The following is a 57,260-nucleotide window of genomic DNA, read 5'->3' as shown; positions in this document are numbered from 1 at the left end:
CCCAGCGCCGATCGCTGGCGACAATAACCTGATCGGCACCGGCTTTTCGCAGCCGATAGCTGTCCTTACCTGGCGTATCAACATCCATCTGATGATGCGTATGTTTGATCAGTCCTGCTCGTATTCCCTGCGCTTTCAACAGCGGTATAACCTGCTCAAGCAGCGTGGTTTTACCGGTTCCGCTCCAGGCGACAATCGCTAATAACGGGACGGGCATGATGATTTCTCCCGATTAACCAGATCGTCAGGCGTATTAATATTGCGGAAAGCTGATTCCGCATCACTGAACAGTACGGGATGCCCACCCTGTTCACGCATAAATTGCATAAGCCTGCGTTCACCACGTAACAGGCCCGCTTCAAGATCGCCGATCAGCGCCCGATTCATCAGCGCCAGAGTCGGATGATCACGTTCGGATGACTGCACCCAGACAACAGGTGCGCTGTTACGCTGCTGCCAAAGACGCGCAACAAAATCGCCGGGAATATCAGGTGTATCGCACGCGCAAAACGCAACCCACTCAGTAGGACTGTTTCGCAAACCGCTCAGCATACCTGCCAGTGGTCCGGGATAGTCCTGCATGGTGTCAGCCACGACCTGACAACCACTTATCTGATAACGATCAATGTTACGGTTGGCGCTTATTAACACAATGTCTACCTGCGGCTTTAACCGCTGAAGAACATGCTGATAAAGTGGTTTACCTTGCAGCATTATTAACCCTTTATCCTGTCCTCCCATACGGCGACCTTGTCCACCTGCAAGGATTACCCCGGTAATTGCTGTCATTTTCGTCTCCTGACTCAAATCTGGACGATACTCACATTGCGGCAGCGGACCACCTGCATAAAGGAATCATCATGAAAACGCATCGGCTGAGTGAACTGCTCGAACTCCTGCAACCAGCCTGGGAAAAAGAACCTGATCTTAACCTGCTGGCATTTTTACAAAAACTGGCTCAGGCGTCCGGTTTCGTTGGCCCATTAAGTGAATTAAGCGATGACATATTGATTTATCATCTAAAAATGCGTGATTCTGCCAGCCATGATCAGATTCCCGGACTGAAAAAAGATTATGAAGTTGATTTTAAAACGGCGCTGCTGCGTGCACGTGGAGTCATTAAAAATGATGAGTAGTGTTATCCTTAGCCGTTCACAGTAAAGATAAGCACAGGGATAACCATGAGTGATGCCGCCTTTAATTTTCAAACGCTCAATCCAGATGTCCTGCTTGATGCGCTTTGGGAAACAGGTATTCGGGTAGACTCCGGTCTTACTGCCCTGAACAGCTACGAAAACCGCGTTTATCAGTTTAGCGATGATAACAGGCAGCGCTATGTGGCCAAGTTTTACCGACCACAGCGTTGGTCTGCTGAGCAGATTACTGAGGAGCATCAGTTCTCTCACGATTTACTCGGCGATGAAGTGCCCATTGCTGCGCCCCTGGTTCTTAAGGGTAATACGTTGCAACAGCATGCGGGTTTTTACTTTGCGGTTTTCCCCAGCCTCGGGGGCCGACAATATGAAACCGATAACGACGATCAGATGGAATGGGTTGGGCGCTTCCTGGGCCGCATGCATCAAACTGGCCGAAAAAATCTGTTCCGGCATCGCCCCTCAATGGGACTTGATGAATATCTGGATCAGCCCCGGGATGTGCTGGCAAACGCTGAACTTGTGCCCGCGTCGCTGCGCAGTGCATTGTCAGAGGCCGTCGATAAGCTGGGTATGACACTCCGTCAATGCTGGCACGACAACTGGCAGCCGTTACGATTACATGGTGATTGCCACCCAGGCAATATCCTGTGGCGGGATGGCCCCCTGTTTGTCGATCTCGACGATGCCCGCAATGGCCCGGCCGTTCAGGATCTGTGGATGTTGATCAGCGGCGATAAGCAGGAGCAGCGGATCCAGTGGGATATTCTGCTGGAAGCCTATAGTGAATTCAGTGATTTCGATATTAACGAATTGTCACTGATTGAACCTTTACGTGCGATGCGCATGATTTATTATCTGGCCTGGGTTGTTCGCCGCTGGCAGGACCCCGCCTTTCCGCGCGCGTTTCCCTGGATGACCGATGAGGATTTTTGGCGCAGGCAAATTTTGCAGTTTATCGAGCAGGAAAAGGTGTTGCGGGAACCCCCGTTGCAGCTGACCCCGCAATTTTAATGACAAGTCAGGAGAGTTTTCCCCAATGAAGAAAATATTTTTTGCACTGATGGGTTTGGTGCTGGCCTTCAGCGCATCTGCTGCACAATTCTCTGAAGGTAAACAATATGTCAGCCTGCCTAAGCCGGTTGCCGGTGAACCGCAGGTCATGGAGTTTTTCTCATTTTTCTGTCCTCACTGCTACCAGTTTGAAGAAATCTATCATGTCAGTGATGCGGTGAAAAAGAACCTGCCAGCGGATACCAAAATGGTTAAATACCATGTTGATTTCCTGGGCGGCGAGCTGGGGCCGGTTGTCACGCACGCATGGGCTGTGGCCATGGCGCTGGGGGTTGAAGATAAAGTCACGGCACCTATTTTCGACGGTATTCAGAAAACCCAGACCATTACCGATCCCGCCAGTCTGAAAGACGTTTTCATCAAAGCCGCAGGCATTACCTCTGAGCAATATGATTCGGCCTGGAACAGCTTTGCAGTAAAAGCGCTGGTTGCCCAGCAGCAAAAAGCGGCCGCTGATGTGGATCTGCGCGGTGTTCCCGCTATCTTTATTAACGGCAAATACATGGTTAATAATGGTGGACTGGATACGAGCTCAATGGAAAACTTCGTGGCGGATTATGCCAACGTTGTTAAATTCCTGGTCGAAAAGAAATAAGCGTTTTTTGCTATCATCTTCCGCAAAACGCCAGCATTCGCTGGCGTTTTCTTTTGCCATCACTCACCTTATCTCTGCTGGACTGGAGAAGCACAGTTTTTCTATCCACACAAGCAGACATGCCGTCAAAAATCACGATCACATCACGGTTTTGTTTTAAGTTACTAATTTTAAACAAGTATCATTGCTGGCTGGGATCGCTATGATATAAATAAATGATTGATATGATTTTTACGCACAAAGTTATCCACAGGAAGATCGTTACGATCCAAAAGGCTGCAGCACCAAAAAAACAACTTCCCGTTTGTCTTGATTAACCCTTTTCGCCAAGGTGTGGCATCCTTATAGACCAATCCATGGCAACGAAGAATACACAGACATATGGCGCAAATAGCAGAAAACCCCCTGATTTTGGTTGATGGCTCATCCTATCTTTATCGCGCGTACCACGCTTTCCCGCCGCTGACGAACAGTGCAGGAGAGCCTACCGGTGCTATGTATGGCGTGCTGAACATGCTTAAAAGCCTGTTGGTTCAATACAGCCCTACACATGTTGCTGTGGTGTTTGATGCTAAAGGCAAAACCTTCAGGGATGAGCTGTTTGAACATTACAAATCTCATCGCCCGCCCATGCCCGACGATCTGCGGTCACAGATTGAGCCGTTACACGAAATGGTGCGTGCGATGGGATTGCCTCTGCTGGCCGTCAGCGGTGTCGAAGCGGATGATGTGATTGGTACGCTGGCGCTAGAAGCCGAAAAAAAGGGTTACTCTGTCCTTATCAGTACGGGCGACAAAGATATGGCGCAGCTGGTGACGCCAGCGATAACGTTAATCAATACGATGACTAACACCATTCTTGGGCCGGAAGAAGTTGAGCAAAAGTATGGTGTGCCACCCACCTTGATCATCGATTTTCTGGCGATGATGGGCGACAGCTCAGATAACATTCCAGGCGTACCAGGCGTGGGTGAAAAAACGGCTCAGGCCCTGCTACAGGGACTGGGAGGGATGCAGTCGATCTACGATAATCTCGATAAAGTTGCCGATCTTTCATTCCGTGGTGCCAAAACTATGGCCACAAAGCTGGAACAAAACCGCGAGGTGGCGTTTCTCTCCTATCAACTTGCGACCATTAAAACGGATGTAGCGCTGGATCAGCCTTGTGAGGCGCTCACCGTCGGTGAACCGGATATTCAGGCCTTGCAGGCGCTGTTTAGCCGTTACGAGTTCAGGCGCTGGTTGACCGACCTGCAAGAGGGAAAATGGCTGCAGGGTAAGAAAAGCAACCGACAGGCCCAACAGGTTCTTGTCGATGAGCCTGTAAAGGCGGAAGCCACAAGCGTCTTGTCTGCCGAGGGTTATGTCACCATCCTGGATCAGCAAACGCTGGACAACTGGGTTGAGAAGCTGAAAAAAAGCGACGTTTTCGCGTTTGACCTTGAAACCGATGCGCTGGACACGTTAACAGCCAACATTGTGGGTCTCAGTTTCGCCATCGCGCCAGGCGAAGCGGCTTATCTTCCTGTCGCGCATGATTATCTTGATGCGCCCGAGCAGCTTGATCGCGATGCGGTGCTCGCACAGCTCAAACCGCTGCTGGAAGATCCTGATGTCAGCAAAGTGGGGCAAAACCTCAAGTACGATCGCGGTGTCCTTAAGAACTACGATATTGAGTTAGCAGGCATTAAATATGACACCATGCTTGAGTCGTACATCCTGAACAGCGTGGTGGGCAAACATGATATGGACAGCCTGTCGGCACGCTGGTTGAATCATAAAACGGTCACCTTCGAAGAGATCGCCGGTAAGGGTAAAAATCAGCTTACGTTTAATCAGATTGCCCTTGAGCAGGCTGCGCATTATGCGGCAGAAGATGCTGACGTCACGTTGCAGTTGCACCTGAAGATGTGGCCTGAGCTTGAAAAAGAAGCCGGCCCGAAAAAGGTGTTCGAACAGATCGAGATGCCGTTGCTCAGGGTCATTTCGCGCATTGAGCGTAATGGTGTGTTGATCGATCAGGCCATCTTAGCGCAGCACTCAAAAGAGCTGACAGCGCGCCTGGCTGAACTGGAACGTGAAGCGCATGAACTGGCGGGCGAGCCGTTTAATCTCTCTTCCACGAAGCAGCTGCAGGTCATCCTGTTTGAAAAGCAGGGCATCAAGCCCACCAAGAAAACGCCGGGTGGTGCGCCGTCGACCAGCGAAGAAGTGCTGGCAGAGCTGGCGCTGGACTATCCATTACCGAAAGTCATTCTGGAGCACCGTGGGCTGTCAAAACTGAAGTCCACGTACACCGATAAGCTGCCGTTGATGATCAATCCTGTAACCGGCCGCGTGCATACGTCTTACCATCAGGCCGTCACCGCGACCGGACGTTTATCGTCTACCGATCCTAATCTGCAAAACATCCCGGTGCGGAATGACGAAGGACGGCGCATTCGCCAGGCCTTCGTAGCAGGCAAGGGCAACCGCATCGTCGCGGCGGACTACTCGCAGATTGAACTGCGTATCATGGCCCATCTGTCGCAGGATAAAGGCCTGCTGGACGCGTTCTCGCAGGGAGAAGATATCCACCGGGCTACCGCAGCGGAAGTGTTTGGCGTACCGCTCAGTAAGGTGACGGGTGAACAACGTCGCAGCGCGAAGGCCATCAACTTTGGTCTCATCTACGGTATGAGTGCATTTGGCTTATCCCGCCAGCTGAATATCGGTGCAGGTGAGGCGAAGAAATATATGGATCTGTACTTCGAGCGCTATCCAGGCGTCCTGCGCTACATGGAAAATACGCGTCAGCTCGCCGCGAGTAACGGTTATGTCGAAACGCTGGACGGGCGTCGCCTGTGGTTGCCTGACATCAAGTCCAGCAATGCGATACGACGTAAAGCGGCAGAACGCGCCGCAATCAATGCCCCCATGCAAGGAACGGCGGCCGATATCATTAAACGCGCGATGATCGCGGTTGATAACTGGTTACAGGAACAGCGAAGCGACGCAGTGAAGATGATTATGCAGGTGCACGATGAACTGGTGTTCGAAATCAAAGAGGAGGCCGTTGAAGCGGCCAGTAAGCAGATTCGTACGCTAATGGAAGGCAGTATGGCGCTGGATGTGCCCTTACTGGTTGAAGTTGGGGTAGGGGATAACTGGGAGCAGGCACACTAGGTAAGCAACCGGCGCTGACGTGATGCGTTAGCGCCCGGTGAGAAACGTGGCCCGTTCAACCATTCAGGTTTTCTCAGCATCATGAAGGAATGACTGACTCTGCCTCCACCATTTTTTTGATAATTTAACTACATGTCATCTTCATTTTTGTGACGAGCATAGTAAAAAAAGTGGCGGAAAATGAATGGGAGTAACAAAAAAACCTTTGTTGCTCACAAAAAATCAGGTAAAGTTCGAGGCGTAGGGTACAGAGGTAAGATGTTCTATCTTTCAGACCTTTTACTTCACGTAATCGGATTTGGCTGAATTTAGCCGCCCCAGTCATTCTGTGACTGGGGCGTTTTTTATTGAGCTTTTTGCCCGGCCTTATGCGTCACTGTCCTGATCGTCCACTGCGGGTTCCAGTTCACTAAACCAGCTATTCAGCTTGTGGCGCACTTTATCAACGCCAATCTTTTTCAGCGATGAGAAAACTTCCACCTGCACATCTCCCATGAAAGCCAGCGAGGCTTCCTTCACCATATTAAGCTGGGCCTTACGTGCGCCAGATGCGAGCTTGTCGGCTTTCGTCAGCAGCAGCAAAACAGGAATACCGCTGTCAACGGCCCACTGAATCATTTGCTGATCCAAATCTTTAAGAGGGTGACGAATATCCATCAGTACCACCAGGCCTTTTAATGCCTGGCGTTTTTGCAGATATTCTCCCAGTGCCCGCTGCCACTTGAGTTTCATCTCTTCCGGCACTTCGGCATAGCCATAACCGGGTAGATCGACGAGGCGCTTACCTTCGGCCACCTCAAACAGGTTAATCAACTGCGTACGACCGGGCGTTTTACTGGTACGCGCCAGGCTTTTTTGGTTGGTTAACGTGTTTAAAGCGCTGGATTTCCCCGCATTAGAACGGCCAGCGAACGCCACTTCAATGCCGGTATCAGAAGGTAAATGGCGGATATCAGGCGCGCTAAGGATGAAGCGGGTGACATGGTAATTCAGTTCAGACAAGGTAGTACTCCAGAAACGCATTAGGGCAATGGCGCTGATTATACGCATTATGGCGGGAAAGTGCTCAATACCATTGTTCAGGGCTCCCTGTAAGACATTTGCCATAAATCTTGCAAGTTATGTCGCTTTTTAATTAAAAAATTAAAAAAATAAATGATTAAAATTCAGTGCATTATACTAAAGTACAGGTTTTTCGCTCAAACACCATACAAGTATTACTTGAGCCTTTTACCAATTGGTCTACATTATTCAGCAGTGCAGGACAGCATTCATCAGGATGATGCGCTCAGGAACGTTGGGATAACGAAGAGCGACAGGAAAGGAAATGGTCAGGGATTGCGGACCAGAAAAGGAAAAGGATGAGCTCCGGAGTTGAGCAGGCGCAGGATTAACCGGGATGTTGTGAGCCGAAACGGATTTGAAACATGATTCCTTCTGCCGAAGGTATGAAATAAGGCGACAGCTTGAGCTGTCGCCTTTTTTCTTTGTCTGGTTTCTGCTAGATTTCGCCGCAATTCTATACTGAATAAAAAACACCGGAACCCAAGATTATGAAGCAACCTGCAAGCGCGGCGAAGGGCAAGCCTGTCGCCAAAGCAAAACGTAAATCACGTGAAGAGATCAATAACGAAGCGCGCGATCGTAAACGCGATAAAAAGCATCGTGGCCATGCGTCAGGCAGCCGTGCTAACCCGCAAGCGCAGAGCAGCAACGGTAAGCAAGCGGCCCCGGCAAAAGATCCGCGTATCGGCAGTAAAAAGCCGGTGTCGTTAATCGTTGACGACAACGCTGCACCCGCAAAAACCAAAAAAGTGACGGCAAAACCGGCGAAGCAGAAAGTGGTGCTGACACCGGAAGAAGAGCTGGCGCAGTTAGAGAACAGCGAGCGTCTTGATGCGCTACTGGACCGCCTTGAGAAAGGCGAAACGCTGTCATCTGAGGATCAGGGCTGGCTTGATGTCACGCTGGATCGCATTGATGAACTGATGGAACAGCTCGGCATCGCGATGGACGAGGAAGACGATCCGGAGGCGGAAGAAGATATGTACCGCCTGCTTAAAGGGCATTAAGCCGTCTTTGATCGGCATGCGTAAATGCGCATGCCTGGATTAACAGGTTAACGACAATGTTTTGGCCTGGATCAATTTTCGTGCTTTTGATGACATGTTATCTCCTGTGGTTATTGTTTAAACTACAACGACTGTCGCGTCTGAAGCAGCGTTTACGGCGGGTTTCCTCCCGCACTCCTCTCTTTCCTTCTGCATCGCGGCCTTTCCCACAGCGAGGTAAACGGAAGGAGTCAGCATGTCAGCGTCACAAATCGACTGGGACCAGGCATTAATTGAAAAATACAATGCGGCGGGTCCGCGCTATACCTCTTATCCCACCGCGCTAGCGTTCAGCGAGACCTTTACAGACGCTGATTTTCACCGTGCCACTGAACGTTATCCGCAACGCGCGCTGTCGCTCTATGTTCATATCCCGTTCTGTCATCGCCTGTGCTATTTCTGTGGCTGCAATAAGGTTGTCACGCGTCACTTACATAAAGCCGACCGCTATCTGAACGCGCTGGAACAGGAGATTGTCGCCCGCGCGCCACTGTTTCGTGATCGTCGCGTCACTCAACTGCACTGGGGCGGCGGCACGCCGACATTTTTGAATAAGCAGCAGGTTAGCCGGCTGGTGGCGCTGCTGAAAAAGCATTTCACCTTCGAGGATGACGCGGAGATGTCGATCGAGGTCGATCCGCGTGAAATTGAACTGGAGATGATCGATCATCTCCGGACGTGCGGTTTTAATCGCCTGAGCATGGGCGTACAGGACTTTAACAAGGCGGTGCAGGAACGAGTTAACCGGGTGCAGGATGAGGACGTGATTTTTGCCCTGATGGCACGGGCACGTGAGCAGGGGTTTCGTTCAACCAGCATCGACCTGATTTACGGTCTGCCGCTGCAAACGCCGGAAAGCTTTGCCTTTACGCTGCAGCGGGTTATCGCGCTGGATCCCGATCGACTGAGCGTTTTTAACTATGCGCATCTTCCGTCACTCTTTGCCGCACAGCGAAAAATTAAAGAAAATGAACTGCCCTCGGCGCAACAGAAGCTGGCTATCCTGCAGCAGAGCATTACAACGCTGACCCGGCATGGCTACCAGTTCATCGGTATGGACCACTTTGCTAAACCGCAGGACGAGCTGGCGGTGGCTCAGCGCGAGGGGAACCTGCACCGCAATTTTCAGGGTTATACCACCCAGGGCGACTGCGATTTACTCGGTCTGGGCGTCTCCGCCATTAGCATGATCGGCGATCGCTACGCGCAAAACCAGAAAAGCCTGAATGACTGGTACAGCCAGGTTGAAAAACAGGGCCATGCCTTATGGCGGGGATTCACGCTCAGTCAGGACGATTGCCTGCGCCGCGATGTGATCAAAACGCTTATCTGCAACTTTGCGCTCGATTTCAGCGCGACAGAAACGCAGTGGAATATCACCTTCGACAGCTATTTTGCCGAAGAGCTGGCGCGGTTAAAACCGCTGATTGCGGATGGGCTAGTGGTGCAAAACGCGACAGGCCTGAAAGTGACAGGAACAGGACGACTGCTGATTCGCCATATTTGTATGTGTTTTGATGCTTACCTGCGACAAAAGACGCAACCGCAGCCCTATTCGCGTGTGATTTAACCGCCGGAACAGCACAGGCTGTTCCGGCGGAATGGCTTATTCCATGCCCAGTTCTTTCAGCTTACGCGTCAGCGTATTCCTTCCCCAACCCAGCAAACGCGCGGCTTCCTGTTTGTGACCCTGCGTGTGGCGCAGTGCAGTCGTCAGAAGCGTGCGTTCCATTTCCGGCTGTGCTTCTGACAGCAGGTTTTGATGACCGGAACGCAAGGCACGATCGGCCCATTGTGCCAGCAGGGTTGCCCAGCTGTCGGGAAGCGACTGCGTGGGGCTTTCCGGCGTACTGGATTCGAATAACTCCGGTGGTAAATCCTGAATCAGCACTTCCTGACCGGCGGCCATCACCGTTAACCAACGGCAGGTATTCTCCAGCTGACGCACGTTACCCGACCAGTGCAAACGGGTCAGCGCGGTCTCGGTCTCCGCATGCAGGATCTTGGCTTCCACACCAAGCTCGCGTGCGGCCACCTGCAGGAAATAACGGGCCAGACGGGGAATATCTTCACGACGCTCACGCAGCGGCGGCAAATGCACGCGGATGACATTCAGGCGGTGAAACAAGTCTTCACGGAACTTGCCTTCCTGTACCCGCAGTTCAAGGTTCTGGTGCGTAGCGGCAATGATGCGCACGTCCACTTTGACCGGTGCATAGCCACCGACGCGGTAAAACTGCCCGTCTGCCAGTACGCGCAGCAGGCGCGTCTGAACATCCAGCGGCATATCACCAATTTCATCTAAAAACAGCGTCCCGCCGTCGGCCTGTTCAAAGCGTCCCTGACGAATCTGATTCGCACCGGTAAAGGCCCCTTTTTCATGGCCAAACAGTTCCGACTCAATTAAATCCTTAGGGATCGCCGCCATGTTGAGGGCAATAAACGGCGCTTTACTGCGAGGACTGTGGCGGTGCAGTGCGTGCGCTACCAGCTCTTTACCTGTACCCGATTCCCCGTTGATCAGCACGCTAATCGACGAACGGGAGAGACGGCCGATAATACGGAATACGTCCTGCATGGCGGGCGCTTCACCGATAATATCGGTGGTGGGGCCGCTTACCGGTTGATTACGTGGCTGCTGTTGCTCCTGATAGTGACTGATGGCACGTTCAACCAGCGCGACCGCTTCGTCGATATCGAACGGTTTGGGCAGGTAATCGAACGCGCCTTGCTGATAGGCGCTTACCGCGGCATCCAGGTCGGAATGCGCTGTCATGATGATAACCGGAAGCATGGGATGGCGCTGTTTGATTTGTTTTAGCAGAGCCAGCCCGTCCATACCCGGCATACGGATATCAGACAATAAAACGTCCGGGGTTTTTGTTGCGAGTGCATTGAGCACGTCGTTCGCGCTGTCAAAAGTGGCACAGCTTAAACCGGCTCCAGTGAGCGCGCGTTCAAGCACCCAGCGGATGGAGCTATCGTCATCGACGATCCAGACTATCCCTCGTTGCATAGAAACCTCACTGGCGAATAGGCAGGTAAACCGAAAACTCGGTATGACCCGGCCAACTGTTGAACTCAATTTTTCCCGAATGCTGATCAATCAGGCTACGGGCAATAGAAAGGCCTAAGCCGGTACCGCCTTCCCGTCCGCTTACCATTGGATAGAACAGCGTATCCTGCAGCTGGGCTGGAATACCGGGGCCGTCATCTTCGATATCAATGCGGGCAACCAGACGATAACGTGTGCCATGCAGTGTTAACTGGAAGGCTGTACGGGTTCGAATCACGATTGTGCCGCCGTCTTCGCCTAACGCCTGCAGCGCATTGCGCACGACGTTCAGCAATACCTGCTCAATCTGATCGGGATCGTGCGGTAATTCCGGCAGGCTGGGATCGTAATCGCGAACCAGCGATACATTTTCTGGCAACTCCATCGAAACCAGGTTAACGACACGTTCCGCTACCTGATGAATACTCTGGGTAATATGCATACCGGGCTGTTGCGGCCCCAGTAAGCGATCAACCAGATTTCGCAGGCGATCTGCCTGTTCAATAATGACTTTGGTATATTCATTCAGGGCAGGGTCCGGCAGGGCGCGTGACAAAAGCTGCGCCGCGCCGCGCAATCCACCTAGCGGATTTTTAATCTCATGGGCCAGCCCGCGGACCAGATCGCGTGCGGCCACCTGCTGAGCATGCTGCAGCTGTTCCTGACTCAGGCGACGCTGATTATCCATCGGTGCCATTTCCAGCAGAATCAACCCATCAGGCAGGCGCTGTGCCGTGAGCGACATAATGTGCGCCCGGCCATCCACGACCAGAGTAACTTCGCTGTCAGTAAAGCCCTGGCCCGCCTCAAGACTCTCGCGCATGACCTCGACATTCAGCGAAAAGTAGCCGGTTAATTCAGGTAACGGCGTGCCGAACAATTTACGTGAGCTTTGCGCCAGTAATTGCTGTGCCGCCGGGTTGGCATAATGGATCGCCAAATCGGTATCCACCAACAAAATACTGTTGATTAAGGTATTGAGAATCTGCCCGGCGTCGGGCAGGGAGGCAGTTGCCATACAGCGTTCCTCTGCACTAATTTAGTGCATTGTAGTCTTTAAGCCGGAATTAAAGCGAATGAACGATGAATTCGCGGAGAAAAAAGCCCATCCGAAGATGGGCTAAAGTTTCCACGGCAACAAAAAAACGTTTCAGGTTAAGCGTGCCGCAATTGCAATCTTTCAATGCGGCACCCATTTTGCTGACTCTGAAATTAGACGCTGTAGTACAGTTCGAACTCAACCGGATGTGGCGTCATGCGCACACGGTCGTTCTCTGATTTACGCAGCTCGATGTAAGCATCGATCGCGTCGTCAGTGAAGACGCCGCCACGGGTCAGGAACTCGCGGTCTTCGTTCAGTGCATTCAGCGCTTCTTCCAGTGAACCTGCAACTTTTGGAATCTCAGCTTCTTCTTCCGGTGGCAGGTCATACAGGTTTTTATCCATCGCATCACCAGGATGGATTTTATTGATGATGCCATCCAGGCCAGCCATCAGCAGTGCAGTAAACGCCAGGTACGGGTTAGCCGCTGGGTCCGGGAAGCGCGCTTCAATACGACGTGCTTTCGGGCTGGCAACAACCGGGATACGGATTGATGCAGAACGGTTACGGGCAGAGTAAGCCAGCATAACCGGTGCTTCATAACCCGGAACCAGACGCTTGTAAGAGTTGGTGGTTGGGTTGGCCAGGGCGTTGATTGCTTTTGCGTGCTTGATGATACCGCCGATGTAGAACAGCGCGGTTTCAGACAGGCCGCCGTATTTGTCACCAGAGAACAGGTTTTGTCCGCCTTTAGACAGAGACATGTGGCAGTGCATACCTGAACCGTTGTCACCAAACATTGGCTTCGGCATAAAGGTTGCCGTTTTGCCGTAAGCATGCGCCACGTTGTGCACAACATATTTGTAGATCTGAATTTCGTCAGCTTTTTTGGTCATGGTATTGAAGCGGGTTGCCACTTCGTTCTGACCCGCTGTCGCAACTTCGTGGTGATGAGCTTCAACAACCAGACCCATTTGCTCCATTGTCAGACACATAGCAGAACGGATGTCCTGTGATGAATCGACCGGTGGAACCGGGAAGTAGCCGCCTTTCAGACCTGGACGGTGACCTTTGTTACCGCCTTCGTATTCTTTGCCGGTGTTCCAGGCCGCTTCGATATCATCGATAGCGACGTGTGAACCAGAGGTTGACGAACCGAAACGGATATCGTCGAACAGGAAGAATTCTGGCTCGGGTCCAAACAGAACGGTATCAGCGATGCCTGAAGAACGCAGATAGTCTTCAGCGCGCTTTGCGATAGAGCGTGGATCGCGGTCATAGCCTTGCATGGTGCCAGGCTCAAGGATGTCACAGCGAATGATCAGTGTTGAATCTTCAAAGAACGGATCCATAACTGCCGTGGTTGCATCCGGCATCAGTACCATGTCTGATTCGTTAATGCCTTTCCAGCCGCCGATGGAAGAGCCATCGAACATTTTGCCTTCTTCGAAGAAGTCAGCGTTAACCTGGTGAGCCGGAATAGTAACGTGCTGTTCTTTACCTTTGGTATCGGTAAAACGCAGGTCAACAAACTTAACTTCGTGCTCGTTCATCATCGAGAGAACGTGTTCAGCGGACATACTCAACTCTCCTGGAAATGGTCATTGTCTACATGGTGAGAACCGGGTGAGGAAATGTGCGACATGTGTCAGCCATACCTCAGTCTGATCCCGACCAGCTCTGCAACCGTTGTCTTACGTCGTTTTCATCTGGATAATACAAAGCGAATTCTGTGCCAACTTTATTTCTTTGCACAAAATCGCGCTGTCATGCACCTTTTTGTCATAAAAGACGTGCACCATGATAGTTGCACTGCACTTTTTATGTGCATTGGCGTTGAAAATGAGCACCACTGTGGTGCAAAACATCATTGCAGTGCAATTTTTGCACGGCTATTAGTGCGATTTTGCGACAATGCAATAAACTTTCAGTGAAAAGTGTGATCGTGTTCAGTCTCCCGCTTAATCCGTGTACAATACCGCGTTATTTCTAATGCCTGAGGCAAAAAAGCTGTGATCGAAAATTTGCGTAACATCGCCATCATCGCGCACGTTGACCATGGAAAGACCACCCTGGTTGATAAACTGCTGCAACAGTCTGGTACTTTTGATGCCCGTACTGAAGCCACCGAGCGCGTGATGGACTCCAATGATTTGGAGAAAGAGCGTGGGATTACCATCCTCGCAAAAAATACCGCCATTAAATGGAACGACTACCGTATCAACATCGTTGATACCCCAGGACACGCCGACTTCGGTGGTGAAGTTGAACGCGTAATGTCTATGGTGGATTCGGTACTGTTGGTTGTAGATGCGATGGATGGCCCTATGCCGCAAACCCGCTTCGTTACCAAAAAAGCGTTCGCGCATGGTTTGAAGCCGATTGTGGTTATCAACAAAGTTGACCGCCCTGGCGCACGTCCTGACTGGGTTGTTGATCAGGTGTTTGACCTGTTCGTTAACCTGGATGCAACGGACGAGCAGCTCGATTTCCCTATCATTTTCGCCTCTGCGCTGAATGGTATTGCCGGTCTGGATCACACCGACATGGCTGACGATATGACCCCGCTGTATCAGGCAATCGTTGACCACGTTTCACCTCCACAGGTTGAAGTCGAAGCGCCGCTGCAGATGCAAATCTCTCAGCTGGACTACAACAACTATCTGGGCGTGATCGGTATCGGCCGCATCAAGCGCGGTAAAGTGAAGCCTAACCAGCAAGTCACCATCGTAGACAGCGAAGGCAAAACCCGTAACGGTAAAGTGGGTAAAGTGCTGACTCACCTGGGGCTGGAGCGTATTGACAGCGACCTGGCAGAAGCGGGCGACATCATTGCGATCACCGGTCTGGGTGAACTGAACATTTCTGACACCATTTGCGATCCGCAGAATGTGCAGGCGCTGCCAGCCCTGAGCGTGGATGAGCCAACGGTAACCATGTTCTTCAACGTCAACACCTCACCGTTCTGCGGTAAAGAAGGTAAGTACGTGACCTCACGTCAGATCCTTGAGCGTCTGAACAAAGAACTGGTTCACAACGTGGCACTGCGTGTGGAAGAGACCGAAGATGCTGACGCGTTCCGCGTATCGGGCCGTGGTGAGCTGCATCTGTCTGTACTGATCGAGAACATGCGTCGTGAAGGTTTCGAACTGGCGGTATCCCGTCCGAAAGTTATCTTCCGCGAATTCGAAGGCCGTAAACAAGAGCCATTCGAGAACGTGACGCTGGATATCGAAGAAACGCATCAGGGTTCCGTTATGCAGGCCATGGGCGAGCGTAAAGGCGACCTGAAAAATATGGATCCAGATGGCAAAGGCCGCGTACGTCTTGACTACGTCATCCCAAGCCGTGGTCTGATCGGTTTCCGTAACGAATTTATGACCATGACATCAGGTACAGGTCTGCTGTACTCCACCTTCAGCCACTACGACGATATTCGTCCGGGCGAAGTGGGTCAGCGTCAGAACGGCGTTCTGATCTCTAACGGCCAGGGTAAAGCGGTAGCGTTCGCCCTGTTCGGTCTGCAGGATCGCGGTAAGCTGTTCCTGGGCCATGGCGCGGAAGTTTATGAAGGCCAGATCATCGGTATTCACAGCCGTTCTAACGACCTGACCGTGAACTGCCTGACCGGTAAGAAGCTGACTAACATGCGTGCTTCCGGTACAGACGAAGCCACTACACTGGTTCCACCGCAGAAAATGACGCTGGAACAGGCGATCGAGTTCATTGATGATGACGAACTGGTCGAAGTTACGCCTCTGTCAGTGCGTATCCGTAAACGTCACCTGACTGAGAACGACCGTAAGCGTGCTTCACGCGGCGGTAAAGACGCCTAATCGCGTAATAATAACGCCCCGTTTTAACGGGGCTTTTTTTTGTCCGGGGTTTTGCCAGCTCAGTTAAATCCAGTCTAAACCAGCCTGTAACTTCTTCTTTGTCCCCTTCCCACTTTGTCCTGTCGTACCTTAATTTAAAGTGTGTAATTTTCTCGTCCGGGCCGCCTGTTCAGGCCGCACTTTTACCGCTAGAGTGAATGATCCAGGGAACCAAAGGAGGCACCATGCTGTATATCTTTGATTTGGGCAATGTGATTATCGATATCGACTTTAACCGCGTGTTGGGCGTCTGGAGTGACCTCAGCCGCGTACCGCTGGCATCGCTTCAAAGTCATTTTCAAATGGATGCGGCTTTTGAGCAGCATGAGCGCGGTGAAATCAGCGATGAAGCCTTTGCAGAAGCCTTATGTGAAAAACTGGAGATTGCGCTGAGCTATGAACAGTTTGCTGCGGGCTGGCAGGCTATCTTTGTGGGGGTGCGTCCGGATACGCTGGCGCTGATGAATCAGCTACGCCAGGCGGGACATCGGGTGGTGATATTGTCGAATACCAATGCACTGCATTGCACCTTCTGGCCGACCCAGTATCCTGATGTGCAGCAGGCGGCTGACAAGATTTATCTGTCCCAGGAACTGGGCATGCGTAAACCTGAAGCCCGCATTTATCAGCACGTACTGGATGCGGAAGGATTCAGTGCCGATCAGGCCGTCTTCTTCGACGACAATGCCGCCAATATTGAAGGTGCGCGCGCATTAGGCATTACCAGCGTGCTGGTGACCGACAGTAAAACCGTGCCCGACTGGTTCGCGGGTCAGCCTTAAGCCATGAAGTTACATCGTTTTCGCCCCAGGTTTCATGCCTTCTGGCTGTGGCTTAAGCTGCTCTGGAAGCGCATTGATAATGATGCCATGACGACACAGGCGGGCAACCTGGCCTTTGTGTCGCTACTGGCGCTGGTGCCGCTGATCGCCGTAGTTTTTGCGCTGTTTGCCGCGTTTCCTGTGTTTTCTGATATCAGCGTCCAGCTTAAAAACTTTATTTTTGCCAACTTTATGCCTGCTGCGGGGAACACGTTGCAGCGTTACCTTGAGCAGTTTGTGGCTAACGTGCACCGCATGACCGCCGTGGGCGCCGTGGGGCTGATTGTCACGGCGCTGCTGTTGATGCATTCTGTCGATTCGGCTCTGAATGCTATCTGGCGCAGTCATAAAAAGCGCCCGCTGGTCTATTCCTTTGCCGTCTACTGGATGATATTGACGCTTGGGCCGTTGCTGGCTGGTGCCAGTTTAGCCATCAGCTCTTACCTGCTGTCGCTGAAATGGATAAACGTGACGGGGGTGACCAGCCTGGTCGATCAGACGCTGCGTTTCTTTCCCTTGCTTCTGTCGTGGCTGTCATTTTGGTTGCTGTACAGTATTGTCCCGACGCAGCGGGTGCCTTCTCGCGATGCGCTGACGGGGGCGCTGGTCGCCGGGTTGCTGTTTGAACTGGGGAAAAAGGGGTTTGCGCTGTATGTTACGATGTTCCCGACGTATCAGTTAATCTATGGCGTGCTGGCGGTGATCCCCATTCTTTTCCTGTGGGTGTACTGGACCTGGTGCATCGTTTTGCTCGGTGCCGAAATTACGGTTACCTTAGATGACTATCGCCAGTTCAAACGGCAGGAAAGAGAAAAAGAACGAGAGGACGGATGATTGCTTTAATTCAACGCGTTCAGCGTGCCAGCGTCAGCATTGATCATGCGGTCGTGGGTGAGATCGGGCAGGGATTATTGATTCTGTTAGGCGTTGAAAAAGGTGATGACGAAAAGCGCGCTGAACGACTGGCGGAGCGCGTACTGGGCTACCGTATTTTTAGCGATGAACAGGGCAAAATGAACCTGAACGTCAAACAGGCTGGCGGAAGCGTGCTGGTGGTATCACAGTTCACCCTGGCTGCCGATACGCAAAAGGGCATGCGGCCCTCTTTTTCCGGTGGCGCCGCGCCGCAGGAAGCGGAGCGGTTATATGAGTATTTCAGCGCGTGTTGTCGCCGTCATGATGTCACGACCGCCAATGGCCGTTTTGCTGCCGATATGCAGGTTGCTCTGGTCAACGACGGTCCGGTGACGTTCTGGTTACAGGTATGACGCCTCATTTCGCACGGCTTAGCCTCGGCAACCCCGCATCAGAACGAGAGAACCATTTTATGTATCATCTTCGTGTGCCACAAACGGCGGAAGAGCTGGATATGTATTATCAGTTCCGCTGGGAAATGTTACGAAAGCCGCTGCATCAGCCTCAGGGTTCTGAACGCGATGCCTGGGATGCATTAGCGCATCATCAAATGGTGGTGGATGAACAGGGCAAGCCGGTTGCAGTAGGACGGCTCTATATCAATGCTGATAACGAAGCGGCTATCCGTTTTTTGGCCGTTCATCCCACCGTACAGGGCAAAGGCCTCGGCACGCTGGTGGCGATGACGCTGGAGTCCGTTGCGCGTCAGGAAGGTGTGAAGCGCGTGACCTGTAGCGCACGAGAAGATGCGGTGGCGTTCTTCGCTAAACTTGGCTACCTGAATCAGGGCGAGATTACCGCACCGCAGACGACGCCGGTGCGCCACTTTCTGATGATCAAGCCGGTCGTCACACTGGACGATATTCTGCACCGTGCGGACTGGTGCGGGCAGTTACAACAGGCCTGGTATGAGCACATTCCTCTGAGTGAAAAAATGGGCGTGCGCATCCTGCAATATACCGGGCAGAAGTTTATTACCACCATGCCGGAAACCGGCAACCAAAATCCGCACCATACGTTGTTTGCCGGAAGCCTGTTTTCACTGGCTACGCTCACCGGCTGGGGGCTGATCTGGCTGTTACTGCGGGAGCGCCATCTGGGCGGCACCATTATTCTGGCCGACGCGCACATACGCTACAGTCGTCCGATTACCGGTAAACCCGGTGCTATTGCCGATCTTGGCTCACTGAGTGGCGATCTTGATCGCCTGGCGCGCGGACGCAAAGCCCGTGTTCAGCTTGAAGTGCAGCTGTTTGGCGATGATGAGTGTGGCGCGGTATTTGAAGCGGTTTACATCGTGTTGCCGGTGGATCCCGACGGACCACTGGAAGAGGGCGGCTCCGGCGCGCGTATCAATTAAATCACAGGGCCGCTATTGCGGCCCTGTGTGCGTTAGCGGACCTGTCCGGCCTGCATGCTCTGCTGTAGCTGCTGGCTGTCTGTGGTTACGGACAGTGTCGCGTTAACCGACGGGGCCAGCGGCTGATTCGCTTTCAGTGAGGCGTTCAGGCGCAGCTGCAAATTGCTGTCACCCTGCAAGGGAAGCGCCGGCCAGCCCCAGTTTTGCAGAACATTAACGGGCACGCCGCGTCCCGTCAGGTTCAGGCTGACAGGTCGATCAGCCTGCTGCCCTATGGTCGCCGTGCCTTCCAGCAACCCTTTACCACTAAACGCACTGAGCTCTGTCACCTTAATTTGTTGTTCATCAGCCTCCAGTGCGACAGAAGGATGACGTAAATCGGTACGATTGAAGGTCGACTCCGCCGCGTTCAGACTCAGCTTACCTGACCAGATTCCCCATTGATGCTGACGGGCCAACTGCAGATTTTCGCCGCTGCCATCCAGTGAAGTGAGCTGGAAAGGGAAGGCCGGATTAATATCGATCAGTAAATTGCGGTTCGAGGTAAAGCGCGTCACGGTTACGGCATCCAGCCAGTCAGGCAGGGCATCCTGCCATAACGCCCGCCAGTTCTGAGGTAAGGTATATTCCAGCCCGGCCACCGCCAGATTATTCAGCGTTAACCGTTTATCCTGACGTGACCAGTTGCCGTCAGCCCGGATAACGCCATTGGCCCAGCGCGAGCTGAACTGCGTCAGGGCAATCCCCTGAGGCGAGAAATCCATGTTGATGATGGGATCGTTAAGTTCGAAGCGCCCGTTAATAAAGTTACCGGCATTCATGGCCAGCGATCCGTCCTGGCTCTGCCAGTCCCGGCCCTTCCAGCTCAGATTTTTCAGCGTCAGATCGAGATCGGTCACCGCCCAGTCAGGGCCCTGGAGCCGGGCATCGGTAATATCAACCCGGTTGAGCGTAACTGAGGGTACTTCTTCAAACGGTTTCAGGAAATCGACAAGCGTATGCGCCGTTTGCAGACGGATATCGTTCAGACGCAGTTGATTAATCTTCCAGTTACCCTGCGCGTCGCGCTCACCGTTACCGGTCATTGAACCGCGTGCTAAGTCCGCCCCAATGTTGCTAAATACCATGCGGCCCTGGGACACATTACCCTGAATCAGCACGTTTTCACCGTCAACGCTGTTGAGCGTCATCCTGGCCGCGCTCATCTGGAACTGCGCATCACGACCCAGCAAATCACCGGCCTGCGGATGCCAGGGCACAATGCCGCCATTCACCTGCTGTGCCGCCAGCGGTAGCGCTGAGGCAGGGCTGTCGATGCGCATGTTGTTTAACTGCAGGCGGTTTGCCTGCATGGGCAGTGCGCTTTTGTTCGCCAGGTTAGCAAGGTTTACCTCGCCGTCGCGTAATTCTATGCTGGCAAAATGAAACGGATCGCTGAACTGTAACAGGGCGATGCCAAGGTCGACGCGTTTGGCCACCAGTACGGCAGGCTGGCCGTCATGACCAAAGCTGAAGTCATCCAGAATAATGTGCGTAGGTGAAGAAAAATTGTGCTCAATTTTGCTCAGCGACAGATGCCATTCTGTTTTATCACTCACCCAACGGCTAAACCAGCCCGCGCCCCACTGAGTTTGCAGCAGAACATAGACGACGATCAGCGCAAACAGCAGCAGTAACAATAAGGTGAGGAAAAACTTTCCTATAAATTTCATCGTATCCTTCCCGGGTTCAGTCCGCTGAAAGGTTGTTATGCCTGAATTATCGTTATAGCTCAACCGCCTGGATGTAAATCAGCCGAAATAGCAGGCGGGTTGCCGCCTGCCTTGAACGTTACTTTTCGGGTGGGAAGATAAGATTCAGCACAATCGCGGTAATCCCACCCGCAGCGATACCGGAAGAGAGTAACGTTTTCAGCCAGTCGGGTGCAAATTGCAGAATCAGGGGCTGCTGGGAAACACCGAGTCCTGCTGCCAGCGACAGCGCGATAATCATGATAGCCCGGCGATTCAGCGGCTCCCGGGAAACGATACGGACACCGGATGCGGCGATTGTGCCAAACATCACAATCGTAGCGCCGCCCAGCACGGGCTCAGGAATGTGCTGTACCAGTCCGCTCACTGCCGGGAACAGTCCCAGCAGGATCAGCATCAGCGCGACAACAAATCCCACGTAGCGGCTGGCAACGCCTGTCAGCTGAATCACGCCATTATTCTGGCCAAAGCAGGAGTTAGGAAAGGTATTAAACAGGGCAGATACAAAAGAGTTCAGGCCGTTTGCCAGCACACCGCCTTTCAGGCGCTTCATGTATAACGGGCCGCTGACCGGCTGTTCAGAGACATCCGAAGTGGCGGTGATGTCCCCAATGGTTTCCAGCGAAGTCACCATAAAGACCAGCATCAGCGGGATCAGCAGATTCCAGTCAAATCCCAGGCCGTAATAGAGCGGAGTGGGGAACGCCACGATCGGCTGCCCGGCAGGCGTGCTGATGGTGGGTAGCATGCCCATTGCCCAGGCCAGCAGGTAGCCTACCGCCATCGCAATCACCAGCGACGCAACGCGCAGATAGGGGTTTTTCTGGCGATTCAGCAGGATAATCACCACCAGCACGGCACCGGCTAACAGCAGATTTTTCGGCGCGCCGAAGCTGTGATCGTTCATCGCAGCAAACCCGCCGCCGATAGAGGTAAGGCCGACCTGAATCAGGGATAAGCCGATAATCATCACCACAATACCTGAGACTAACGGCGTGATGATGCGGCGTGCCAGATGCAGCACGTGCGACAGCACCATTTCCGTACAGGAGGCTACCATCAATGTACCAAACAGCGCCGCCATCATTGTGGGTACGTCCGCGCCGCCATTTTTCAGCGCCATTCCCCCCATAATCAGCGGCGTGACAAAGTTAAAGCTGGTGCCCTGAATGGAGAGTAACCCTGAACCGATCGGTCCCCAGGTTTTGATTTGCAGTACCGATGCCACACCGGACGCGAACAGGGACATGCTGATAATGTGCTGTGTATCCTGCGCCGGTAAACCGAGCGCCTGGCAGATGAGCAGCGCGGGCGTGATCACCGCAACAAACATCGCCAGAAGGTGTTGTCCGGCTGCAAACAAGGTTTGCGTTAGCGGCGGACGATCTTCCAGGCGATAGATCAGTTCACTTTTACTGGCGGTGGTGGGGGCTGGTTGCTGTGTGGTCGACATCGTCATGGTTCCCAAAAAAAGTGAGGCGATTGTAATCGTCCCCGGATCAAAAGCAAACGTTTGCTCACGGTTGCAAAAAAAGGTCAGGCGTTGCTGTAGCGGCCGGTTTCGGGCAGCCAACGCTCAATCAGCGCCTGCGCCTGCTCAGGATAATGTTCGTGAATATGACGAGCGACGCGCTGGACTTCAGGGATCATGGCCTGATCGCGCAGCAGATCGGCAACTTTAAACTCCGCATTACCGGTCTGGCGTGTTCCCAGTAGCTCCCCCGGACCACGAATCTCTAAATCATGCTGAGCAATCACGAAACCGTCATTGCTGTCACGCAACACCTGCAAACGCTTCTGGGCCGTCTTGCTCAGCGGCGCTTTGTACAGCAGAACACAATGAGAGGCGACCGCGCCGCGTCCTACGCGACCACGTAGCTGGTGCAGTTGCGCCAGGCCAAGTCGTTCCGGATTTTCAATAATCATCAGGCTGGCGTTCGGCACGTCCACACCGACTTCGATGACGGTTGTAGCAACTAACAGCTGGATTTCGTTGGCTTTGAAAGCCTGCATGACCGCCAGCTTCTCCGCTGGCTTCATACGGCCATGAACCAGCCCGACCTGCAAATCAGGCAGCGCCACTTTGAGTTCTTCCCATGTGGCTTCCGCAGCCTGAGCTTCCAGCAGGTCTGACTCTTCAATTAACGTACAGACCCAGTAAGCCTGACGGCCCTCGTGACAGGCCTTTTGCGCACGCTCAATGATCTCATTACGACGACTGTCAGGGATCGCTACGGTGGTCACCGGTGTTCTGCCTGGCGGCAGCTCATCAATGGTTGAGGTATCAAGATCGGCGTAGGCGGTCATGGCCAGCGTGCGCGGGATCGGCGTCGCTGTCATGATGAGCTGGTGGGGATGAAAACCCTGCTCTTCTCCTTTTTCCCATAACGCCAGTCGCTGATGCACGCCAAAGCGGTGTTGCTCATCAATGATGACCAGCGCCAGCCCGTTAAACTTCACCTGCTCCTGGAACAGGGCATGCGTGCCGACCACCATCGCAACCTGCCCGCTGGCAATCGCCTCTTGCTGAGCCTGTCGCGCTTTGCCCTTTTGTTTGCCCGCCAGCCAGCCGACATCAAGGCCAAGCGGTGCCAGCCACTGGCGAAAATTATTGGCATGTTGCTCAGCCAGTAACTCTGTAGGTGCCATCAGGGCCACCTGCTTACCGTGGGCGATAACGTTCAGCGCGGCGAGCGCGGCAACCAAGGTTTTACCTGAACCGACGTCTCCCTGTACCAGGCGCAGCATGGGGAAGTCATTCGCTAAGTCTTTTTCGATCTCTGCGACAACGCGTTTTTGGGCTGCCGTGGGGGAAAACGGCAGGGCGGCCAGTAACCGGTCACTTAATGTATGCCGGGCAGGCATCGGCAGGGCGTAATGGCGCTGTGCGCCAGCCCTGACGGCCAGCATACTGAGGTTATGCGCCAGCAGTTCTTCCAGAATCAGCCTGCGCTGTGCGGGATGCTGTCCACTCTCGAGCTCGCTGAGTTTGAGGTCCGGCGGCGGGCGGTGCAGCGTGCGAAGGGCTTCAGGCAGGCTTAACAGCCCGCCGCTTAACGCCTGCGGCAAAAGTTCTGTGATGGCACAGCTATCCAGCAGGGTTAAAGCCTGATCGGTCAGGCTGCGCAGGGTCGCCTGACGAATGCCCTCGGTCGTGGAATACACGGGCGTCAGCGTTTCTTCCAGCGTGACATGGCTGTGCTCGCCCTGTACGCGGTATTCCGGATGGATGATTTCTGCGCCGCGCTGACCGCGTTTGATTTCGCCGTAAGCGGTGACGCGTCGGCCCGGTGCGAGGCTGTTTTTCATGCCGGCATTGAAGTTGAAAAAGCGCAGCGTTAAAACGCCACTGCCATCCCCGATCTGACAGACCATCATGCGCCGACGGCCAAAGGTGATATCGGTATGCAGGACTTCGCCTTCCACTGTCGCCCAAATGCCGGGCAACAGGTCGTTAATGGCATATAACTGCGTACGATCTTCATAACGCAGAGGAAGGTGAAGCAGTAAATCCTGAATGGTGTGCAGGCCGATTTTAGCCAGCTTTGCTGCCTGACTGGCGCCGACGCCGGTCAGGGTACTGAGCGGGATGGCATCCAGCAGACGGCCTTTCATTTCTGACGTCTGCCCGTTGACTGCATGGCGGCCCACCAACTCTCATCGGCTTCAATGTCACCCTGCGCGTTAATATGGGGATAAGGCATCCGCTTATGTTTTGCCACGCGCGCCAGAACGGGATAGCCGCCCTCAAACAGCAGACGCTGTTGCTCTTTCTCTGCCAGGAGGCTGGACTGACGACGGTACATGCCAGCATTCTGCCGCTGGCGCTGGGCTTCATACAGAATCAGGGCAGAGGCAACGGAAACGTTAAGCGACTGGACCATACCCACCATCGGGATAATGATATGGTGGTCGGCCAGCGCCAGGGCTTCATCGGTAATGCCCGTTTTTTCCTGACCCATCAAAATGCAGGTAGGTTTGGTGTAGTCAATCTCACGAAAATCCACAGCATCCGCCGACAGGTTCGTCGCCAGTATCTGCATGTCTTGCGTTTTGAGGTGGCTAATCGCGTCGCTGATTGAGCGGTGCGTTACTACGTTTACCCAACTGTTGCTGCCAGCCGAGGCTGAGGCCTGCGTTCGCATGCGTTGGCCTGGCCATACGGCATGGACTTCATGGATACCGACAGCATCCGCGGTGCGAATGACAGCAGAAACATTGTGCGGCTTATGTACCTGCTCCATGCAGACGGTAAGGTCGTGCTGGCGCAAGGCCAGCATTTCCTGAATTCGGGCAAAACGTTGAGGATTCATGCACTAGTTACGGTTGCGGTGAACTTTAATCACATCCGGCATCACACGGATTTTACGCATGATATTGGCCAGGTGGACGCGATCGCGTGCGGTCAGACGAATAAAAGCACTGTAAACACGGCCATCGCGTTCTTCCGTATTCAGGCTCTGAATATTGGAGCCCGCCGTATTGATGGCGGCCGTCAGGTTGGCCAGTGCGCCCTGGTGGTTAAACATATCCACCTTTATCTCTGCGACAAACTCCTGCTCTGTAACTTTATCCCACTCCACAGGCATGAATTTTTCGGGCTCTTTTTGGTAGCCACGAATATTGCGACAGGACTCATGGTGAACGACCAGGCCCTTGCCCGGGCTGACGTGGGCAACGATAGGATCGCCTGGAATGGGGCGGCAGCATTTTGCAAAGGTAATGAGGACGCCGTCTGCCCCTTTAATCGGCAGCTTGCCTTGTTTTTTGTTGTTGAGCGCGCTGGTGTCGGTCTGCAACAGGTTCTTGGCGACGACCACGCTCATGGCATTACCCAGGCCGATTTCGGCTAACAGATCGTCCAGTGAGGTCAGCTTCATCCGATCAAGCTCCTGCTTGATGTTTTCGGCTGGCACCTCCGCCAGTTTACGACTGCCACCCAACGCATGGCTGAGCAGGCGACGCCCCAGATTTACCGAGTCTTCGCGCTTCAGGTTTTTCAGCAACTGACGAATCTTCGCGCGGGCTTTGGAACTGACGACAAAGTTGAGCCAGGCCGCGTTAGGACGCGCACCAGGCGCTGTGATGATCTCGATGGTCTGGCCGCTGGTAAGCGGCTGTGACAGCGGATAAGGCTGGCGATCAACGCGCGCGCCAACGCAGGCATGACCGATATCGGTATGGACCGCGTAGGCAAAATCGACAGGCGTTGCCCCGGTAGGCAGCTCGACGATGCGGCCTTCCGGTGTAAAGACATAGATTTCATCCGGGAAGAGATCGGATTTGACGCTTTCGATGAATTCAAATGAGCTACCGGCACTTTGTTGCAGCTCCAGCAGGCTTTGCAGCCAGCGTTGCGCACGCACCTGTGCGGTTGTGCCGCTTTCACCGGCCTGTTTATAGGCCCAGTGTGCCGCCACCCCCATTTCGGCCATCTGATCCATATCTTCGGTACGGATTTGCACCTCAACCGGCACGCCATGCGGCCCGATCATAGAGGTATGCAGCGATTGATAGCCGTTAGCCTTGGGGATAGCAATGTAATCTTTGACCCGGCCCGGACGCGGCTTATATAAGCTGTGCATCTGGCCCAGTACGCGATAACAGGTATCCAGATCTTTCACGATGACGCGAAAGGCATAGATATCCATTATCGAGTGAAAACGCTGCTCTTTCAGCGTCATTTTGCGGTAAATCGAGTAAAGGTGCTTTTCGCGACCACTTACCCGGCAGGGAATACCGGCTTCCTGCAAACGACCGTCGATTTCAGAGAGGATTTTTTGAATCATCTCTTTACGGTTGCCGCGGGCCGCTTTCACGACCTCTTTAATTACCCGAAAACGGTTCGGATAGAGCGCTTCAAAACCCAGCTCTTCCAGTTCCGTTTTAAGGTGATGAATACCCAGGCGGTGCGCCAGTGGGCTGTATATTTCCAGCGTTTCCAGCGCGATGCGACGACGTTTATCAGGGCGTAAGGACCCGAGCGTACGCATGTTGTGGGTGCGGTCAGCCAGCTTGATGAGAATAACGCGGATGTCCTGCACCATCGCCATAATCATCTTGCGGAAGTTTTCTGCCTGCGCCTCTTTCTTATCACGGAATTTCAGCTTATCCAGCTTCGAAACGCCTTCAACCAGTTCAGCTACGCTTTTGCCAAACAGTTGTTCCATGTCCTGATAGGTCGCGGGCGTATCTTCAATAACGTCGTGCAAAAGCGCGGCCATGAGGGTTTCATGGTCGAGCTTCATTTCCGCCAGAATGCACGCCACCGCAACAGGATGGGTAATGTAAGGCTCACCGCTGGAGCGTGTCTGTCCCTCGTGGGCATCACGTGATACGAGATAGGCTTGCTTGAGGCGCTTGATCTGGTCCTCAGGCAAGTATTGTTCAATCAGTTGATTGAGACTTTCAAACAGATACAAGGTTGACCTGCAGTTCGCGGTTAACGACGACCTTCAGCGATAGCGGTAACGGCCTGTAACTCAGCGGCTTCCTGCTCTTGCTGCTCCTGACGATCACGCACATCTAAAATCTGATTGGTGACCAGACCTTCTTCGATTTCGCGCAATGCGATAACGGTCGGTTTATCGTTCTCTTCCGGAACCAGCGGATCTTTGCCGCCTACCTGCATCTGACGTGCACGACGTGCAGCGACCAACACCAGGTCAAAACGATTACCAACTTTTTCTACTGCGTCCTGAACGGTTACGCGTGCCATAGGTGTGCTACTCCACAGATGAAGAAATGACTCGGCATCATACTGAAACTGGGTTCAGACTGCCAACAGTTTGCTGATTAAAGCATCATGGCGCGCTTTCTGGCGGGCCATGCGCAGACGTTCTGCACGAATAATGGTCTTCAGATCGGATAACGCCAGATCAAAATCATCATTCACAATTAAATAATCGTATTCGCCATAGTGGCTCATTTCGGCCACGGCTTGCGCCATACGACGGGCAATCACCTCTTCGCTGTCCTGACCGCGGCCGCGCAGGCGACGATCCAGCTCTTCTTTAGAAGGAGGCAGGACAAATATACTGCGCGCGTCGGGCATTTTAGCGCGAATTTGCTGTGCGCCCTGCCAGTCTATATCAAGGAAAACATCGACGCCGGTTGCCAGCACCTGTTCGATCGCCTTGCGCGACGTGCCGTAGTAGTTATCGAAAACTTTCGCGTGTTCAAGGAAAGCATCTTCCGCAATCATTTTTTCAAACTCATGCTTTTGCACAAAGAAGTAATGCTCACCGTGCGCTTCACCGGGGCGCATGCCGCGAGTGGTGTGCGAAACAGACACTTGCGTATCGTACAGCGGCTGCGTTTTTAACAGTGCCTGAATAAGGCTGGATTTTCCTGCGCCGCTAGGAGCAGAAACAATATAGAGCGTACCTTGGGCCATGATGTTCTTGAATTGATTAATTGCGGAGTCGATTTCCTGCACAGTATACACGGCTTCCCCGCGCCACGCAGCGTTTGCACCGCCCTCATCACGAAAAGTTTATACGGGGTGCGCCGCAACCACTGTTTCGCAGGCTGTAAATAGGTATTCATTTTCCAGGAGGCGTTCCAGAACCGGGAAGCGGGGCTGGCTGAACCGGCTGTTTTGGCGGTTGAATATCCTAAACATCAGGAGGTCAGGGATGAAAGGATGCTTAGTCGCCGGGCTGCTCATAACAGCCAGCACATTTTCCGCGTTTGGGGCGCTGTGCCCGGCCTGGACGCCGGGTCGCGCGGCAAAGGAGATTGACCATTTAAAACAACAGCTCCGGCAGTGGGACGCGGCGTATTATCAGCAAGGTCATTCGTCCGTTACCGATGCCGACTACGATAGCCTGCAGACGCGGCTCAATCACTGGCAACGTTGCTTCAGTACGGGTGAGAAAGAGGATGTACCGGTATTGCCCAACGATGGCACGCGCTGGCATCCCGTTGCGCATACTGGTGTTAAAAAGGTTCGGGATAAGCATGCTTTAGGCTATTGGATGCAGCCACGCCGGGATCTCTGGGTGCAGCCCAAAGTCGATGGCGTGGCCGTTTCGCTGGTCTATCGGCACGGGAAACTGGTGTCATTCATCAGTCGTGGCGACGGTTTACACGGTGAGGAGTGGGTCGAAAAAGCCAGGCTGATCCCTGCTATTCCGCTGGAGATTGACAGCGATGAAGAGAGCGTGGTTTTACAGGGCGAACTCTTTTTGCAGATGACCGGTCATCACCAGGCGGTTGACGGCGGGAAGAATGCCAGGGCTCTGGTCGCAGGCGCAATGTTGCGTAATGACGCCACAACGCTTTTGACACAACTGGGCATTTTTATCTGGGGATGGCCTGACGGACCAGATGCCATGCGGGAAAGACTGACGCGTTTATCGGATTGGGGGTTTAGCCTTGCCCGTCAATGGAGTCAGCCTGTTCAGGATGAAGAGGACGCGGCTGAATGGCGCGAGCGCTGGTTTCACGCGCCACTGCCTTTTGTAACCGATGGCATTGTTGTGCATCAGACGGCCCGGCCTGCAGGCAAATACTGGCGGCCCGGTGAAGGCGAGTGGGCTGTCGCCTGGAAATACCCGCCTCCTGAGGTCAGCACTGAGGTCCGTTCCGTTGATTTCTCAATCGGGCGAACGGGAAAAATCGCGGTCGTACTCAACCTGCAACCCGTTCAACTGGATGACAAAATCGTCCGGCGAGTCAGCATCGGCTCACTAAAACGCTGGCGAGAGCGGGACATTATTGCGGGCGACCAGGTGACGGTCAGCCTTGCCGGACAAGGCATTCCACGTCTGGATCGCGTTATCTGGCGCGTTGCGCAACGTGACTATCCTGAGCCGCCTCAGACGGATCGTTTCACGTCGCTGAGTTGTTATATTTTGGCACCGCAGTGCCATCGTCAGTTACTGGCGCGCCTCAGTTGGTTGAGTCAAAAATCGGTGCTGAATATTGCGGGTGTGCAACGCAGCACCTGGCAACGGTTACTGGAAACGGGTTTGATTACACATCTGTTTGCGTGGCTGGCCTTAACCCCCGAACAGATCGCGACAGCAGCGAGTATTTCACCCGAAAGAGCGCAGCAAATCTGGCATCAATTCAGTTTGACCCGTCAACAGCCTTTGCGCCGCTGGGTTAGCGCGTTAGGGGTGGCGTTGCCGCAAAAGGCGCTACTGTCATTGGCCGACGGCGACTGGGAGAGTGTTCTTGCCCGGGATAAACAGGCCTGGCAATCTCTGCCGGGCGTTGGCGCACGCCGGGCAGAGCAGATTACGGCGCAGTTTCAGGATGCCGGGCTCAGAGCGTTAATCCACTTTTTGCAGCAGCAGGGCATTCCTTCTTCATCAATGCTCAGGATGAGGGTAATTGAAGATGGGCAGCCCGAGACGGAATCTCAGCGCCAGCAGACGCGCAAAGAAGCCGAAGAGTAAGGTGATAATCACCACTGCTTCATGCGGCAGCGGCGTTTTCAGGAGCAGGATATACATCCAGCCTGCTGCAAAAGCGATGCCGGCATACAGCTCTTTTTGGAATACCAGTGGGATGCGGTTACAAAACATATCGCGTAAAACGCCGCCAAAGACGCCTGTGATCACGGCGCTGATTGCGGCGATGATCATGGCGTGGCCTGAGTCCAGCGCCACCTGCGCGCCAATAATCGAAAATACCACCAGGCCCAGCGCATCCAATACCAGAAACACCTTGCGCAGGTGCGTCATTAGCGGTGCCAAAAAAGTCGTTACTACAGCAGCAGCGGCCACGATCATGATGTACTCAGGATGTTTGACCCAGCCAAGCGGATAGTGCCCCAGCAATATATCGCGCACGGAGCCTCCGCCTATCGCGGTAACGGAAGCAATGATAATGACGCCGAACAGATCCATTTTACGGCGACCTGCGGCAAGCGCACCCGTCATCGCCTCGGCGGTGATCCCAATAATATAAAGAACAGTAAGTAACATAGCAGGCTCCAGGAAGACGGCGGCAAGGCTACGCCACTGACAAAAACGGCGCGACTGAGTTTTTCTGTTATTAAGAGTTAAAGTATTAGTAAAAATTATGCGGGCAAGAGTAATGCCTTTATTATCAAAAGGCTGTATCGGTTTTTACACGGAGACGAATTAAAAAACGTCGTGATGCGAATTTTTCGCCGATATGACGCCAGCCTGTTTACAACGTTGAACCCTTGCCCGTCGGCGACATTATGTGGTGACAGACAGAGAAAGCAAACCACGCAAAGCAGAGCATGGGGACCTGTACGTGGGCTAAATGCGGGGGGAAGTAAGGTGAGAATAAGGATAAAGAGGACAACAACGCACACAGAAGGTGTCTGAAATGAAAAGTGGTGGGTTTGATTGAGGAAAACGTACCGGTTAACAGCACGTTTTCCTGTTTTACCGTCGGGCTGCTTCCAGCCAATAGCGGTTTGTCAGTGCTTCATATGAAGCTGAAAGAACGCTTTCAGGTTGAAGTCATAGTCGGGTCGAAACCATTTACGACCATAAAAGCAATACGTCAGCATTCTCACTGATGCCATTGCCAGATAGCCCCATAAAGCACATAAAACGGAAGGCGCCAGCCATAGGGTCAATAGTGTAATGATCAGGCCGACAAATACAGAGGCGATCTCGCAAAAAGCGATATCAGAGAATTGCTTTTCACGCTGCATCAGGGCGCGATAAGACTGGCCCTGAGGAATAATAATAAAGATGACCGATGCGATTTCAACAACCCTGGCCACCTCGGGTAGCCCAAACATATGTTCAAGCATAAGACCGCAAGTAAAAAGGGCAGAAAAAATGACCAGACCAATGAATATATTGCCCCAGTAAAGCACGGACAGCGTTTTTACTGGCAGCGGTGCATATCGAATCAACGTATTGGAAAAACCACGATCGGCCAGTGTGTCAATAACCATTAAGCCTGTAATGACGACCGCCAGCAGATTATAGGTATCGGCCTGCAGGACTTTTCCCAATACTGAAAGTTGTAACACACCCATACTCAGCATTTTGACCGATGAAAGAAAAGGCCACTTGACGTTTTCCAGATTTATTTTTCGTGTTGTCATTTTTTTCTCGCCGGGCAGAGTAGTAGGGCGCTGCGCCGATGAGTATTCATCAGGACCGCGCTGGCATTACTATAATTTAATAAAGTAAATTTTTATCTTTATAATGAGCTGTGTGTTAAAGCATACTGCTAATAATAAACGTTCCCCTGGTGATGAATTTCCCCTGTTGTCATTATTATTATCCGTTCATTTTAAATTGCTTAAATAAATAATGTTCGACGGAAATGTCATGCTGTTATGTTTTGAATAGCTTTGCTGTGTGCAGATGATTTATAGCGCGTTTTATGAAAGTTAACATCATAAGGAAAATCTGATATGTGATTTGACTAAGGAAATAATATTCATCATTTACAGCATTATTTGCACAGGCCTTATCACAGCGTTCTGTTTTTTTGTTTTTTCGTTAAGTCTGGAAACTGAAGCAATACATGAAAAAAATAAAAAAACGTTAAATAAGCCGTACATACAAGGGCTCGCCCGTCACTCTCCAGGATTTTTCCCATACAGCATGCTTAAGCAAGGGCAAATAATAACCGAGGGGTAAGCATTCAGACCCGATATACTGCTAATGCATGTTGACTGCGAAAATATTTGTAATGCGTACGATTTATGGCTCAGTCTGGATCTGAGTTCGGGCTAAGAAGGCGAACAGAGCCCGTGGCAGGGAGACAGGATTATCGCGGTAATAGTGAAAACAGGCCGTCAGAAGGAAGCCTCCAAATTAACAGAGAGGTCTGTCACACGAAAAAGCAGGCCGAAACCTGCTTTATGTCTGTCTATACGTAAAGAGAGGCTTCGCCAGGCGGACGCGTTTTGAAGCGGCGATGTAGCCAGAGGTATTGCTCAGGCGCTCGCATGATTTGGTTCTCAATCACTTTATTCATATAAGCTGCGGCTGCGGCTTCATCCGCATGCGGGTAATTTTCCAGAATCGGTTCAATAATCAGCTTATAGCCATCATTGCCAGGATTACGAATCAGCATAATTGGAACCATAGCGGGCTTAGCCAACCGGGACAACACATAGGTACCGTTGGTCGTCGCGGCTTTTTCTACAGCAAACAAGGGGGCAAACGTACTGCCTTTGGGACCGTAATCCTGGTCTGGCGCAAACCAGACGGATTCACCTTGTTTCAGCGCCTGCACCATCCCTCTCAGATCGCGACGGTCAATCATCGCTTTATTCGAACGCATACGGCCTCTGGTCTGTACGTACTCCATCGCGTGGTTATTATGGGGACGGTACATTGCCATCATCGGCTGACACAACCCGCTGATGCGACCACCCAGCTCCAGCGACATGAAATGGATGCCGATGAGCATTACACCACGACGCTCATTCTGGGCTGAGTAGAGGTTTGACAGGCCCGAGACGTTGAACAGTCGTTTAACGGCATGGTCTGGCCAGAACCAGGCGATACCCGTTTCCATCAGTGCCATGCCGAGAGAGGCAAAATTTCCCGCAATCATGATTTCTTTATCTTCGTCACTGATATCCGGAAAGCAGAGTTCAATATTACGGCGCGTAATGCGCTCTCTGCGCTGAAGAAAATGGCGGGAAAGCCGGCCGGCACCTGCGCCAAGTCGCATCAGCACAGGATAGGGGAGTTGAACCAACAGCCAAAGAATGCCAAGACCAAACCACGTAAACCAATAGCGGGGATGTAAAAGGGAACGACTAAACTGCCTGGTGTTTTTCATTATGAACCTTAAGGAAGTAATGGATGTAGCGCAAAAAGACCCATTCCTTAAGTTCTCAAGCGGTACAGCTGTACTGACTACGACCCACACTTTATCAAAAAGTGCCTTAAAGCACAGGAAGCGTCAGTTACAGCGAGGAATAAAATGAGGGATTGACAGCGTCATAATCAGAAGAAAGATAGCGCTTTTTTTATTTAAATTATTTATAAAACAATAGATTGTATTTTTATGCTTTTAACAGGCGATGCAAAGAGAGCAATAAAAATTAGGACGGTTCTGCAATAAAAAATGTACTCTTTTCGAAAAACTTACATTCCATTATGGCGAAAGTTGAAAAATTGAACAGGAATTTGGCTGTCACTGGTAAAAGGTAAAATAACGGAGATGACAATCGCTTCTGCGCCAGTCATCTCACCTTATGAGAGGCATCCTGTCCTAATCATGTTATTTGACCTTATCCAGAGGCGGGTTTAGCCGATAAGCCGTACCCATTAAAATAACGATAAAGCAGCGTTAATTGTAGCTGACCGTCATCATTTTAACGTTACCAGTTTGCCTGACCTGCACCGTGCCAAGTTTATAAGGCATGGGTTGCTGGGCATTGTTCAGACTGACCTTATTAATAACGGTCTTTCCTCCTCGTGTGCAGCTTTGCTGTATCTGGTTGGGCGCAATCAGCGTGTCGCAAGGACTTTCGACAATCGCGCCCCTGAAGTTAATTTGTCCACTTGTGGCAAATGAAAGGGGTGATAGCATGAGTAATGCGAGTAAAACGGCTGATTTTTTCATAATGGCGATCTCAGGTGGGGGTTACTTAAATAACGGCAATCCTTATTAAAACTTTAGTCGAACAGATGTATTTGTTTCCTTTCTGTTGTTATTTTATTCACAATTGTGATCACGCCGCGATTTGAGAAAGACGTCCACGCATCGCCTGAAATAGTGGCACGGTTATTTTTTTAACGGACTGGATCTTTTCTTTGCCTGAGCAGGCTGTGACGGAGAGGGGGAAAACGGGTAGATATATAGCCTGCTATTTTTTTCAAAGTGAAATATTTAAACCAGCTATAGAAAAACCAACGCCTCGGTAGTTTTGTTAAAAAATGCCTGGCATCATCTGACTGGAAATTTTTCCATCCTTATAAAGCGGGCTAATTTCAATAAAGACTGACAACGTTAACCGAATCAATCGATTATTGTTATACACCTGTTTAATGGCTGAAAAAATAAAAGAAGTCCGCATCTACGCGGACTTTTTCTGGTAAGGTTGCCAAATGACGACAGATAGCCTGATTACTCAATATTTTGAATCTGCTCTCGCATCTGTTCAATCAACACTTTTAGCTCAATCGCTGAATTCGTAATTTCTGCATTAATGGATTTTGAAGCCAGTGTGTTTGACTCGCGGTTGAACTCCTGCATCATAAAGTCAAGACGACGGCCTACCGCCTCTTTTTTCTTCAGAATGTTATAGGTCTCTTTAACGTGCGCATCCAGACGATCCAGCTCTTCTGCGACATCGACACGTTGTGCCATCATCACCAATTCCTGCTCAAGGCGATTATTTTCAAGCTGCACCTCAGCATCTTCCAGTTTGGCGATCAGGCGCTCCCGCTGCCACTTAATCACATCGGGCAGTTGAGCGCGGACTTTGCTGACCTCATGCGTTACCGCTTCCAGCCGCTGCTCGATCAGTGCCTTCAGAGCGCTGCCTTCGCTTTCACGTGCGGCGATGAAATCATCCAGCGCGCCATCCAGCGCCTGAATCAGCTGAGTATTAATTGCATCCAAATCCTGTTCAGGTGCTGCCATGACGCCCGGCCAGCGCAGAATATCCAGCGGATTGATAACGCCCTCATCGGTCTGCAGTTTGACCCAGTTAGCCGCCTGAACCAGTTGTTTGGCCAGTGACTCATTGAGCATCAGTTCGCCCTGCGCGCCAGGATCGGCCTCGAAGCGCAGATTACATTCGATTTTTCCACGCGTCAGTCGCTGGCGAATGCGCTCCCTGATCATCGGTTCCAGTCCGCGAAACTGTTCAGGCAGACGAATATAGGTTTCAAGATAACGTTGATTGACAGAACGCAACTCCCAGGCGGCGCTGCCCCAGTCGCCCTTAATTTCACGGCGGGCATAGGCGGTCATACTGCGGATCATAAGCGTTACTCTTTTTTTAAATAAGGTTGAGGCCAGTATAACGAGGCAAGGCTGACCAGAACAGGTGTAAGCGTGTACAGGATGCGATAACAAAATGTTTCCGCTTTTCTCAACAGCCACTTATGCTAATTACTGGTTTACTCGTTGAGGCCCTCTTTTTATGTCGCGCGTACCGTCTCTTCCACTCATACTCAGCCTGCTGCTTGTGGGCTGTCAGTCGCCTTCTCCATCATTACCATCATATCCGCCTTCTACCCGACCCGTTCCGGTGTGCGCCGGCGGTGAGGTCATGATGCAAACCACATTGTGGTTTGGTCTCAGCAAGCCGCAGGGCGGCAATGTGAGCGCACTGGACTGGATGAATTTTGTCGATAAAGAGGTAACACCGCGCTTCAGGTCTGGCTTGTCTGTTTATGATGCGCAGGGCCAATGGCTGGGCGAAAACGGTCAGTTAGCACGTGAGAAAAGCAAGGCGTTAGTGCTTATCTATCAGTTCGACAGTGACAGCAATAGTCGTGTCGAAGCGCTGCGTGCTCGCTATAAAAAACAGTTTGGTCAGGAATCGGTTATGCGCGTGGATACGCCAGCCTGCATTAGTTTTTAGGGACAAACGGCGGCCTGTGCCGCCGTTGAGTCCATCAGATAAACAGTCCGGCAAATGCAGCGGAAAGCAGGCTGACCAGGGTGGAACCATAGACCAGTTTCCAGCCAAACCTTGAGACGACATTGCCTTGTTGTTCGTTCAGGCCTTTTATCGCGCCCGCAACAATTCCAATAGAAGCAAAGTTCGCGAAGGAAACCAGGAAAACAGACAGGATGCCCAATCCGCGTGGCGTCATGCCTGCCGCTATCTTTTTCAGTTCAATCATGGCGACGAATTCATTCGCCACCAGCTTCGTGGCCATAATACTGCCAGCCTGTAATGCATCAGTAGCGGGAATGCCAATCAGCCAGGCAAAAGGATAAAAAACATAGCCAAGAAGCTGCTGGAAACTGTACCCAAACAGGGTGGCAAACAGGGCGTTGATGGCCGCGATTAAGGCAATAAAACCAATCAGCATGGCCAGAATAATCATCGCGACTTTGAAACCAGCGAGGATGTATTCCCCCAGCATTTCAAAGAAACTCTGATCTTCGTGTAATTTATCCAGCGGAATAGCCTGCTCATTGCTGCCTTTGCCGGGGTTAATAATCGACAGGATGATAAACGTGCTGAACATGTTAAGCAGGAGAGCCGCAACGACATATTTGGCCTCGATCATCGACATATACGCACCAACAATCGACAGCGAAACGGTAGACATCGCGGTGGCCGCCATTGTGTAAAGTCGGCGTGGTGGGATATCGGCCAAAATACCTTTATAGGCAATGAAGTTCTCTGACTGGCCCAGTACCAGCGTGCTTACCGCATTAAAGGACTCCAGTTTTCCCATGCCGTTAACTTTTGATAACAGCGTGCCAACAACCCGAATCAGTAACGGCAGAATGCGCCAGTGTTGCAAAATACCAATCAGTGCGGAAATAAAAATAATAGGGCAGAGCACGCCAAGGAAGATAAAGGCCAGTCCCTGCTGACTCATGCCACCAAACACAAATTCCGTGCCCTGTGCAGCAAAACGCAGCAGCGTTTCAAAGAAATGCCCCACCGTGCCTACCAGCGCCAGTCCACTGGCTGAGTGAAGAAAGAACCAGCCCAGTGCGGCTTCTACAACAATCAGTTGAATGATAAAGCGCAGGCGAATGCGTTTTCGGTCATGACTGACCAGTAGCGCAAGGGCAAAAATTACCACCAGCGCCAGAAGGAAATGAAGAAGAGCGGTCATAGTTTAGTCAGTTAGCGGATATGCAGGAAAAGGTAAGGCATTTAGCCATACTCCGGCATGAATTTCATCCCAGGCTGCACTGACCACTGCAAGAGACAGCAGGCCAGGAAGTCCGTATAATACGCAGCCAATCATTAGCAAGCCGGAGATAACCATGCGTCCAGCAGGCCGTAGCGCACATCAGGTGCGTCCAGTCACATTGACCCGCAATTACACTAAACACGCAGAGGGCTCCGTTCTGGTGGAATTCGGTGAAACCAAAGTGCTCTGCACTGCAACGGTGGATGAAGGAGTTCCGCGCTTTCTCAAAGGGCAGGGCCAGGGCTGGGTCACTGCCGAATATGGCATGTTGCCGCGTTCCACTCACAGCCGTATGGCACGTGAAGCCGCGAAAGGCAAACAGGGTGGTCGCACGCTTGAAATTCAGCGCCTGATCGCCCGTTCACTGCGTGCTGCGGTCGATCTCACCATGCTCGGTGAATACACGATTACGCTCGATTGTGACGTCATTCAGGCCGATGGCGGTACACGTACGGCTTCCATTACTGGCGCCTGTGTAGCCCTGGCAGATGCGCTTAATTCCCTGGTCGCGAGTGGTAAGCTGAAAGCGAATCCGATGAAAGGCATGCTTGCCGCCGTGTCAGTGGGGATTGTCAATGGTGAAGCGTTGTGTGACCTTGAATACGTTGAGGACTCTGCCGCTGAAACGGATATGAATGTCGTCATGATGGAAGATGGCCGCATGATTGAGGTGCAGGGCACCGCTGAAGGTGAACCCTTTAGCCACGAAGAACTGCTGGCATTGCTGGCGTTAGCGCGTGGCGGTATTGAAGAATTGATTCAGGCGCAGAAAGCGGCGCTGGAAAATTAAGGTAACAGGCGACCACAGAGTCGCCTTTTTTTTATCTGAGGAGTAAGACATGAAAGCCTGGCAGCGGCAGTTTATTGAATTTGCACTGAATAAGCAGGTGCTCAAATTTGGTGAGTTCACATTAAAGTCGGGTCGTAAAAGCCCCTATTTTTTTAATGCCGGTTTATTTAACACGGGCCGGGATTTAGCGCTGCTGGGACGGTTTTATGCGCAGGCGTTAGTCGACAGCGGAATCGATTTTGATTTGTTATTTGGTCCGGCCTACAAAGGCATCCCTATCGCCACCACCACAGCCGTTGCGTTAGCCGATCATCACGATCGTGACGTACCTTACTGCTTCAATCGTAAAGAAGCGAAAGATCATGGTGAGGGCGGTTTGCTGGTGGGAAGCCCGCTGCAGGGTAAAGTGATGCTGGTCGATGATGTCATCACGGCCGGCACGGCGATTCGCGAATCCATGGATATTATCAATGCACATGATGCCAGCCTGGCGGGCGTGCTGATTTCACTGGACCGTCAGGAACGCGGCCGGGGTGAACTCTCCGCTATTCAGGAAGTGGAACGGGATTATTCCTGCAAAGTTACCGCGATAATTACGCTTAACGACCTGATTGATTACCTGGCTGAAAAAACGCATATGGCCGATCATTTAGCGCAGGTTCGGGCGTACCAAAAGGCGTACGGCGTCTGATAACTGGCGGGCATTGCGCCCGCCTTTGTATTACACCAGTTGTGCCGCAATCAGCGGCCAGCGGGTGTCAAAGTCGGCCGTTGGGCTAAACCGGAACTCGGAACGGACGTACCGCGATAACAGCCCTTCACACAGGGCCAGCAGCTGGCTGGCCAGTAAGGTTTCATCCGTTTGAAAGCCTTCACCTTCGCGCATTTTGCGTTCGCGCATCACCTGGCGTAGCTGCACTTCAATGCGCTCAAACAGCTGATTAATGCGCCCCTGCAGACGGTCCTGTTCAAACATTAACGCGTGGCCTGTCAAAATCCGCGTCAGCCCCGGATTACGCTCACCAAATCCCAGAATCAGTTGCACAATAAGACGCAGGCGCGCCATTGTTTCTTTTTCATCTTTCAGGATCAGATTGATGCGGGTAATCAGACTGTCTTCAATAAATTCGATCAGGCTGTCAAACATCCGCGTTTTACTGGGAAAGTGACGATAAAGCGCCGCCTCCGATACACCGACGTTAGCCGCCAGTTTTGCAGTAGTAATGCGTTGGCTGCCATCACTTGACTCAAGCATCTGCGCCAGCGCCTGCAAAATCTCCTCGCGGCGATTCCGCTTTACGACTTTTTTCTCTGCCATGCCCTTAAAAACCCCTGAATTTCACCATATACAGGCAACACCTACGCATCTGCCACAAGAGAAAGCCTTGGGGCGATGAGAAATAATAAGATTGGCGTAAGTGAAAATCGGTCGTGCTGGTTACTGACGGCCTGAGTGACCGAAGCCACCTTCACCGCGCAAGCTGGCGTCAAACTCGTCTACCAGATTGAATTCGGCCTGGACGACAGGGACAAAAACCAGCTGGGCCATGCGGTCGCCCGGCTGAAGCGTAAAGCTTTCCTGCCCGCGATTCCATACCGATACCATAAGTTGTCCCTGATAGTCGGCATCAATCAGACCAACCAGATTGCCCAGGACAATACCATGTTTGTGGCCCAGGCCAGAGCGCGGAAGAATCACGGCGGCAAGGTTCGGATCGGCGATGTGAATAGCCAGACCGGTAGGAATTAATGTGGTTGTGCCGGGTGCGATTTCCATCACATCATCAATACAGGCACGAAGGTCTAACCCAGCGGAACCCGGTGTCGCATAGGTCGGCAAGGGAAACGCTTTGCCGACGCGCGCATCAAGAATTTTAACGTCTATTTTTTTCATCATAACGGCTGACAATCTCGTCTATTAAAAGTTGACCAAGGAGTGACTTATCGCTGAGCGGTAAGGTTTTTTCTCCTTCCTGCCAAAAAAGGTGAAGAGCATTGGTGTCGCTATTGAACCCGTGGCCTGCTTTTGACACATCGTTAGCACAAATCAGGTCCAGGTTTTTACGCGCGCGTTTTTTTCGGGCGTATTCTTCCACATTCTGGGTTTCAGCCGCAAATCCGACCACAAATGGCCGGCTCTGCGTTAAGGCCGCCACCCCCGCGACAATATCGGGATTTTTAATGAGCTGCAGGCTGACTTTCTCATCGTCATCCTGTTTCTTTATTTTTTCATCCGCGATCTCAATTGCCCGGTAGTCTGCCACGGCTGCGCTTGCAATGAAAATATGTTGTGCGTTTATCTCCCCCATTACCGCCGCCTGCATTTCCAGGGCCGATGTCACATCCACTCGTTTAACGCCGGCGGGCGTTGGCAGGGCAACCGGACCGCTTACCAGCGTAACGCGGGCGCCGCGCTTTGCCGCCGCCGCCGCAATCGCAAACCCCATTTTTCCCGAACTGTGGTTGCTGATATAACGCACGGGGTCGATCGCTTCACGGGTAGGGCCCGCGGTAATCATAATATTGAGATGTTGCAGGTCGTTGACGGGCGCGGCCCACTGAACGGCGTGGTCAACGATAGCTAAAGGGTCAAGCATGCGACCGGGGCCAATATCCCCGCAGGCCTGGCTGCCGCTGTCTGGCCCCCAAATTAACAGGCCGCGCGCCTGAAGCCTGACCAGGTTTTCCTGCGTTACGGCAGCGCGATACATCTGCTGATTCATCGCCGGCACAATCGCGACAGGCGCTGCTGTTGCCAGCACGGCAGTGGTGACTAAATCATTGGCCATCCCTGCCGTAATGCGCGCAATCAGGTCGGCCGTGGCCGGGGCCAGCACGATCAGGTCAGCCCATTTGGCCAGCTCAATGTGTCCCATTGCGGCTTCGGCTGCCGGGTCAAGCAGATCATCAAAAACAGGATAACCGGAGACGGCCTGCAGGCTGAGTGGTGTGATAAAAGCCTTTGCGCCCTCGGTCATCATCACGCGGACATCGGCACCGCGATCGCGCAGACGACGGACCAGCTCGGGGGTTTTATAGGCAGCAATTCCACCACTGACGCCCAGAAGAACTTTTTTACCGGCTAATCCCATCATGCTGTTGACCTCATTTTCGATTGCCGTCGCAGGGACGGTGTAATGGCCGAATTTTATCACAAAACGTGGCATGCACCTTTTCAATGGCTGCGTTTGCGAGACATGCCGGAGAATCACAATCACGCGCTGGTGGCGGATAGGTTCGCACGCGATGATACAGGGGGCGACAGGGAGAGCAGCAATGAAAAATTTGCCACCACGAGAAAAACTTCAGCAATGGGGTGCGGATGCGTTAAGTGACGTAGAGCTGTTAGCGATTTTCTTACGAACAGGTTCAAAAGGCGTTCCTGTCATGATGCTGGCGCAGCAGATGCTGCAGGAGCTGGGGTCGCTTTATAATATCGTTAATGCGACGGCTGCAGACTTTAAGGGCATTAAAGGCGCTGGCGAAATCAAGTTGATTCAGATGCGCGCAGTGGCAGAACTGGCCAAACGGTTTTTCGCCAGCCAGCTGGCGCGTGAGAGCACAATTGACAGTCCCGCAGCGACGCGTCAGTACCTGCAGACATTATTGGCCAGGCAGGAGCGTGAGGTGTTTGTCGTGCTGTTTTTGGATAATCAACATCGGGTATTAATGGCCAGAGAAATGTTTTCCGGATCCATCAACAGCGTCGAAGTCCATCCTCGTGAAATTGTGCGTGAAGCCCTGAAAATCAACGCGGCTGCGCTCATCGTAGCGCATAACCATCCGTCAGGAATTGCTGAACCCAGCCAGGCTGACCGCGACATTACACTAAAAATCTGCGAAGCTTGTCGCTTATTGAATATCCGGTTGCTTGATCATCTGGTGATTGGACACGGTCAATCTGTCTCATTTGTCGAACGCGGATGGCTCTGAGCCTGAAAATCTGGTCCAGGTGGCGGCTTTTTACACGATCATTCGGGATCTTTATCTGTTCGGGACTTGAGCACTTGGGCCGAGCGGCGTATACTACGCCACCTTTGAGAATCTCGGGTTTGGCGGTTAGGCCAGCTTAGCGGGTTCCATGGAACTCGCCTGGCGGGCTGCAAGCCTGACGAGGCGGCCAAAACCTAATTTTTAAAGCTCGAGCTGATTTGATTTTTGGAGAATAGACATGTCACGAGTCTGCCAGGTAACTGGAAAGCGTCCGGTGACCGGTAACAACCGTTCCCACGCAATGAACGCGACGAAACGCCGTTTCCTTCCGAACCTGCACTCACACCGTTTTTGGGTTGAGAGCGAGAAGCGCTTCGTTACTCTGCGTGTATCTGTAAAAGGTATGCGTATTATTGATAAAAAGGGCATTGATACGGTGTTAGCCGACATGCGTGCCCGTGGTGAGAAGTACTAAGAGTACTAAGGAACTGAATCATGGCTAAAGGTATTCGTGAGAAGATCAAGCTGGTTTCCTCTGCTGGTACAGGTCACTTCTATACCACCACGAAGAACAAACGTACTAAACCAGAAAAACTTGAACTGAAAAAGTTCGATCCGGTTGTACGTCAGCATGTGATCTACAAAGAAGCCAAAATTAAATAATTTTGGTGTTCTGCTAAAAACCCGGCTCCGGCCGGGTTTTTTGTTTGTGTAATGCGCAGGGGAGAGGTTATGCCAGAGTTGCCAGAGGTAGAAACCAGCCGACGCGGCATTGAGCCACATCTGGTTGGTCAAACAATTCTTCACGCCGTCGTTCGCAACGCACGCTTGCGTTGGCCGGTATCCAATGAAATCCTCGCATTAAGCGATCAGCCAGTACTGAGTGTTCAGCGGCGCGCTAAATACCTTTTGCTTGAGCTGCCACACGGCTGGATCATTATCCATCTTGGTATGTCTGGCAGTCTGCGCGTTCTGCCCGAAGAATTGCCTGCCGCCAAACACGATCATGTTGACCTGGTGATGAGCAACGGGAAGGTCCTGCGCTACACCGATCCCCGACGTTTTGGTGCCTGGTTGTGGAGCAGCGATCTGGACGGAAGCAGCGTGCTGGCCCATTTAGGTCCAGAACCACTGAGTGAAATGTTCAGTGGCGACTATTTGTTTGAAAAATCCCGCGGTAAGCGAACGGTGATCAAGCAGTGGTTGATGGACAATAAAGTCGTGGTGGGCGTGGGCAATATCTATGCGAGCGAGTCACTGTTTACGGCAGGGATCCTGCCTGATCGAGCAGCGATGAGCCTGTCTCACGATGAAGCGGCGTTTTTGGCTAACACTATTAAAGCGGTACTGCTCCGCTCTATCGAGCAAGGTGGAACGACATTGCGTGACTTTTTACAAAGCGATGGCAAGCCAGGCTATTTTGCTCAGGAGTTGCAGGTTTACGGCCGGGCTGGCGAACCCTGCAGGGCGTGCGGCACGCCGATTGTAAGTGGGAAGCACGGGCAGCGCAGCACCTACTGGTGCCCCAACTGCCAGCATTAAGGCAGCTTTGCGAGTAAGGCCTGATGGACAGGTGCGGACAGGAAGGCAGAGACATCGCCACCATGCCGCGCCACTTCTTTGACCAGTGACGATGAGATAAAAGAAAAGCCTTCTGAAGGCATTAAAAATACGCTTTCCAGCGTTGGCAACAGGTGTCGGTTCATACGCGCGAGCTGCATTTCATATTCAAAATCGGACACGGCACGTAATCCACGAACCAGCACATTTGCCTGCTGCGCCCGGGCGAAGTTTGCCATCAGATCGCTAAAACCGACCACGTCGACATTGGGCAGATGTGCAGTGGCCTGTTGCGCCAGCGCCACTCTTTCGTCCAGCGTAAACAGCGGTTTTTTACTCGGGCTGGCGGCAATCGCCACAACAAGCCGATCAAACATCTGTGCTGCACGAGTGACGATATCAATATGGCCCAGGGTAATGGGATCGAAGGTGCCAGGATAAATCGCTTTTGTCGTCATGTGCGCCCTTCCGCCGAAGTCTTATTTAGCGCCCAAAGCGCTGCATATTTATTGAATGTGTACTGGGCATTAACGACTGCCAGTAGCCAGCCCTGTTTGCCATCAAGGAATCCGGCACGCAGCAGCAGCGTTTTTACAAAGGCACCCGCTGTATGACTGAAGACAGAAAACAGGCTGCACGTTTTTCCATGCTGGAATCTTTCCTGCGCCCAGGCTTCAGCATAAGCCAGTTGTTTTCGCTGGAAAACCATCAGGTCACGGCAGGTCAGATGCTGTAAATCCCCTTTCAGTACCTTAACGGGCGCACCTTCGGTCTTGAGTGACTCATGGACCTGATTATCGTTATAACCCAGTGTACGAGGATACAGACGCATCACTCTGTCAGGATACCAGCCGCTGTGACGCATAAAACGGCCCAGGAACAGGTTGCTACGACTGAGGCTGTAAACGGTTGGCCCCGGCGGCGCTTCCAGAACCTGTTCAATCGCCTGACGCAATTCTGGCGTCACGCGCTCGTCGGCATCGATCATCAAAATCATATCGCCACTGGCAAAACTTTGCGCCCTCTGGCGTTGTTTTCCATAACCCTGCCATTCCGTTGCCTGAAAAACCTGTGCGCCGGCCTGTTGAGCCAGCGAGAAGGTGTCATCGGTACTTCCGGAATCCAGCACGATAATTTCATCGGCCCAGCTGACTGACGCAAGACAGTCAGGCAGCAAGGCGGCTTCATTTTTGGCAATCATCACCACTGAAAGGCGTTGGCGCGTAGCGGTCATCAATGAGCCCGTGGCGGTAAATGAGGTTCAAGTAACTGTAGCAGGCGCTGCAGCGCACCCTGATTTTGGTGCAGCACCTCGACGGCGTGGCGACCGTAATAACGACGATAGTCGTCATCCTGTAGCAAATTCGTCACTTCTTTTTCCAGCGACGCCGCGTCAGTCACAGTGATCAATCCCTGTGCCTCCTGCAGTTTGCTGCAAATATCTTTGAAGTTCCAGGTATGCGGGCCCATCAGTACCGGGATAGCATGGGCTGCCGGTTCCAGCGGATTATGACCGCCACGCTCAACCAGGCTGCCTCCTACGAAAGCCAGGTCGGCTATACCGTAGAGCAGCATCAGTTCGCCCATTGAGTCACCAATGACAACCTGTGTTGAACTGGAGGGGATCTCTCCGCTACTGCGTAAGGTAAAGCTGAAGTGACGTTTTTGAGTAAGTTCGCGCGCATCGTTGAAGCGCTCAGGATGGCGTGGTACCAAAATCAGAAGCAGATCGGGAAAGGTCTCCAGTAAACGGCGATGCGTATCCAACAGAATCGCTTCTTCACCTTCATGTGTACTGGTCGCGATCCAGACCGGACGGCGCGGAGCCCATTGGCGACGCAGCGTGACGGCGCGTGCCGCCAGCTCGGGAGTAACTGAAATATCGAATTTCAGGCTGCCGGTGATCGACAGGTGAGAGCGTTTCAGCCCAAGCTGGATAAAACGCTCACCATCCTCGGCATTTTGCGCAGCGATCAGCGTGATGCTCTGCAGGAGATTGCGCATAAACTTGCCCAGCTTGCGATAGCCTTTGGCTGAGCGTTCTGACAGGCGAGCATTGGCGATCACCAGCGGAATATGGCGCTGATGCAGAATACGGATGATATTAGGCCACAGCTCCGTTTCCATAATGATGACCAAACGTGGATTCACCGTATCAAGAAAACGATTAATGGCGCCGGGTAAGTCGTAAGGCAAATAGACATGGTGTACATCTTTGCCAAAAGCGGACTGCGCGCGCTCCGAACCGGTTGGCGTCATGGTGGTCACGGTAATGGGCAGGGTAGGATAGCGATGACGCAGCGCGCGTACCAACGGCACCGCCGCCAGCGTTTCCCCCACAGAAACCGAATGCAGGACAATGCCGTCCGGCTTCACTTTTCCGGCGCAGTAGCCATAACGCTCTGCCCAGCGTTTGCGATAGGCCGGGGCTTTACGACCGCGCAGCCACAGGCGCAGCCAGATGAGTGGCTGAATGAAATAGAGCAATGCGGTGTAAATGGTCGTCATAGTTACCGTTATGACACGTTGGCGTCAAAAAAGCAGTTTAAAGTCAGATTACTGCATATTATCAGAAACAGCATGATCACTCATCTCACATCATGATTGGGTACGCAGCACCTGCTCATAGAGGGAGGTAAGGGAATGCGCCAGGTGCTGTGGGCTGTATGGCTCAACCCTGCGCCGCGCCGCTTCTCCCATTCGCGCGTCGACGGTCAGACTCGACAGGGCGTTTATCGCCTGGTTCAGGCCTTTAATATCCAGCGCATCGCGAACAAATCCTTCCTGGCCTTCGCGAATAAACTCAGCGCCGCCACAGCCGGTGCTGGTAATGACCGGTAAACCACAGGCCATCGCCTCCAGTACGACGTTGGGGAAGGGATCATATAAGGTCGGCAGCAGCAAACCATCGGCAGCATGATAGAAAGGCTGTACGTCCTGCTGCACGCCGACAAAACGCAAGCGGTCAAGGCAGTTCAGTTGATTAGCCAACTGCTGATAACGTTTTACCTGTTTGTCCTGGCCTACCACAATCAGATAACGATGACTGTTGGCCAGCGCTTCAATGGCCGCTTTCAGGCCTTTGCGTTCAAAACCCGATCCCACGTAAATCAGCACTGTCGCGTTGGTGGGCAGATTCAGTTGGGTCCGCATGGCATGGCGCGTGGCCTCGGTCGCAGGCTGAAAGCGCGTGGCATCAATCGCATTGTAGATAACGTGTATTTTGTCTGCCTGCAGCGTAAAACAGCGCAAAATGTCTTGTTTTACCATCTCAGAATTGCAGATCACCGCTTTCAGTGAGGGAGACTGGAACATGTCCGCTTCCGCCCGCAAAACGTAACGATGGTAAGGACTCAGGCTGGCACTCAGGCGCTGTAGTGGTGATACAATGCGGGCACGTTGCTCAAGCCAGACACGGTGAACGCCATCGCCGGCCCGAAAAATATCACAGCCTGCGATGCGCTCATGGCTTTGTACGATATCAAACTTCTCCCGCTCCCAGCAGGCCCGCGCAGCCTGTGCAAATCCTCGCTCGCGTGAAACCCGCCCCAGTTTGCCTGGATTACAGATGTGCAGATGCCAGTCTGGGTTGGGTTTGCCCTGCCAGCTGCGGGTAATGATATTGAGATCCAGTTGCTCACTTCCCAGCGCTTCCAGCGCGCGTGAGATAAACCGTTCTGCGCCGCCATCAGGACGATATTTTTGCCGGACAATGGCCAGACGTAACTTACGCATTCAGATAGCTCCTTGCGGCATTCACGACATCCTCAACCGGGATGGCCGATAAATAACGCTGATCGGTCCGGGTATCAATAGAATCCGGATGGGGCAGAGATCCATAGTCGCCCGCCCAGATCACCCGATTGTTATCTCCCCACGGACGCCAGTGCTGCAGCTTGGTCGGTCCGAAAAGGGCGATGCAGGGTGTATCCAGCGCCGCCGCCATATGCATGGGCGCGGAGTCGACACCGATAAAGAGTTGCGCGCCCGCGATAAGCGCCGCCAACTGAGGTAAAGAGAGTTGACCCGCAAACGAGATAACGTGAGGGGAATGGCATTGTGCCAGAATACGTTCGACCATCTCCCGTTCATTTGCATCGGGGCCTGCCGTCAGTATCACTTTGCGATCGGCTTGGGCTAACTGATCGATGGTGGCCGCGACCTTGTCCTCTTCCCAACATTTAAACTGCCAGCGTGAAGTGGGCTGTAAAACAATATAGCCCACGGCAACCTGCTGCTGACGGAGCTTGTCCTGCACTTTTTGCGCATCGTCGGGGCTGAAATGCATTGAGGCACCGATGCCTTCCGCTGGAATAGTCAATGGAGAAAGTGCGGACAGATTTTGTTCCACTGTGTGTAATTGCTCATGATTTTCAGTGGTAACCAAATGCGTGTGGCACCAGCGCCAGATGGCCTTGTCACGTTTTGTGAAGGCAAAGCCAATACGTACTGGTGCACCAGATAAACCGGTGATAATGGCGCTGCGCCACTGATCGGCAAGGTTAATGACCAGGTCATACTGACAGTTGCGGACGGCAGCGACCAGCGCCATTTCATGGCGGAATTTTTGCCAGCCACCTTCCTTTTTCCAGCCGCGGTCAATGACATGCAGATGGCGGATGGCAGGATGTGCTTCCAGCATAGGACGGGTTTCTTTATAGAGCAGAACATCAATCACGGCCTGTGGGTAATGCCGATGCAAAGCATTGATGACAGGCGTGGTCAGCAGCATGTCGCCATGATGACGCAGTTTGATTATCAGTATTTTTTTCGGTGCAAACTGGACTGGAATCGGGCTTGTCATACTCAAATGCTCTCAAAATTCAGTGAGCTGATTGTAGGGCAAACCCTTTAGGGGTTAAAGCAAGTGACGGCGCTTATTTCCTGCGCCAGTAATAAATCCGTCCCAGCCACAGCAGCAGGTGATACCACTGCTTAATACCACGTGCATTGCGCAACATACGTTTGTGCGTCCCGGTCGCGAACACATCTGCAATCATCGCCTGACGCGCAGCCTCATCGGGCTCACGTCGAATACTGTGACAAACGCTCAGGGCTTCGTGCGTTACCTGATAATGGAACGTCGGGTATATTTTAACTTTATCGCGGTAGCGCGCATTAATCTCTTCCAGCATTCTGGCAATTTTCAGGTAATGGCGCTGATATTCGACATTGGCCTGTCCGGTGCGCTTGCGGTTACTGATTGAAGCGTCATGCGTATGATAACGGTACAGTTGTCTGTCGGTGTAGCGCACGCGCTGCACATTGAGCATAAGTTCTGTCGTCCACGGAATGTCCTGATGGTGTAGTCCGGGTTCGAACGCCAGTTTTGTTTTTTCAATCAGTTCACGGCGATAAATGCCCAGCCAGACAACATGCTTATAGCGATGTGTTTTCAGCGCCTTGTTAAGCCACTCTGGGCCGCTGAGAACTGTCGTGCCAGAAAGGCGCTCCTGCGGTATTAGCGGTTGAATCGCATTGTCGGCCGGAAAAAACCATTCAGCGTTACATTGCGCTACATCCAGATTATCCGCTTCTGCCATATCTGTCAGCGTCTGGTACATGTCGGGCTTCATGGTGTCATCAGCATCAGGAAAGGTCACGTACTTGCCGCGAGCCACTGCCAGGCCAGCATTGCGCGCACGGGATACGCCACCGTTTGGTTGGTGAATGACCCGAATGTGAGGATAGCGTTGCGCGTAGTTGTCAGCCTGTTTACCGGAGTCATCGGTGGAACCATCATCAACGATGATGATTTCAAGTGATGTGAGCGTCTGCGCCAGTAAAGACTGGATAAAGCTTTCAAAACCGGCACCAGCATTAAACATCGGCGTGATAATGGACAATAAAGGCGAATTCTGTATCACGGCATTATGCATTTTAGTGAAATCTAGGCGGAACTTTGCCCGCATTATTACGAAAGCATTCAGAACTTTTTGTGCATTTAGGGTCAAATAAACGAGTAGCAGAAATTATTTTTTATGCAACTTTTGCGTGCGGGTGATCAAAAGCCCGGCTATGACTGTTTTAACCTGGGCACAGTATGAAAAATATTCTCGTCATCAGGCGCGATAACATCGGGGATATGGTGTGTACCACCCCGCTGCTGGAAGGTATTAAAAAGGTTTTTCCCGAGGCAAAACTGACATTATTGGTTAACAAAGTCGCGCAGGATGTGGTGCTGAATAATCCCCACATTGATTCGCTACATGTCTATAAAAAAGCCAAACACCGTAGTAAAAACGAGAGCGCAATGGGTGTCTACTGGCATCGTTTGAAAATTTTCTGGATGTTGCGTCAGACTCGTTTTGATGCGGTAGTGCTGGCCAATCCGGTGCCCTGCAGGTACAGCCTGCGTCTCGCACGTTTAGCGGGAGCAACAAATATCATTGGCGCGGGCCAGCCTAATCAAGGGTTTACCCGAAGTTTCAGTAGCGCAGATTTTTCTGGAAATCATCAGGTTGAACACACCTACTCTTACCTCTCATCGTTAACCGCTCATTTACCCGACGTTCCCCCCGTAAGAGTTTATCTGACAAAGTCAGAGCGGGAGGAGGCAGAATCGCGTGTACATGCGTTGTTTCCCGTTGAGGGCCAGACTTATGGCGTGCATATCAGCAGTCGCTGTGCAAAGCGCCGCTGGGCAATAGATAATTATGCTGCGTTTATCCATCACCTCTTAAAGGATGAAAAGGCTCGCGTATTACTGTTTTGGTCACCTCAGGGTGCGCTGGGGCCTGAGGATATGGGAGATAACGCGCGTGCTGAAAAGCTCCTACAGTTAGTTAATTCTTCACGAATAGCAGCCTATCCTACAGGGTCAGTGCGTGATCTGATGGCGGGTTTTCATTGCTGTGATCAGATTTTGTGTAGTGACGGCGGTCAAATGCATATCGCAGCGGGTTTGCACAAAAAACAGGTCGTGTTTTTTGGTGATACGGATGCCCTTGGCTGGCATCCGTGGTCAGGTGAATACAAAATTTTGCAGTCACCTTCTGGTGAAAGCAATGATTTCACCCCGGAATACGTTATCCACGCCTGGCGAGAACTCGAGGGGATCTCGCAAAAAGGAGAATACAGGCAGTCAACCTTCTGTGAGTCGCCTGTTTTTTTTCAGACGTCCTGAATAAGACATAGCCCCTCTCGAACATGCCGTTCCTGTCATCTGTTAAGGCGATGACAGAACGGCTAACGAGCAAAAAAATTAAGTAACGGCGAGCGCGAGGGTTCAGGTCTCCGCTAACTGCAGATATTGGTGACAAATCGTGGAAAGACTATAGATGCTTAAGTCCACCTGGTTCAAATCGGGCGGATTAGCGTAGATGTCACGCATTTTTTCAGCCAGCGAGGCGGCATTCATTTCAGAAAGACCGCGTGCTAAATCGCCGGTTAAAATACTTGCAGGTCCACCGGGGCATCGCGTGCTGACCACCGGCGTTCCACAGCTCATGGCTTCAATCAGCACATTGCCAAATCCTTCACTGTCCGAACTCAAAATCAGCATTCGCGCATGCCGTAGCCAGGGATAAGGATTCGACTGAAAGCCTGCAAATTGTACGCGGTCTGAAATACTCAATTGTTGAGCCAGACGATATAACTTTTCTTTTGCCCCTTCGTTGCCTTGACCCAGTAGAACTAAAGGTGCGTGAATCCCACTTTGCGCATAAGCATCCAGCAAACGGTCGTGGCGTTTAGTTTCATGAAAGCGCCCGATATGTAGAAGAAATTCAGTGCCTGCAAGTGGGCACGGTTCTGATGCGCGTTGTCTGATTTCATCAAAATCAAAAGGATTGAAAATCACACCGGTCCGGGAAGGTTTCACGCCAACGCGTGTAATTAGATCATCAAGCGCATACTGAGAAACGGCTATCACCTGGCGATTACGATAGACGTGACGGATTTTCTGACGTTTAAGCCACAACGAAAAGCCGGATTTGCGCGCCAGATAAGAGGCTGAAAAGACGCCGTGGATGCAGTACCAGGTCTTAAGGGCGTTAAGTGCACGCGAAGCGCTTACAATGCGGTCAGTTTTATGAAGATGTGAGAGCACTAAATCAAATTTGCCCTCCCGGGCCTCGCTGAGTCGGACGGCATTGTCCAGCAGAGTGGCACGGCGAGCTGTTTCTGTGAGCTTCCGCCAGGGGCGACGACATGTGTCGCGAATAACCTGATAATCAAGCCCTGCCGGAAGGGCATAATCGCAAACGTCCCGCAGTGAAAAAAGCGATACGCGATGTCCTTCATTGATCATACCCTGAGCCAGCGTCAGCACCACTTTTTCAGCGCCGCCGCCGGGTAACCCATCAATTATCATCAAAATACGCTTGGACAACTTACCACCTCATCAACGCCGACAATTTATGCATGATCTCAACGCTGACATTTCCCGTCATAAAAGGGATACCAAAAAACGGAACGGACCGTTCTGAGGTATCTCACTGAATATCAAGAAAACATCGCCATACTTCTACCGTATTTTTACGATGAAGACATCCTGATTAAACGCATTATTCTAGGATATCACTTAGCGGATGACCACGGATAAAGATCGCGCTGTGGACAATTATAGTTTTGCTTGCGTCGGTTGCCCTGCGTAACATAGCAGGATGATCTCTACCGCTTGTTGGATAAGTTATGGACAAACCCGCGTTTTTAATCACCCTGGATACTGAAGGCGATAATATCTGGCGCAATCGCAGTGGCAATGTCACTACGCACAATGTTCGGTTTTTGCCACGTTTTCAGTCTCTGTGCGAAAAATACGCGTTCAAACCTACCTGGCTTACCAACTATGAAATGGTTAGCGATCCGGCTTATGTTGAATTCGGGCGTGACCTTCTTTCACGGGGGCAGGGTGAAATCGGTATGCATCTGCACGCCTGGTATAGCCCTCCTGATTATGCGCTGACTGAAGATGACTGGCGTTATAAACCTTACCTGATTGAATATCCTGAAAACATCCTGCGGGATAAAGTCGCCCGTATGACGGATTTGCTTGAGACCGCTTTTGAGACAAAAATGCGCAGTCATCGGGCCGGTCGCTGGGCCTTTAATGAAATATACGCACGCGCACTAATTGAGCATGGTTATCTGGTGGACTGCTCCGTCACACCACGTGTTGACTGGCGCAATTCGTTGGGGGCACCTCAGGGAACGGGCGGTACCGATTACAGTGGTTTCCCTGACCAGGCTTATTATGTCGATATCAACGACATTTCGAAACCTGGCGACTCGACCTTATTAGAATTACCGATGAGCATTCAGTACCGGCATGGCGCATTGAAAAATACGCTAAAAAAAGCCTGGGATAATGTTCGGGGTAAATCAAGAGGAGCAAGGGTAAACTGGTTGAGGCCCGTGGGTGGAAATCTGGCACAAATGAAACAGGTGGTTGAACAAACCCTGGCGCAGGGCAATGATTATGTTGAGTTCATGCTGCATTCGTCTGAATTTATGCCAGACGGGAGCCCGACCTTCAAAAACCACGCTGATATAGACCGTCTGTATGATGATTTGGAACAGCTGTTTAGCTGGCTTCAGGTACGCACTCAGGGCATGACGCTGACTGAATACGCCCTAAAGAAAAAACATTCCCCGGTGTCATGACCGGGGGAACGTTAAAGGCCCGCTATTGGCTTTTGTAGCGAAGCCATGAAAAAAACGTGTCGACTTCCGGGTAGCGCATTTGCATGTATTTTTTTGTTTTGCAACTGCCCTTGCAAATACGTGCCGCAGACTTGATTGCGTGTTTAGTCTGATTGTCATAATGATAAAAGCCATAAACTTTTTTCGACATGCTTTTGACTTCATTAAAGCAATTAACAATCATGCCCGCCGCAAGATCGCGCAGTTCATTATTTGACTGCGCCATCGTGCACATTTTGTTCATCGCGAACAGCATATCCTGAATATCACTCTTGCGTACATTCCGCGTAATACTGTGGTTGTTATCACGGTAGTAATAGAGAGTGTTCTCAAGATGAGCGATTTTTTGTGTTTTCAGGTATTGAAAGGGAGTGAACATCACGTCCTCGTAACGTCTCCCTACTTCAAAGCGCTCACCTTCCAGCAAAGTGCGTCTGTAAATGCGATTCCACAGGTGCCACATGGATCGGGTAAAGAGTGAATTCAGGCAATTCAACCCCTGACCTGAAAAATCGTACGCGATGCGTTGGGGCAGTTCGTCATCTGTGGCTTCCGGAATACTGTGCTCAAATCGGGCATAATTAAAATCAATCAGGTCATCCACATCGGCTAACAATAGCGGCCGGATAATTGAGAGATAGTTCCTGCTGAGCAAATCATCAGCATCCAGAAAGGTAATGAATTTTCCTTTGGCTTCCTGAAGGCCTGCATTGCGGGCCGCAGAAACGCCCTGATTAGTTTGCTGGATAAATTCAACTGAACAGGGTGGATTTGTGCTCAGCAATTCTTTAACACGCAGCGCAGAGTCATCTGTCGAACCATCATCGATAATGATGACCTGGATATCCTCACCTGCCTGAATGAACAGCGACGCCAGGCAAGAATGAATATATTGTTGACTATTATATAGAGGGATGATGATGCTTAATAGCCAGTCCCGGTGTTGACTCATTCCGTTTCCTGTAATCCATCGGATGTTTTTATGAGTAAGATACTCATGATGACAGCCAGGCAATAGATCAATGTGCCTTCAGTACTGAAAAAGATGACGTCGCTCAGACCATAGGTTATGAGCGAAATGGTCACGGCCAACAACGCTGGATTACGATAAGGCAGCAGAGCATTATATAATAAACAGAAATACAGGCCAATCAGCGCCAGCACGCCCAGAATGCCTTTAATCGAAAAGGTTTCCATTACTTCGTTATGCATGTGAACCGTGAGATAAGTAAGCGCGCCATAAAGTGCGGGTTCTTTTGCCACAATGGCTTTTGCTTCCTCCGCTCTTTGCTCAGCGGACTCTCCCCAAATGGCTTCTGAGCCTGTCCGAAATGCCACGGTTTGCATACTTAAGCGCGAAATAATCGAGTTTTCACCTTTTTGCTCATGCTTATGCGCAATATCTTCATTAAATTGTTGAATGCGCAAAGCAATAACGTTATGGAAGATGGCTGCACTTAGCGCAATCATCACAGGGACCAGCGTGAACAGAATGATTTTATGTCGGCGGCTGATGATGTGAGTACTCATCAGCACAATGATCAAGGTCAGGACTGGATAAGCAAGCATCGCGGCCCGCGTTCCGGTCAGCACTATCGAAGCATAGCTAAAGGTAAAGGCAGCAAGGAAAAGCAGGACTCTGTGTCTTGATTTTAAGAGTAAGACCGCTTTAATGAAAACCAGGTTAACCGCCGTAATAATATAGGCGGCAACCGTCGCCCTGTCGAAATTCAGCTCTACACGATGGATATGCATGTCAATGCCCTGGTAAATCGCATAGCCGTTCACAACCAGCCCACAAAGAATGGCAGCAATGATTGTATTTTTTTGCAGGGCTGCTTTTTCATTGAGCGTCACAAGTAAAATAAATGCGGCAGCAATCTGTAGTCGCCCTGTCGACTGGTACTGTCGATAAAGACTAATAAAATCACCGGGCTGTTTATACATTACTGTCCAGATTATGCTGATAATCCCAACAGCAAAAAATGCCCCAGGTAATATTAGGTTGTGTTTGTTAACGAGATAAGTTTTTAGATTGAAAACGACCAATAAAAAAGAGAGATAACTCGTCAGATAAAACGCATTTCTGCCAAGAGAACCACCGAACGGCGAAGTAATAAAGGAAAAGATACACCCTATAAAAATAAGTATTTTTATAGTGCGAGATAAGGCCTCTTTTTTAATAATTAAATGGTCAGTTTTCATTTTTTTCTTATAACGTCCATTAAAGCATCGTTAAATTCTGTCTTAAACAGCGCATAATCAAAATGTTCTGCTGTCCAGTTTTTTGCTGTGTCACTGTATTGCTGATAGGTTTCATGCTGAGATAAAACGTCAACGGCATCGGCGCAATCAATATGAGAAACCAGTTTGGCGTCTTGCATTACATCCCGCACAGGATCGTAAATCTTATAAGGGAAATCCACATGAATTCCTGTTAATTTTTCATGTTCATCAATCGTTACTGAAGGAATCAACCCCAGGCCACATTGTTGATGCCTGACCACTTCAGGTTGTCCATCGATCATCGGGAATATCACGGGGACGCCGAAATAGAGTGCTTCCATACAGGAAAGACCAAAGGGTTCAGTGACAGGTGTGCTGAGATAAATATCAATACGATTGAAAAATGCACCAATGTCATGCTGAAAACCGCTGAAAGTAACGAATTCGCTGATATCTAAACGTTTAGCGAGTGCAACAAAAGCATCATGATCGGGCCCTTTTCCCGCAATTTCCAGTACGACATTCCGGCCGCGCTGGCGTAATTCCTTTAAAGCTAACAGCGCGACGCTAATACCCTTCAGGCTAACCTGACGAGCAGCAGTGCCGAGACGGATCGGGTTATTTAGCGTCCGGATGCCAGAATGGATTCCCTGAGGCACCATGATGCGGTTAATCACTACGTGATGGGGACAGGGCAGATTAAAACGAAGCTGCATCACGCGATTAGAGGCATAAGAAGCAGAAATGACACCATCCAGCATGGCCATAAAGCCCAGCGTTTTTTTATTTTTGGGATATCGCCATGAGCAGCCATGATCGTAATAAACCAGACTTGCCCGCTCAGGTTTTGCGCTTAATCCCGGAATCAAATCCCAGACGACGATTACATCGGCATCGCTCGACTCTACGCGCTTTTGTAGCAAATATTTCCGAAGAAATTGTGGGACTTTTATTTTCAGGTTATTTAACCATCGATTGGCGAAGATGATTTTTTGTTGAGGGATGTGACGGCGAATGTCATCATCGATCTCGTTACTGATGCAAATAACATCGTCACGCCCGTCAGAAAAATCGTTGATGTACTGTAGGAAAAGACGCTCAACGCCACCCATTTTGCCGAGATTAATGATATGAAGTTTCTTCATGCGGTAATCTCAAAAACCATATCTGCCACGTCCTTAGCGCTAATATCTGCCAATTTGCTGCCCTCTGCAGGACGCAAAACATGCTGATTTTGTCCGTAACCACCAATCAAGCCGGGATCGGTCGGACCGTATAACGTAATATTGGGTCTGTCCAGTGCTGCTGCCATATGGCTCAAACCTGTGTCTACTGAGACAACAGCTTTCGCACCTGCCAGCTGCTGAGCAACCGCTTCAA

General features: G+C 51.7%; 54 protein-coding genes (2 of these 54 cut by a window edge). 21 read left to right on the top strand and 33 right to left on the bottom strand.

Annotation, left to right across the window (positions count from 1 at the left end; all coding sequences use genetic code 11):
* Both mobB and mobA read right to left on the bottom strand, forming a co-directional pair.
* Positions 1-217, bottom strand: the start of a protein-coding gene (gene mobB / locus RAC60_RS20680) for a molybdopterin-guanine dinucleotide biosynthesis protein MobB (RefSeq protein ID WP_205955822.1). 293 nt of this gene lie to the left of the window's left edge; the window shows 217 of its 510 coding nt (coding positions 1-217); the start codon lies at positions 215-217; its stop codon lies beyond the left edge, outside the window.
* Positions 199-789: a molybdenum cofactor guanylyltransferase MobA gene (mobA, locus tag RAC60_RS20675; RefSeq protein ID WP_033738021.1), complete on the bottom strand. Its 591-nt coding sequence runs from the start codon at positions 787-789 to the stop codon at positions 199-201. The genes mobB and mobA overlap by 19 nt, the downstream gene beginning before the upstream one ends.
* A gap of 71 nt (positions 790-860) precedes the next feature.
* Here mobA and RAC60_RS20670 point away from each other — a divergent pair, with 71 nt between their 5' ends.
* The 4 genes from RAC60_RS20670 (at position 861) to polA (ending at position 5,988) form a co-directional block, all read left to right on the top strand.
* Positions 861-1,136 carry a YihD family protein gene (locus RAC60_RS20670; protein ID WP_006121318.1) on the top strand — a complete coding sequence of 92 codons (276 nt, stop codon included), beginning with the start codon at positions 861-863 and terminating at the stop codon, positions 1,134-1,136.
* Between the two features lie 45 nt (positions 1,137-1,181).
* On the top strand, positions 1,182-2,168 hold the full coding sequence (locus tag RAC60_RS20665; RefSeq protein WP_006121320.1) for a serine/threonine protein kinase: 987 nt from the start codon (positions 1,182-1,184) through the stop codon (positions 2,166-2,168).
* A gap of 25 nt (positions 2,169-2,193) precedes the next feature.
* On the top strand, positions 2,194-2,823 hold the full coding sequence (gene dsbA, locus RAC60_RS20660; RefSeq protein WP_006121321.1) for a thiol:disulfide interchange protein DsbA: 630 nt from the start codon (positions 2,194-2,196) through the stop codon (positions 2,821-2,823).
* 381 nt (positions 2,824-3,204) lie between these two features.
* Positions 3,205-5,988 (top strand): DNA polymerase I, encoded by a 2,784-nt coding sequence (gene polA, locus RAC60_RS20655; RefSeq protein WP_375094240.1) that lies wholly within the window; start codon positions 3,205-3,207, stop codon positions 5,986-5,988.
* A gap of 366 nt (positions 5,989-6,354) precedes the next feature.
* Here the strand turns inward: polA and yihA are convergent, their stop codons facing one another.
* On the bottom strand, positions 6,355-6,990 hold the full coding sequence (yihA, locus tag RAC60_RS20650; protein ID WP_006121326.1) for a ribosome biogenesis GTP-binding protein YihA/YsxC: 636 nt from the start codon (positions 6,988-6,990) through the stop codon (positions 6,355-6,357).
* Between the two features lie 551 nt (positions 6,991-7,541).
* Between yihA and yihI the strand changes: the two genes are divergently transcribed.
* Together yihI and hemN are read left to right on the top strand one after the other, a co-directional pair.
* Complete coding sequence (yihI, locus tag RAC60_RS20645) at positions 7,542-8,060, top strand: Der GTPase-activating protein YihI (RefSeq protein WP_205955825.1); 519 nt, start codon at positions 7,542-7,544, stop codon at positions 8,058-8,060.
* Between the two features lie 235 nt (positions 8,061-8,295).
* A complete protein-coding gene (gene hemN, locus RAC60_RS20640; RefSeq protein WP_324029414.1) occupies positions 8,296-9,669 on the top strand; it encodes an oxygen-independent coproporphyrinogen III oxidase in 1,374 nt (457 codons plus the stop codon).
* A gap of 36 nt (positions 9,670-9,705) precedes the next feature.
* Here hemN and glnG read toward each other — a convergent pair whose 3' ends face one another.
* The 3 genes from glnG to glnA form a co-directional block, all read right to left on the bottom strand.
* A complete protein-coding gene (gene glnG, locus RAC60_RS20635) occupies positions 9,706-11,115 on the bottom strand; it encodes a nitrogen regulation protein NR(I) (protein ID WP_006121329.1) in 1,410 nt (469 codons plus the stop codon).
* 7 nt (positions 11,116-11,122) lie between these two features.
* Positions 11,123-12,172, bottom strand: a complete 1,050-nt coding sequence (gene glnL, locus RAC60_RS20630) for a nitrogen regulation protein NR(II) (RefSeq protein WP_033738029.1) — start codon at positions 12,170-12,172, stop codon at positions 11,123-11,125.
* A 194-nt stretch (positions 12,173-12,366) separates the two neighbouring features.
* Positions 12,367-13,776 carry a glutamate--ammonia ligase gene (gene glnA / locus RAC60_RS20625; RefSeq protein WP_006121331.1) on the bottom strand — a complete coding sequence of 470 codons (1,410 nt, stop codon included), beginning with the start codon at positions 13,774-13,776 and terminating at the stop codon, positions 12,367-12,369.
* Positions 13,777-14,208: 432 nt separating this feature from the next.
* Here glnA and typA point away from each other — a divergent pair, with 432 nt between their 5' ends.
* The 5 genes from typA (at position 14,209) to fabY (ending at position 19,167) form a co-directional block, all read left to right on the top strand.
* A complete protein-coding gene (gene typA / locus RAC60_RS20620) occupies positions 14,209-16,032 on the top strand; it encodes a ribosome-dependent GTPase TypA (RefSeq protein ID WP_006121332.1) in 1,824 nt (607 codons plus the stop codon).
* Between the two features lie 224 nt (positions 16,033-16,256).
* Positions 16,257-16,853 carry a glucose-1-phosphatase gene (gene yihX / locus RAC60_RS20615; protein ID WP_006121333.1) on the top strand — a complete coding sequence of 199 codons (597 nt, stop codon included), beginning with the start codon at positions 16,257-16,259 and terminating at the stop codon, positions 16,851-16,853.
* 3 nt (positions 16,854-16,856) lie between these two features.
* The gene (locus RAC60_RS20610; protein WP_033738033.1) at positions 16,857-17,726 is read left to right on the top strand and encodes a virulence factor BrkB family protein; all 870 of its coding nucleotides are present in this window, start codon (positions 16,857-16,859) and stop codon (positions 17,724-17,726) included.
* The gene (dtd, locus tag RAC60_RS20605) at positions 17,723-18,160 is read left to right on the top strand and encodes a D-aminoacyl-tRNA deacylase (RefSeq protein WP_006121336.1); all 438 of its coding nucleotides are present in this window, start codon (positions 17,723-17,725) and stop codon (positions 18,158-18,160) included. Before RAC60_RS20610 ends, dtd begins: the two co-directional genes overlap by 4 nt.
* 59 nt (positions 18,161-18,219) lie before the next feature.
* The gene (gene fabY / locus RAC60_RS20600) at positions 18,220-19,167 is read left to right on the top strand and encodes a fatty acid biosynthesis protein FabY (protein ID WP_033738037.1); all 948 of its coding nucleotides are present in this window, start codon (positions 18,220-18,222) and stop codon (positions 19,165-19,167) included.
* Between the two features lie 32 nt (positions 19,168-19,199).
* Here fabY and RAC60_RS20595 read toward each other — a convergent pair whose 3' ends face one another.
* From RAC60_RS20595 to gmk, 7 genes are all read right to left on the bottom strand, one after another.
* Positions 19,200-20,879 (bottom strand): AsmA family protein, encoded by a 1,680-nt coding sequence (locus RAC60_RS20595; protein ID WP_033738039.1) that lies wholly within the window; start codon positions 20,877-20,879, stop codon positions 19,200-19,202.
* 118 nt (positions 20,880-20,997) lie between these two features.
* Positions 20,998-22,371 (bottom strand): NCS2 family protein, encoded by a 1,374-nt coding sequence (locus RAC60_RS20590; RefSeq protein WP_375094238.1) that lies wholly within the window; start codon positions 22,369-22,371, stop codon positions 20,998-21,000.
* 83 nt (positions 22,372-22,454) lie between these two features.
* Positions 22,455-24,533, bottom strand: coding sequence for an ATP-dependent DNA helicase RecG (gene recG, locus RAC60_RS20585; RefSeq protein ID WP_375094237.1), 2,079 nt, complete (start codon positions 24,531-24,533; stop codon positions 22,455-22,457).
* A complete protein-coding gene (trmH, locus tag RAC60_RS20580; protein ID WP_006121342.1) occupies positions 24,530-25,231 on the bottom strand; it encodes a tRNA (guanosine(18)-2'-O)-methyltransferase TrmH in 702 nt (233 codons plus the stop codon). The genes recG and trmH overlap by 4 nt, the downstream gene beginning before the upstream one ends.
* 3 nt (positions 25,232-25,234) lie before the next feature.
* A complete protein-coding gene (gene spoT, locus RAC60_RS20575; RefSeq protein WP_006121343.1) occupies positions 25,235-27,340 on the bottom strand; it encodes a bifunctional GTP diphosphokinase/guanosine-3',5'-bis pyrophosphate 3'-pyrophosphohydrolase in 2,106 nt (701 codons plus the stop codon).
* A gap of 20 nt (positions 27,341-27,360) precedes the next feature.
* Complete coding sequence (gene rpoZ / locus RAC60_RS20570) at positions 27,361-27,636, bottom strand: DNA-directed RNA polymerase subunit omega (RefSeq protein WP_003851346.1); 276 nt, start codon at positions 27,634-27,636, stop codon at positions 27,361-27,363.
* A 54-nt stretch (positions 27,637-27,690) separates the two neighbouring features.
* Positions 27,691-28,314, bottom strand: a complete 624-nt coding sequence (gene gmk / locus RAC60_RS20565; protein WP_006121348.1) for a guanylate kinase — start codon at positions 28,312-28,314, stop codon at positions 27,691-27,693.
* Between the two features lie 241 nt (positions 28,315-28,555).
* On the opposite strand from gmk, the gene ligB reads away from it, so the two are divergent.
* Complete coding sequence (ligB, locus tag RAC60_RS20560) at positions 28,556-30,325, top strand: NAD-dependent DNA ligase LigB (protein ID WP_375094236.1); 1,770 nt, start codon at positions 28,556-28,558, stop codon at positions 30,323-30,325.
* On the opposite strand, the gene RAC60_RS20555 is transcribed toward ligB, so the two are convergent.
* The 5 genes from RAC60_RS20555 to RAC60_RS20535 form a co-directional block, all read right to left on the bottom strand.
* Positions 30,239-30,856 (bottom strand): trimeric intracellular cation channel family protein, encoded by a 618-nt coding sequence (locus RAC60_RS20555; RefSeq protein WP_006121350.1) that lies wholly within the window; start codon positions 30,854-30,856, stop codon positions 30,239-30,241. The two genes, ligB and RAC60_RS20555, sit on opposite strands and share 87 nt — an antisense overlap.
* A 467-nt stretch (positions 30,857-31,323) precedes the next feature.
* On the bottom strand, positions 31,324-31,965 hold the full coding sequence (locus tag RAC60_RS20550; RefSeq protein WP_375094235.1) for an oligosaccharide flippase family protein: 642 nt from the start codon (positions 31,963-31,965) through the stop codon (positions 31,324-31,326).
* A gap of 776 nt (positions 31,966-32,741) precedes the next feature.
* Entirely contained in the window at positions 32,742-33,665 is a 924-nt protein-coding gene (gene lpxP, locus RAC60_RS20545; protein ID WP_033738046.1) for a kdo(2)-lipid IV(A) palmitoleoyltransferase, read from the bottom strand.
* A gap of 513 nt (positions 33,666-34,178) precedes the next feature.
* Positions 34,179-34,454, bottom strand: coding sequence for a hypothetical protein (locus RAC60_RS20540; protein ID WP_033738047.1), 276 nt, complete (start codon positions 34,452-34,454; stop codon positions 34,179-34,181).
* 504 nt (positions 34,455-34,958) lie between these two features.
* Complete coding sequence (locus RAC60_RS20535; protein ID WP_033738048.1) at positions 34,959-35,822, bottom strand: YicC/YloC family endoribonuclease; 864 nt, start codon at positions 35,820-35,822, stop codon at positions 34,959-34,961.
* 160 nt (positions 35,823-35,982) lie between these two features.
* Here RAC60_RS20535 and RAC60_RS20530 point away from each other — a divergent pair, with 160 nt between their 5' ends.
* Positions 35,983-36,426: a DUF3574 domain-containing protein gene (locus RAC60_RS20530; RefSeq protein ID WP_039342459.1), complete on the top strand. Its 444-nt coding sequence runs from the start codon at positions 35,983-35,985 to the stop codon at positions 36,424-36,426.
* A gap of 34 nt (positions 36,427-36,460) precedes the next feature.
* Here the strand turns inward: RAC60_RS20530 and RAC60_RS20525 are convergent, their stop codons facing one another.
* The gene (locus tag RAC60_RS20525) at positions 36,461-37,645 is read right to left on the bottom strand and encodes a NupC/NupG family nucleoside CNT transporter (protein ID WP_039342462.1); all 1,185 of its coding nucleotides are present in this window, start codon (positions 37,643-37,645) and stop codon (positions 36,461-36,463) included.
* Positions 37,646-37,799: 154 nt separating this feature from the next.
* Between RAC60_RS20525 and rph the strand changes: the two genes are divergently transcribed.
* A complete protein-coding gene (gene rph / locus RAC60_RS20520; protein WP_375094233.1) occupies positions 37,800-38,516 on the top strand; it encodes a ribonuclease PH in 717 nt (238 codons plus the stop codon).
* A gap of 49 nt (positions 38,517-38,565) precedes the next feature.
* Positions 38,566-39,207 (top strand): orotate phosphoribosyltransferase, encoded by a 642-nt coding sequence (gene pyrE, locus RAC60_RS20515; RefSeq protein ID WP_006121244.1) that lies wholly within the window; start codon positions 38,566-38,568, stop codon positions 39,205-39,207.
* 30 nt (positions 39,208-39,237) lie between these two features.
* On the opposite strand, the gene slmA is transcribed toward pyrE, so the two are convergent.
* The 3 genes from slmA to coaBC all read right to left on the bottom strand — a co-directional run bounded on the left by slmA (position 39,238) and on the right by coaBC (position 41,611).
* Positions 39,238-39,834: a nucleoid occlusion factor SlmA gene (gene slmA, locus RAC60_RS20510; protein ID WP_006121245.1), complete on the bottom strand. Its 597-nt coding sequence runs from the start codon at positions 39,832-39,834 to the stop codon at positions 39,238-39,240.
* 120 nt (positions 39,835-39,954) lie between these two features.
* Positions 39,955-40,413 carry a dUTP diphosphatase gene (dut, locus tag RAC60_RS20505; RefSeq protein ID WP_033738053.1) on the bottom strand — a complete coding sequence of 153 codons (459 nt, stop codon included), beginning with the start codon at positions 40,411-40,413 and terminating at the stop codon, positions 39,955-39,957.
* Entirely contained in the window at positions 40,391-41,611 is a 1,221-nt protein-coding gene (gene coaBC, locus RAC60_RS20500) for a bifunctional phosphopantothenoylcysteine decarboxylase/phosphopantothenate--cysteine ligase CoaBC (protein WP_058701585.1), read from the bottom strand. Before coaBC ends, dut begins: the two co-directional genes overlap by 23 nt.
* 181 nt (positions 41,612-41,792) lie before the next feature.
* Between coaBC and radC the strand changes: the two genes are divergently transcribed.
* The 4 genes from radC to mutM all read left to right on the top strand — a co-directional run bounded on the left by radC (position 41,793) and on the right by mutM (position 43,991).
* Complete coding sequence (gene radC / locus RAC60_RS20495) at positions 41,793-42,449, top strand: DNA repair protein RadC (RefSeq protein WP_033738055.1); 657 nt, start codon at positions 41,793-41,795, stop codon at positions 42,447-42,449.
* A 238-nt stretch (positions 42,450-42,687) separates the two neighbouring features.
* Positions 42,688-42,924 (top strand): 50S ribosomal protein L28, encoded by a 237-nt coding sequence (gene rpmB, locus RAC60_RS20490; protein WP_006121249.1) that lies wholly within the window; start codon positions 42,688-42,690, stop codon positions 42,922-42,924.
* A 20-nt stretch (positions 42,925-42,944) separates the two neighbouring features.
* Positions 42,945-43,112, top strand: a complete 168-nt coding sequence (gene rpmG / locus RAC60_RS20485) for a 50S ribosomal protein L33 (protein WP_001051798.1) — start codon at positions 42,945-42,947, stop codon at positions 43,110-43,112.
* A gap of 69 nt (positions 43,113-43,181) precedes the next feature.
* Entirely contained in the window at positions 43,182-43,991 is an 810-nt protein-coding gene (gene mutM / locus RAC60_RS20480) for a bifunctional DNA-formamidopyrimidine glycosylase/DNA-(apurinic or apyrimidinic site) lyase (RefSeq protein ID WP_006121251.1), read from the top strand.
* Here mutM and coaD read toward each other — a convergent pair.
* From coaD to RAC60_RS20450, 6 genes are all read right to left on the bottom strand, one after another.
* Positions 43,988-44,467, bottom strand: coding sequence for a pantetheine-phosphate adenylyltransferase (coaD, locus tag RAC60_RS20475; protein ID WP_006121252.1), 480 nt, complete (start codon positions 44,465-44,467; stop codon positions 43,988-43,990). The genes mutM and coaD overlap by 4 nt on opposite strands.
* Positions 44,464-45,243, bottom strand: coding sequence for a glycosyltransferase family 2 protein (locus RAC60_RS20470; protein ID WP_324029425.1), 780 nt, complete (start codon positions 45,241-45,243; stop codon positions 44,464-44,466). The genes coaD and RAC60_RS20470 overlap by 4 nt, the downstream gene beginning before the upstream one ends.
* A complete protein-coding gene (gene waaA, locus RAC60_RS20465; protein WP_039342468.1) occupies positions 45,243-46,517 on the bottom strand; it encodes a lipid IV(A) 3-deoxy-D-manno-octulosonic acid transferase in 1,275 nt (424 codons plus the stop codon). The genes RAC60_RS20470 and waaA overlap by 1 nt, the downstream gene beginning before the upstream one ends.
* A gap of 90 nt (positions 46,518-46,607) precedes the next feature.
* The gene (locus RAC60_RS20460) at positions 46,608-47,744 is read right to left on the bottom strand and encodes a glycosyltransferase family 4 protein (RefSeq protein ID WP_058701566.1); all 1,137 of its coding nucleotides are present in this window, start codon (positions 47,742-47,744) and stop codon (positions 46,608-46,610) included.
* The gene (gene rfaQ / locus RAC60_RS20455; protein ID WP_375094227.1) at positions 47,737-48,813 is read right to left on the bottom strand and encodes a putative lipopolysaccharide heptosyltransferase III; all 1,077 of its coding nucleotides are present in this window, start codon (positions 48,811-48,813) and stop codon (positions 47,737-47,739) included. Before rfaQ ends, RAC60_RS20460 begins: the two co-directional genes overlap by 8 nt.
* Positions 48,814-48,886: 73 nt before the next feature.
* Entirely contained in the window at positions 48,887-49,888 is a 1,002-nt protein-coding gene (locus tag RAC60_RS20450) for a glycosyltransferase (protein ID WP_375094226.1), read from the bottom strand.
* Positions 49,889-50,052: 164 nt separating this feature from the next.
* On the opposite strand from RAC60_RS20450, the gene RAC60_RS20445 reads away from it, so the two are divergent.
* Positions 50,053-51,135 (top strand): glycosyltransferase family 9 protein, encoded by a 1,083-nt coding sequence (locus RAC60_RS20445; protein WP_054632869.1) that lies wholly within the window; start codon positions 50,053-50,055, stop codon positions 51,133-51,135.
* Positions 51,136-51,237: 102 nt separating this feature from the next.
* Here RAC60_RS20445 and RAC60_RS20440 read toward each other — a convergent pair whose 3' ends face one another.
* Entirely contained in the window at positions 51,238-52,323 is a 1,086-nt protein-coding gene (locus tag RAC60_RS20440) for a glycosyltransferase (protein ID WP_033738067.1), read from the bottom strand.
* Between the two features lie 320 nt (positions 52,324-52,643).
* Here RAC60_RS20440 and RAC60_RS20435 point away from each other — a divergent pair, with 320 nt between their 5' ends.
* Complete coding sequence (locus RAC60_RS20435) at positions 52,644-53,615, top strand: polysaccharide deacetylase family protein (protein ID WP_054632871.1); 972 nt, start codon at positions 52,644-52,646, stop codon at positions 53,613-53,615.
* Positions 53,616-53,637: 22 nt separating this feature from the next.
* Here RAC60_RS20435 and RAC60_RS20430 read toward each other — a convergent pair whose 3' ends face one another.
* The 4 genes in view from RAC60_RS20430 to rfaC are tightly spaced (each overlapping or abutting the next) and all read right to left on the bottom strand, a layout consistent with a single transcriptional unit that may run on beyond the window.
* Complete coding sequence (locus RAC60_RS20430; RefSeq protein WP_110268851.1) at positions 53,638-54,606, bottom strand: glycosyltransferase; 969 nt, start codon at positions 54,604-54,606, stop codon at positions 53,638-53,640.
* Entirely contained in the window at positions 54,603-55,859 is a 1,257-nt protein-coding gene (locus RAC60_RS20425; protein WP_375094225.1) for an O-antigen ligase family protein, read from the bottom strand. The genes RAC60_RS20430 and RAC60_RS20425 overlap by 4 nt, the downstream gene beginning before the upstream one ends.
* On the bottom strand, positions 55,856-57,025 hold the full coding sequence (locus RAC60_RS20420; protein WP_054632874.1) for a glycosyltransferase: 1,170 nt from the start codon (positions 57,023-57,025) through the stop codon (positions 55,856-55,858). The genes RAC60_RS20425 and RAC60_RS20420 overlap by 4 nt, the downstream gene beginning before the upstream one ends.
* On the bottom strand, positions 57,022-57,260 hold the end of the coding sequence (gene rfaC / locus RAC60_RS20415) for a lipopolysaccharide heptosyltransferase RfaC (RefSeq protein WP_054632875.1). The gene runs 730 nt beyond the window's last position; 239 of the gene's 969 nt are visible here — the last part of the coding sequence; its start codon lies off the right edge, out of view; its stop codon occupies positions 57,022-57,024. Before rfaC ends, RAC60_RS20420 begins: the two co-directional genes overlap by 4 nt.

It is taken from the genome of Pantoea sp. BR_17, from assembly GCF_041955125.1.
GTDB lineage: Bacteria > Pseudomonadota > Gammaproteobacteria > Enterobacterales > Enterobacteriaceae > Pantoea > Pantoea stewartii.
Note: the sequence above shows the minus strand (reverse complement) of the source record. Positions and strands in the feature narration are given on the sequence as shown.

Excerpts from the sequence above, each read along its gene's own strand:
- mobA (WP_033738021.1), bottom strand. The coding sequence starts at position 789 with ATGACAGCAATTACCGGGGTAATCCTTGCAGGTGGACAAGGTCGCCGT.
- RAC60_RS20670 (WP_006121318.1), top strand. The coding sequence starts at position 861 with ATGAAAACGCATCGGCTGAGTGAACTGCTCGAACTCCTGCAACCAGCC.
- RAC60_RS20665 (WP_006121320.1), top strand. The coding sequence starts at position 1,182 with ATGAGTGATGCCGCCTTTAATTTTCAAACGCTCAATCCAGATGTCCTG.
- dsbA (WP_006121321.1), top strand. The coding sequence starts at position 2,194 with ATGAAGAAAATATTTTTTGCACTGATGGGTTTGGTGCTGGCCTTCAGC.
- polA (WP_375094240.1), top strand. The coding sequence starts at position 3,205 with ATGGCGCAAATAGCAGAAAACCCCCTGATTTTGGTTGATGGCTCATCC.
- yihI (WP_205955825.1), top strand. The coding sequence starts at position 7,542 with ATGAAGCAACCTGCAAGCGCGGCGAAGGGCAAGCCTGTCGCCAAAGCA.
- hemN (WP_324029414.1), top strand. The coding sequence starts at position 8,296 with ATGTCAGCGTCACAAATCGACTGGGACCAGGCATTAATTGAAAAATAC.
- glnG (WP_006121329.1), bottom strand. The coding sequence starts at position 11,115 with ATGCAACGAGGGATAGTCTGGATCGTCGATGACGATAGCTCCATCCGC.
- glnL (WP_033738029.1), bottom strand. The coding sequence starts at position 12,172 with ATGGCAACTGCCTCCCTGCCCGACGCCGGGCAGATTCTCAATACCTTA.
- glnA (WP_006121331.1), bottom strand. The coding sequence starts at position 13,776 with ATGTCCGCTGAACACGTTCTCTCGATGATGAACGAGCACGAAGTTAAG.
- yihX (WP_006121333.1), top strand. The coding sequence starts at position 16,257 with ATGCTGTATATCTTTGATTTGGGCAATGTGATTATCGATATCGACTTT.
- RAC60_RS20610 (WP_033738033.1), top strand. The coding sequence starts at position 16,857 with ATGAAGTTACATCGTTTTCGCCCCAGGTTTCATGCCTTCTGGCTGTGG.
- dtd (WP_006121336.1), top strand. The coding sequence starts at position 17,723 with ATGATTGCTTTAATTCAACGCGTTCAGCGTGCCAGCGTCAGCATTGAT.
- fabY (WP_033738037.1), top strand. The coding sequence starts at position 18,220 with ATGTATCATCTTCGTGTGCCACAAACGGCGGAAGAGCTGGATATGTAT.
- RAC60_RS20595 (WP_033738039.1), bottom strand. The coding sequence starts at position 20,879 with ATGAAATTTATAGGAAAGTTTTTCCTCACCTTATTGTTACTGCTGCTG.
- RAC60_RS20590 (WP_375094238.1), bottom strand. The coding sequence starts at position 22,371 with ATGTCGACCACACAGCAACCAGCCCCCACCACCGCCAGTAAAAGTGAA.
- recG (WP_375094237.1), bottom strand. The coding sequence starts at position 24,533 with ATGAAAGGCCGTCTGCTGGATGCCATCCCGCTCAGTACCCTGACCGGC.
- trmH (WP_006121342.1), bottom strand. The coding sequence starts at position 25,231 with ATGAATCCTCAACGTTTTGCCCGAATTCAGGAAATGCTGGCCTTGCGC.
- rpoZ (WP_003851346.1), bottom strand. The coding sequence starts at position 27,636 with ATGGCACGCGTAACCGTTCAGGACGCAGTAGAAAAAGTTGGTAATCGT.
- gmk (WP_006121348.1), bottom strand. The coding sequence starts at position 28,314 with ATGGCCCAAGGTACGCTCTATATTGTTTCTGCTCCTAGCGGCGCAGGA.
- ligB (WP_375094236.1), top strand. The coding sequence starts at position 28,556 with ATGAAAGGATGCTTAGTCGCCGGGCTGCTCATAACAGCCAGCACATTT.
- RAC60_RS20555 (WP_006121350.1), bottom strand. The coding sequence starts at position 30,856 with ATGTTACTTACTGTTCTTTATATTATTGGGATCACCGCCGAGGCGATG.
- RAC60_RS20550 (WP_375094235.1), bottom strand. The coding sequence starts at position 31,965 with ATGACAACACGAAAAATAAATCTGGAAAACGTCAAGTGGCCTTTTCTT.
- lpxP (WP_033738046.1), bottom strand. The coding sequence starts at position 33,665 with ATGAAAAACACCAGGCAGTTTAGTCGTTCCCTTTTACATCCCCGCTAT.
- RAC60_RS20540 (WP_033738047.1), bottom strand. The coding sequence starts at position 34,454 with ATGAAAAAATCAGCCGTTTTACTCGCATTACTCATGCTATCACCCCTT.
- RAC60_RS20535 (WP_033738048.1), bottom strand. The coding sequence starts at position 35,822 with ATGATCCGCAGTATGACCGCCTATGCCCGCCGTGAAATTAAGGGCGAC.
- RAC60_RS20530 (WP_039342459.1), top strand. The coding sequence starts at position 35,983 with ATGTCGCGCGTACCGTCTCTTCCACTCATACTCAGCCTGCTGCTTGTG.
- RAC60_RS20525 (WP_039342462.1), bottom strand. The coding sequence starts at position 37,645 with ATGACCGCTCTTCTTCATTTCCTTCTGGCGCTGGTGGTAATTTTTGCC.
- rph (WP_375094233.1), top strand. The coding sequence starts at position 37,800 with ATGCGTCCAGCAGGCCGTAGCGCACATCAGGTGCGTCCAGTCACATTG.
- pyrE (WP_006121244.1), top strand. The coding sequence starts at position 38,566 with ATGAAAGCCTGGCAGCGGCAGTTTATTGAATTTGCACTGAATAAGCAG.
- slmA (WP_006121245.1), bottom strand. The coding sequence starts at position 39,834 with ATGGCAGAGAAAAAAGTCGTAAAGCGGAATCGCCGCGAGGAGATTTTG.
- dut (WP_033738053.1), bottom strand. The coding sequence starts at position 40,413 with ATGATGAAAAAAATAGACGTTAAAATTCTTGATGCGCGCGTCGGCAAA.
- coaBC (WP_058701585.1), bottom strand. The coding sequence starts at position 41,611 with ATGATGGGATTAGCCGGTAAAAAAGTTCTTCTGGGCGTCAGTGGTGGA.
- radC (WP_033738055.1), top strand. The coding sequence starts at position 41,793 with ATGAAAAATTTGCCACCACGAGAAAAACTTCAGCAATGGGGTGCGGAT.
- rpmB (WP_006121249.1), top strand. The coding sequence starts at position 42,688 with ATGTCACGAGTCTGCCAGGTAACTGGAAAGCGTCCGGTGACCGGTAAC.
- rpmG (WP_001051798.1), top strand. The coding sequence starts at position 42,945 with ATGGCTAAAGGTATTCGTGAGAAGATCAAGCTGGTTTCCTCTGCTGGT.
- mutM (WP_006121251.1), top strand. The coding sequence starts at position 43,182 with ATGCCAGAGTTGCCAGAGGTAGAAACCAGCCGACGCGGCATTGAGCCA.
- coaD (WP_006121252.1), bottom strand. The coding sequence starts at position 44,467 with ATGACGACAAAAGCGATTTATCCTGGCACCTTCGATCCCATTACCCTG.
- RAC60_RS20470 (WP_324029425.1), bottom strand. The coding sequence starts at position 45,243 with ATGACCGCTACGCGCCAACGCCTTTCAGTGGTGATGATTGCCAAAAAT.
- waaA (WP_039342468.1), bottom strand. The coding sequence starts at position 46,517 with ATGACGACCATTTACACCGCATTGCTCTATTTCATTCAGCCACTCATC.
- RAC60_RS20460 (WP_058701566.1), bottom strand. The coding sequence starts at position 47,744 with ATGCGTAAGTTACGTCTGGCCATTGTCCGGCAAAAATATCGTCCTGAT.
- rfaQ (WP_375094227.1), bottom strand. The coding sequence starts at position 48,813 with ATGACAAGCCCGATTCCAGTCCAGTTTGCACCGAAAAAAATACTGATA.
- RAC60_RS20450 (WP_375094226.1), bottom strand. The coding sequence starts at position 49,888 with ATGCATAATGCCGTGATACAGAATTCGCCTTTATTGTCCATTATCACG.
- RAC60_RS20445 (WP_054632869.1), top strand. The coding sequence starts at position 50,053 with ATGAAAAATATTCTCGTCATCAGGCGCGATAACATCGGGGATATGGTG.
- RAC60_RS20440 (WP_033738067.1), bottom strand. The coding sequence starts at position 52,323 with ATGATAATTGATGGGTTACCCGGCGGCGGCGCTGAAAAAGTGGTGCTG.
- RAC60_RS20435 (WP_054632871.1), top strand. The coding sequence starts at position 52,644 with ATGGACAAACCCGCGTTTTTAATCACCCTGGATACTGAAGGCGATAAT.
- RAC60_RS20430 (WP_110268851.1), bottom strand. The coding sequence starts at position 54,606 with ATGAGTCAACACCGGGACTGGCTATTAAGCATCATCATCCCTCTATAT.
- RAC60_RS20425 (WP_375094225.1), bottom strand. The coding sequence starts at position 55,859 with ATGAAAACTGACCATTTAATTATTAAAAAAGAGGCCTTATCTCGCACT.
- RAC60_RS20420 (WP_054632874.1), bottom strand. The coding sequence starts at position 57,025 with ATGAAGAAACTTCATATCATTAATCTCGGCAAAATGGGTGGCGTTGAG.